Source organism: Streptomyces sp. NBC_01298, assembly GCF_035978755.1.
Taxonomy (GTDB): Bacteria; Actinomycetota; Actinomycetes; order Streptomycetales; family Streptomycetaceae; genus Streptomyces.
In genome coordinates this window covers 1-57671 of sequence record NZ_CP108416.1, presented here as the reverse complement: position 1 = coordinate 57671, position 57671 = coordinate 1, and the positions used below count along the sequence as shown (strand labels likewise).

General features: G+C 68.9%; 45 protein-coding genes (1 of these 45 running past the window's edge). 25 read left to right on the top strand and 20 right to left on the bottom strand.

Annotated elements, in window-relative coordinates; all coding sequences use genetic code 11:
- The 8 genes from OG730_RS43015 to OG730_RS42975 all read right to left on the bottom strand — a co-directional run.
- Positions 1–394 carry the start of a hydroxymethylglutaryl-CoA synthase gene (locus OG730_RS43015; RefSeq protein ID WP_327309929.1) on the bottom strand. It extends 782 nt beyond the left edge of the window, so 394 of the gene's 1176 nt are visible here — the first part of the coding sequence; its start codon is at positions 392–394; its stop codon lies off the left edge, out of view.
- 3 nt (positions 395–397) lie between these two features.
- Entirely contained in the window at positions 398–1453 is a 1056-nt protein-coding gene (locus OG730_RS43010) for a hydroxymethylglutaryl-coenzyme A reductase family protein (RefSeq protein ID WP_327309928.1), read from the bottom strand.
- Positions 1450–2541, bottom strand: a complete 1092-nt coding sequence (gene fni, locus OG730_RS43005; RefSeq protein ID WP_327309927.1) for a type 2 isopentenyl-diphosphate Delta-isomerase — start codon at positions 2539–2541, stop codon at positions 1450–1452. Before fni ends, OG730_RS43010 begins: the two co-directional genes overlap by 4 nt.
- Positions 2538–3653 (bottom strand): phosphomevalonate kinase, encoded by a 1116-nt coding sequence (locus OG730_RS43000; RefSeq protein WP_327309926.1) that lies wholly within the window; start codon positions 3651–3653, stop codon positions 2538–2540. The genes fni and OG730_RS43000 overlap by 4 nt, the downstream gene beginning before the upstream one ends.
- Positions 3650–4699 carry a diphosphomevalonate decarboxylase gene (gene mvaD, locus OG730_RS42995; RefSeq protein WP_327309925.1) on the bottom strand — a complete coding sequence of 350 codons (1050 nt, stop codon included), beginning with the start codon at positions 4697–4699 and terminating at the stop codon, positions 3650–3652. The genes OG730_RS43000 and mvaD overlap by 4 nt, the downstream gene beginning before the upstream one ends.
- Positions 4692–5669 carry a mevalonate kinase gene (gene mvk, locus OG730_RS42990; RefSeq protein ID WP_327309924.1) on the bottom strand — a complete coding sequence of 326 codons (978 nt, stop codon included), beginning with the start codon at positions 5667–5669 and terminating at the stop codon, positions 4692–4694. Before mvk ends, mvaD begins: the two co-directional genes overlap by 8 nt.
- 616 nt (positions 5670–6285) lie before the next feature.
- Positions 6286–6762 carry a sec-independent translocase gene (locus OG730_RS42985; RefSeq protein WP_327309923.1) on the bottom strand — a complete coding sequence of 159 codons (477 nt, stop codon included), beginning with the start codon at positions 6760–6762 and terminating at the stop codon, positions 6286–6288.
- Between the two features lie 442 nt (positions 6763–7204).
- Positions 7205–7831 carry a hypothetical protein gene (locus tag OG730_RS42975; RefSeq protein ID WP_327309920.1) on the bottom strand — a complete coding sequence of 209 codons (627 nt, stop codon included), beginning with the start codon at positions 7829–7831 and terminating at the stop codon, positions 7205–7207.
- Between the two features lie 729 nt (positions 7832–8560).
- Between OG730_RS42975 and OG730_RS42970 the strand changes: the two genes are divergently transcribed.
- The 5 genes from OG730_RS42970 to OG730_RS42950 all read left to right on the top strand — a co-directional run bounded on the left by OG730_RS42970 (position 8561) and on the right by OG730_RS42950 (position 16556).
- Positions 8561–10708: an FAD/NAD(P)-binding protein gene (locus tag OG730_RS42970; RefSeq protein ID WP_327310024.1), complete on the top strand. Its 2148-nt coding sequence runs from the start codon at positions 8561–8563 to the stop codon at positions 10706–10708.
- Positions 10709–10718: 10 nt separating this feature from the next.
- Positions 10719–12158, top strand: coding sequence for a nitrosuccinate lyase (locus OG730_RS42965; RefSeq protein WP_327309919.1), 1440 nt, complete (start codon positions 10719–10721; stop codon positions 12156–12158).
- Between the two features lie 175 nt (positions 12159–12333).
- Positions 12334–13881 (top strand): FAD-dependent oxidoreductase, encoded by a 1548-nt coding sequence (locus tag OG730_RS42960; RefSeq protein WP_327309918.1) that lies wholly within the window; start codon positions 12334–12336, stop codon positions 13879–13881.
- Positions 13882–14290: 409 nt separating this feature from the next.
- Positions 14291–16003, top strand: coding sequence for a cytochrome bc1 complex cytochrome b subunit (gene qcrB, locus OG730_RS42955; RefSeq protein ID WP_327309917.1), 1713 nt, complete (start codon positions 14291–14293; stop codon positions 16001–16003).
- A 178-nt stretch (positions 16004–16181) separates the two neighbouring features.
- Positions 16182–16556 carry a DUF3099 domain-containing protein gene (locus OG730_RS42950; protein WP_327309916.1) on the top strand — a complete coding sequence of 125 codons (375 nt, stop codon included), beginning with the start codon at positions 16182–16184 and terminating at the stop codon, positions 16554–16556.
- Positions 16557–16692: 136 nt separating this feature from the next.
- Here the strand turns inward: OG730_RS42950 and OG730_RS42945 are convergent, their stop codons facing one another.
- Positions 16693–18012 carry a multidrug effflux MFS transporter gene (locus tag OG730_RS42945; protein ID WP_327309915.1) on the bottom strand — a complete coding sequence of 440 codons (1320 nt, stop codon included), beginning with the start codon at positions 18010–18012 and terminating at the stop codon, positions 16693–16695.
- Between the two features lie 783 nt (positions 18013–18795).
- On the opposite strand from OG730_RS42945, the gene OG730_RS42940 reads away from it, so the two are divergent.
- From OG730_RS42940 to OG730_RS42895, 10 genes are all read left to right on the top strand, one after another.
- The gene (locus OG730_RS42940) at positions 18796–19812 is read left to right on the top strand and encodes a type III polyketide synthase (protein ID WP_327309914.1); all 1017 of its coding nucleotides are present in this window, start codon (positions 18796–18798) and stop codon (positions 19810–19812) included.
- Between the two features lie 64 nt (positions 19813–19876).
- On the top strand, positions 19877–20431 hold the full coding sequence (locus tag OG730_RS42935) for a cupin domain-containing protein (protein ID WP_327309913.1): 555 nt from the start codon (positions 19877–19879) through the stop codon (positions 20429–20431).
- Positions 20432–20446: 15 nt separating this feature from the next.
- Positions 20447–21595, top strand: coding sequence for a DegT/DnrJ/EryC1/StrS family aminotransferase (locus tag OG730_RS42930; RefSeq protein WP_442815249.1), 1149 nt, complete (start codon positions 20447–20449; stop codon positions 21593–21595).
- Positions 21596–21758: 163 nt separating this feature from the next.
- Positions 21759–23345, top strand: a complete 1587-nt coding sequence (locus OG730_RS42925) for a class I adenylate-forming enzyme family protein (RefSeq protein WP_327309911.1) — start codon at positions 21759–21761, stop codon at positions 23343–23345.
- A gap of 31 nt (positions 23346–23376) precedes the next feature.
- Positions 23377–24450, top strand: a complete 1074-nt coding sequence (locus OG730_RS42920; protein WP_327309910.1) for a polyprenyl synthetase family protein — start codon at positions 23377–23379, stop codon at positions 24448–24450.
- 128 nt (positions 24451–24578) lie between these two features.
- Positions 24579–25343: a helix-turn-helix domain-containing protein gene (locus OG730_RS42915; protein WP_327309909.1), complete on the top strand. Its 765-nt coding sequence runs from the start codon at positions 24579–24581 to the stop codon at positions 25341–25343.
- A 132-nt stretch (positions 25344–25475) separates the two neighbouring features.
- The gene (locus tag OG730_RS42910) at positions 25476–26756 is read left to right on the top strand and encodes a cation:proton antiporter domain-containing protein (protein WP_327309908.1); all 1281 of its coding nucleotides are present in this window, start codon (positions 25476–25478) and stop codon (positions 26754–26756) included.
- 90 nt (positions 26757–26846) lie between these two features.
- Positions 26847–28235, top strand: a complete 1389-nt coding sequence (locus OG730_RS42905) for an MFS transporter (RefSeq protein ID WP_327309907.1) — start codon at positions 26847–26849, stop codon at positions 28233–28235.
- 168 nt (positions 28236–28403) lie between these two features.
- Complete coding sequence (locus OG730_RS42900; protein WP_327309906.1) at positions 28404–29948, top strand: MFS transporter; 1545 nt, start codon at positions 28404–28406, stop codon at positions 29946–29948.
- Positions 29949–29959: 11 nt separating this feature from the next.
- The gene (locus OG730_RS42895; protein ID WP_327309905.1) at positions 29960–30625 is read left to right on the top strand and encodes a TetR/AcrR family transcriptional regulator; all 666 of its coding nucleotides are present in this window, start codon (positions 29960–29962) and stop codon (positions 30623–30625) included.
- A 373-nt stretch (positions 30626–30998) separates the two neighbouring features.
- Here the strand turns inward: OG730_RS42895 and OG730_RS42890 are convergent, their stop codons facing one another.
- The 5 genes from OG730_RS42890 to OG730_RS42870 all read right to left on the bottom strand — a co-directional run bounded on the left by OG730_RS42890 (position 30999) and on the right by OG730_RS42870 (position 38534).
- A complete protein-coding gene (locus OG730_RS42890) occupies positions 30999–32564 on the bottom strand; it encodes a DUF6851 domain-containing protein (protein WP_327309904.1) in 1566 nt (521 codons plus the stop codon).
- A 165-nt stretch (positions 32565–32729) separates the two neighbouring features.
- Positions 32730–34307: a DUF6851 domain-containing protein gene (locus tag OG730_RS42885; RefSeq protein ID WP_327309903.1), complete on the bottom strand. Its 1578-nt coding sequence runs from the start codon at positions 34305–34307 to the stop codon at positions 32730–32732.
- 110 nt (positions 34308–34417) lie between these two features.
- Positions 34418–35986 carry a DUF6851 domain-containing protein gene (locus OG730_RS42880; protein ID WP_327309902.1) on the bottom strand — a complete coding sequence of 523 codons (1569 nt, stop codon included), beginning with the start codon at positions 35984–35986 and terminating at the stop codon, positions 34418–34420.
- Positions 35987–36133: 147 nt separating this feature from the next.
- The gene (locus OG730_RS42875; protein ID WP_327309901.1) at positions 36134–37570 is read right to left on the bottom strand and encodes a vanadium-dependent haloperoxidase; all 1437 of its coding nucleotides are present in this window, start codon (positions 37568–37570) and stop codon (positions 36134–36136) included.
- A 55-nt stretch (positions 37571–37625) separates the two neighbouring features.
- Positions 37626–38534, bottom strand: a complete 909-nt coding sequence (locus tag OG730_RS42870) for an aromatic prenyltransferase (protein ID WP_327309899.1) — start codon at positions 38532–38534, stop codon at positions 37626–37628.
- 282 nt (positions 38535–38816) lie between these two features.
- Between OG730_RS42870 and OG730_RS42865 the strand changes: the two genes are divergently transcribed.
- Together OG730_RS42865 and OG730_RS42860 are read left to right on the top strand one after the other, a co-directional pair.
- Entirely contained in the window at positions 38817–39725 is a 909-nt protein-coding gene (locus OG730_RS42865) for an aromatic prenyltransferase (RefSeq protein ID WP_327309898.1), read from the top strand.
- Positions 39726–39889: 164 nt separating this feature from the next.
- The gene (locus OG730_RS42860) at positions 39890–40459 is read left to right on the top strand and encodes a DoxX family membrane protein (RefSeq protein ID WP_327309897.1); all 570 of its coding nucleotides are present in this window, start codon (positions 39890–39892) and stop codon (positions 40457–40459) included.
- A gap of 149 nt (positions 40460–40608) precedes the next feature.
- Here the strand turns inward: OG730_RS42860 and OG730_RS42855 are convergent, their stop codons facing one another.
- Entirely contained in the window at positions 40609–41904 is a 1296-nt protein-coding gene (locus tag OG730_RS42855; RefSeq protein WP_327309896.1) for an NAD(P)/FAD-dependent oxidoreductase, read from the bottom strand.
- 462 nt (positions 41905–42366) lie between these two features.
- Here OG730_RS42855 and OG730_RS42850 point away from each other — a divergent pair, with 462 nt between their 5' ends.
- The 5 genes from OG730_RS42850 to OG730_RS42830 all read left to right on the top strand — a co-directional run bounded on the left by OG730_RS42850 (position 42367) and on the right by OG730_RS42830 (position 49699).
- Positions 42367–43812 (top strand): FAD-binding oxidoreductase, encoded by a 1446-nt coding sequence (locus tag OG730_RS42850; protein ID WP_442815244.1) that lies wholly within the window; start codon positions 42367–42369, stop codon positions 43810–43812.
- A 268-nt stretch (positions 43813–44080) separates the two neighbouring features.
- Positions 44081–44245 carry a hypothetical protein gene (locus OG730_RS42845; RefSeq protein ID WP_327309893.1) on the top strand — a complete coding sequence of 55 codons (165 nt, stop codon included), beginning with the start codon at positions 44081–44083 and terminating at the stop codon, positions 44243–44245.
- A 328-nt stretch (positions 44246–44573) separates the two neighbouring features.
- Positions 44574–46172, top strand: a complete 1599-nt coding sequence (locus OG730_RS42840; protein WP_327309892.1) for an MFS transporter — start codon at positions 44574–44576, stop codon at positions 46170–46172.
- 335 nt (positions 46173–46507) lie between these two features.
- The gene (locus OG730_RS42835; RefSeq protein ID WP_327309891.1) at positions 46508–48028 is read left to right on the top strand and encodes an FAD-dependent monooxygenase; all 1521 of its coding nucleotides are present in this window, start codon (positions 46508–46510) and stop codon (positions 48026–48028) included.
- Positions 48029–48310: 282 nt separating this feature from the next.
- Entirely contained in the window at positions 48311–49699 is a 1389-nt protein-coding gene (locus OG730_RS42830) for an FAD-binding oxidoreductase (RefSeq protein WP_327309890.1), read from the top strand.
- 125 nt (positions 49700–49824) lie between these two features.
- On the opposite strand, the gene OG730_RS42825 is transcribed toward OG730_RS42830, so the two are convergent.
- The 3 genes from OG730_RS42825 to OG730_RS42815 form a co-directional block, all read right to left on the bottom strand.
- Positions 49825–51279 carry a vanadium-dependent haloperoxidase gene (locus OG730_RS42825; RefSeq protein ID WP_327309889.1) on the bottom strand — a complete coding sequence of 485 codons (1455 nt, stop codon included), beginning with the start codon at positions 51277–51279 and terminating at the stop codon, positions 49825–49827.
- Between the two features lie 369 nt (positions 51280–51648).
- Positions 51649–52545 (bottom strand): RNA polymerase sigma-70 factor, encoded by an 897-nt coding sequence (locus tag OG730_RS42820; protein ID WP_327309888.1) that lies wholly within the window; start codon positions 52543–52545, stop codon positions 51649–51651.
- Positions 52546–52634: 89 nt separating this feature from the next.
- Positions 52635–53822: an NAD(P)/FAD-dependent oxidoreductase gene (locus tag OG730_RS42815; protein ID WP_327309887.1), complete on the bottom strand. Its 1188-nt coding sequence runs from the start codon at positions 53820–53822 to the stop codon at positions 52635–52637.
- Positions 53823–54253: 431 nt separating this feature from the next.
- Between OG730_RS42815 and OG730_RS42810 the strand changes: the two genes are divergently transcribed.
- Both OG730_RS42810 and OG730_RS42805 read left to right on the top strand, forming a co-directional pair.
- Positions 54254–54562, top strand: a complete 309-nt coding sequence (locus OG730_RS42810; protein ID WP_327309886.1) for a hypothetical protein — start codon at positions 54254–54256, stop codon at positions 54560–54562.
- 118 nt (positions 54563–54680) lie between these two features.
- Positions 54681–54878 carry a serine protease inhibitor gene (locus tag OG730_RS42805; protein ID WP_327309885.1) on the top strand — a complete coding sequence of 66 codons (198 nt, stop codon included), beginning with the start codon at positions 54681–54683 and terminating at the stop codon, positions 54876–54878.
- Positions 54879–55076: 198 nt separating this feature from the next.
- Here the strand turns inward: OG730_RS42805 and OG730_RS42800 are convergent, their stop codons facing one another.
- Both OG730_RS42800 and OG730_RS42795 read right to left on the bottom strand, forming a co-directional pair.
- On the bottom strand, positions 55077–55271 hold the full coding sequence (locus tag OG730_RS42800) for a hypothetical protein (RefSeq protein WP_327309884.1): 195 nt from the start codon (positions 55269–55271) through the stop codon (positions 55077–55079).
- A gap of 120 nt (positions 55272–55391) precedes the next feature.
- Complete coding sequence (locus OG730_RS42795; RefSeq protein WP_327309883.1) at positions 55392–55991, bottom strand: hypothetical protein; 600 nt, start codon at positions 55989–55991, stop codon at positions 55392–55394.
- Positions 55992–56379: 388 nt separating this feature from the next.
- On the opposite strand from OG730_RS42795, the gene OG730_RS42790 reads away from it, so the two are divergent.
- On the top strand, positions 56380–56985 hold the full coding sequence (locus tag OG730_RS42790) for a hypothetical protein (RefSeq protein ID WP_327309882.1): 606 nt from the start codon (positions 56380–56382) through the stop codon (positions 56983–56985).
- Positions 56986–57671 lie beyond the last annotated feature (686 nt).

The following is a 57671-nucleotide window of genomic DNA, read 5'->3' as shown; positions in this document are numbered from 1 at the left end:
CGCGCTTGACGAGCCCGATGGCGAACTGGAGGGCGGCGGTCGCCCCGTAGCAGGCCTGCTTGAGCTCGACGACCCGGCAGGCGGACTGGAGTCCGAGCAGGGAGTGCACGTAGATGCCGGCGGCCTTCGCCTGGTCGATCGAGGACTCGGTCGCGAAGACGACCGTGCGGATCCGCTCGTTGCCGTGCTTGGCGATGATCGGCGCGGCGGCGGCGGCGGCCAGCGTGACGATGTCCTCGTCGGCGGCGGGGACGCTCATCGACCTCTGGCCGATGCCTATGTGGTACTTGCCGATCTCGGTGCCGTTGTACTCGGCGAGGGCCTCGTGGGACAGGACGAATTCGGTTGTCGCGAACGACAGATCATGAATTCCGACCGCAGAATTGTTGGACATGCCTTAGACACCAACCTTTACTGATTCGCGTTCCAGCAGGATGTGAGAGCGCATGAGTTCGCCCGGGTTCGTCTGTGCCGCGAGCAGCGAGAGCTCGCCGCACAGCACCGTCGCCGCCCCGATGACGGCGAGCCGGCGCGCGTTCGCGCCGGGCTCGCGGTCTTCCTTGCAGCCGAGGCGGGTCAGGTTCGTCTCCACGAACCCGAGGCCCTTGCCGTTGCCCACCGTGCCGACGATCAGGTTCGGCAGGGTGCAGGAGAAGTAGAGGTCGCCGTCGCGGTCCTCGGCCATCGTGACGCCCTGGGAGCCTTCGACGATGTTGGCCGCGTCCTGGCCGGTGGCCAGGTAGAACCCGAGCAGCATGTTCGCGTAGTGGGCGTTCGCCGAGCGGATGCCGCCGGCGAGCAGGGTCCCGAGGAGGTTCTTGCGGATGTTCAGCTGGACCACCTTGGCGGCGGTCGTGTGCAGGACGCCGGTCACCACATCGCGCGGGATGAGGATCTCGGTGATCACGTTCTTGCCGCGGCCGAGGATCCCGTTGATCGCGGTGGCCTTCTTGTCCGAGCAGTAGTTGCCGGAGATCGAGCCGTAGGAGATGCCGGGAATGGTCTCCAGCAGGTGCGCCAGGAGCGCCTCGGAGGCGAGCGTGGCCATGTTGTGGCCCGACGCGTCGCCGGTGGAGAACTCGAAGCGGATGAAGAGCAGGTTCGCGTTGATCTCGTGCCGGATGTTGATCAGCTCGGCGAACCGGCTGCCGGCGCGCACCACGTCGCGCAGCTCGTCGATCCGTGCCTGGATGGTCAGGGCGGCCGTGTACGCGGTCTGCGCGTCCACCGCCTCGACGAGCACCGAACGGGTCATGCGCTCGTCGACGAGCGTGGCGACGATGCCCTTCTCGGCGAGCCGGGACACCTTGGCCCCGCGGCCCACGGACGGCCACAGCGGGGTCTCGTAGGTGGCCAGGGGGACGAGGGTCTCGGTCTCGGCGACGTTCCCCGAGATGCGGACGGGGCCCACCCACTTCATCGGGACCCCGGCAATCGCGTGTGCTTCGGTCATCGTGTGCTTCCCGTCATCTCGTGAAGGTCGCCGACGGACCGGGAACGCTGGGCGAGCTGCCGCGTGTCGATGCCCCGGTCGGCGCAGAAGGAACGAAGGGTGCCGTGGATCAGCAGATCCAGGCCGGAGAGGTCTGCCGGGGTGCGTGCGCCGAGCATGGTCTGCAAGGCCGCCAGCTGGTCCAGCCAGTTCGAGATCTGCGCGATCAGCGCCTCGACGCCGCCGTCGAGCAGGGTGCGCAGGAACACCCCGGACGCTCCGACACCGGAGGCGCCGAGCGCCAGCGCGCGGGCGACGTCGAGCGGGTTGCGCACACCGCCGGAGGCGAGCACGGGCAGACCCGCGTCCCGGGAGTCGAGGAGGCAGGCGGCGGTGGACTGTCCCCAGTTGTCGAGGAAGGCGTAGTCGCCGAGCGGCCGGCGGCCGTTCTCGATCCGGGCGAAGTCGGTGCCGCCGCGGCCGCCGAGGTCCGCCACGCTGACGCCCAGCTGCTGGAGCGTCAGGACGGTCTCGCGGCTGAGGCCGTTGCCGACCTCCTTGACGATCACCGGGACGTCGACGGCAGAGGTGATCTTCTCGATCTGCGAGACCCAGGACCCGAAGGACCGGTCGCCCTCCGGCATGGCGGTTTCCTGCGCCGTGTTGATGTGGATCTGCAGGGCGTTGGCCTCCAGCAGGTCGATGGCGCGCTGGGCGTTCTCGACCGAGGCGGTCGCGTTGACGTTCGCCATGACGAACCCGTCCGGGTTCTCCCGGCGCAGCACCTGGAAGGTGTCCACGCAGGACGGGTCCTTGAGGTAGGCGTGCACGGAACCCGAGGCGATGGCCACTCCGGTCTCGCGGGCGGCGATCGCCAGGTCCCGGTTGATGATGCCGGTCTTGGCGGTGCCGCCGGTCATCGCGTTGATGTAGAGCGGCGCCTGCCAGGAGATCCCGGCGAAGGTCGTGGCCAGGGACACGTCCTGCCGGTCGATCCCGGCCAGGGCGTGGTGGACGAACGACACCTCGTCGAACTGGTTGATCCCACTGCGGGTGTCCTGCTGCTCGATGGCGAGCCGGACGTGGTCGTCCTTGCGCTGAGCGCTCATTCCTCGATCCCTTCGGTGGTGGGACGGACATGCAGGGGCAGCACCCCTGCGGCGGCCCACCGTTGCCGTACGTGTGAGATGTCGTGCGGAGCCCCGGTGTCCAGCAGGGCGATGCCGCAGTCGCCGCCGCCCGCCCCGGAGGGCTTGGCGGCGCCGCCGACGCCTTCGGCGGCTTCGCACAGCGCCGTCAGCTCGGTGGTGAAGATGCCGAGGCCGACCTCTTCGTCCAGGCGGGCCAGCTCCTGCCGGGCCCGCCGCAGCTGGTGCAGCAGTCCCGGGCCGTCCCCGGCCTCGAGCGCCGTGATCGAGGCGCGTACGAAGTCGTTGCTGGTTTCCACGAACGCGCGGTGCGAGGCGGTGCCCCGCCAGGTCCGCCGGTGCAGGCTGGACACGAGCGAGGTGGTGGAAGCCGGGTTCCCGGTCCAGCCGACCTCCAGGGAGAGGCCGGCCGGTGGCGGAAGCCGGCGCACTGCGAAACCGGGCCAGGGGGCGCGCAGCGCTTCCTCGATGCCCTCGCGCAGGGCCAGGCCGAGTACGAAGTCCCGGTCGGGCGCCTGGTAGGCGATCCAGCCGCCCCAGGTACTGGCGGCGAGGTCGCCCCCGGAGCCCTTGGGGTCGATCCGGGCGCCGGCGATCATGGCCAGCCGGAACCGGGAGTCGAGCGACAGCTCCAAGTCGCAGAAGGACGCGACGGCGTCCACGGTCGCCACGGTCACCGCGCCGCTCGAACCCAGGCCGAACTTGCGGCCGTTCTCGTGCAGCCGGCTGCTGACGGAGATGCTCAGCGGGGGAACGGGCAGGCCGCGTTCGGCAAGCAGTCCGGCCACGGTCTCGATCGCCGAGACCACGTGGGCCAGTGCGACGCGCGCGCCCTGCGAGTCCTCCTCGCCGTGGACGTCGAGCCGGCCGTCCTGCCATTGCCAGCACACCGCTCGCGCACCGAGGTCGGAGGAGATCACGACGTCGGCCTCGCCGGAGCCGGACACGAGGACGGTGATCTCCCGGTCCACGGCGACCAGGATCGCCGGGGTGCCGGGTTCCACCACCGCGTACTCGCCCGCGACGAACAGCTTGCCCGGCGCACTGCGGACGACGGTGCGCCCGGAGGTCATCGGCCGTCTTCGTTCAGCAGACGGGCGCCCTGTCCGGGCCCGGCGACGTGCACCGCGCCACCGGCGGCGGCGGCGCGTACGACCGCGGCCACCCGGTCGGCGTCCGCCCGATGGCAGAGCACCTTGACGTTCGGACCGGCGTCCATGGTCGCGTAGGCGGAGATTCCGTCCCGCCTGAGCTGCAGCACGCTGTCGAGCACCGTGAGCGAGGCGGGCGACAGGTAGCGCACCGCGGGGCGGGCCCCCAGCATGGTGGCGTGCATGCCGAGCGCGTTGCGCTCCGCGATCTCGCCGACCGCGTCGAGGTCGCCGCGCAGCAGCGCCGCCCGCATCTCGACCAGGTCGACCTTGCTCGATTCGGCCCACGGCTCGAACAGCGGTGACGTGTCGACCGTGCGGCGCATGGCCACACGGCTGGACACGTCCTTGGGGCCGGCGTTGACCACCGCGATGACCAGCGCGGGGTCGAGTTCCGCCGTGGGGACCGGCTCGGCGTAGGAGCTGAGGTCGGCTTCGGCGGCCGGAGCCGTGTGCGTGCCCGCGTTCCAGGCGGCGAAGCCGCCGAAGATCGACCGTGACGCCGACCCGGATCCTCGCCGGGCCAGGCGTGACAGCGCGGTGGCGCCCTGGCCGAGTCCGTACGCGGCGGCCGCGGACACGGCCAGGGCGGCGAACCCACTGGCGGAGGAGGCCAGGCCCGCTCCGGTGGGGACGGTGTTGCGGGTGTCCACGACGGCCCGGTGGGGGACCCCGGCCCTCTCCCGTACGAGGTCGAGGAAGGCGACGATGCGCCGCTCGGCCTCGCCCGTCGCGGGCACGCCGTTGAAGGTCACTTCGTCGTGACCGGCATCGGCGTCGAGCCGGACCCGGGTGGTCGTGGGGAAGATGTCCAGGGTCATCGACAGGCTGCTGGTCCAGGGCAGGAACAACTGCTCGTCGCGCTTGCCCCAGTACTTGATGAGCGCGATGTTCGGGTGCGCGACGGCGGTTGCCCCCGTCGCGTCGCCCTGTCCTGACGGTCGGATCAGCGTCTGCTGCTCAGACATGGTTGACGAGCCTCCTCAGTGGTACGACCCACGTCTGCACGGCCCCGGCCTCGTGCAGCTGCCGGGTGACTTCTCTGGCTTGTTCGGGCTGGGTCAGGGCGAGCACGCAGCCGCCCAGACCGCCTCCTGTGATCTTGGCGCCGAGGGCGCCCGCCTCGAGCGCGGCGCTGACCATCGCCTCGATCCGCTCGGTGCTGAGCCCGCCCGCGCGGAGCAGGGCGTGGTAGTCGGTGAGCTTCGAGCCCAGCTCTTCCGGCTTGCCTTCGGCGAGGGCGACAGTGGCCTCCGCGGTCAGCTCGGTGGCGCGGCCCACGAACCTCTCCTGGGCACCCGCGTGGCGCTCGAACCCCTCGCGCAGCAGAGCCACGGCGTCCTTGGTGCTGCCGTAGTCGCCGCTGTCCGCGATGACGAACAACCCGTCGCAGCCGACGTTCAGCTGCCGGGTCTCGCCCGACTGGAACAGCAGCGGGGCGGATGCTCCGACCGTCGCGGCGTCGACGCCACTGGCCCGGCCGTGCACCACGTTCTCGGCCGTCTGCACCAGGTCGAACGTCTCCCGGTCCGACACCTCGCGGCCGACGAGGTCGGCGAGGGCGAGGACCACGGCGCGCGCGACCGCCGCGCTGGACCCGAGTCCGCGGCCGAGCGGAATCGAACCGTCGACGATCACGTCGAGGTGCGGTGCGCTTTCCAGCCCCATGGCGGTCCTGAACTCGGTGGTGAGCCGACGCAGCCCCTCGGAGCCCTCCGTCCCCACCTGCCGCCAGGCGGAACCGGTGGTGGTGAAGGACACGCCGCCCGGTTCGTCACGGGTGCTCGACGACCATCCGGCGCTCGCCGTGACCGGCAGCTGCGGAACCGGAAGAGCGATGGCCGGAGCTCCGTAGACGACCGCGTGCTCCCCCAGCAAAATGGACTTGGCGTGGGCGCGGCCGGTACCGACTGAGCGGACCCAGCGGCCTTCTGACACCCCCGCCGCTGAGGTTGGTAGAGTCAACGCACTCAGCTCCAAATATCGTATTTTGCGCAGATCGCGTAATTCGGGGTTCTAGGAAGAGCGGACCAGTGCCGGAGCCCTTCAGGGCGCGGCTGATCCAGGTGGGGCAGGATCCCGGGCAGGCGGGCGGCTTCTACCGCCGCGCAGGGCGCGGGTCGGTACATGTGGCGTGGAGATGGTGAACGGGGTTGTAGGCACCCGTTTTCGAGCGGTCCCGCCGGCGATCCGGCGTGCGCATCCGTCACCTTGTGGGGGCGACCAGGATGGGGAGCCGCGGCACCCAACTCCCGGGCCCGAATTTATTTTTGGGCAGGGGAGACGTGCGTAAATAGTGACACGGGTCCCACCTCCACGCCAAGGGTGTCCGAAGTGACGTAGGTCACTCCGTCCGGGAGGGCATGCGGAAGCGCTCCCGGCCCTTGGGGGAGGGCCGGGAGCGCAGGGAAGGGGCAGGTGTTGGCGGTCTGTCAGGTCGACGTGGCCGGGCCGGCGGGAGACGGGTGGAAGGCGCCTACGACAGGCTCTAGGGGGGCGACTGCCCGGGTTCGCGGCCAGGTGCCGTCGCGGTGTCAGACGGCGACAGGCAGTCTCAGGTGGTGTCGTCGTCGAACCGCGGACGGGAGTCCCGGGCCGCCGAAGAGGAGGAAGCCTTCTCCAGGACCGGACCACTGTCCTTGTTCAGGTCGTGGCGGGCGCCGCCGGGAACCGAGGACGCGGATTCGGAGCCGCTGGACGGCTCGTCCCGACGGCTGTTCACCGCCTCGGTGACCTCCGTCAGTTCTTTGCGCAGGTCGAGGCTGTCGCGGATCTCCTCCAGCCCCAGTCCGTCGCTGCCCAGCTGCTTCCGGATGAACGTCTTGGGATTGAGGTCCTCGAAGTCGAAGTCCTTGAACTCGGGGCCGAGCTCGGCGCGGATGTCCTGCTTGGCGCTGTCCGAGAAGGATTTGATCTTCCGGATGAAGCCGGTCACATCCTGAATCACCTTCGGCAGCTTGTCCGGGCCGAAGATGAGCACGGAGAGCAGCACGAGCGTCGCTACTTCCAGTGGTCCTAGGTCGTTGAACACCCTGCGACTCCTCGCCAAGTTCAGGCGGGCGCTGCTCGCCCGGCCAACCCGCTCCCCTGGTTCCGTTCCGGGGGCCGATCCGCTCAGGGGACGATAGCCAACCAGCGGGCCACTCGGGCGTGTGCTCGTGCCGGGTGCGCCCCGCCGGCCTCGGACGGCAGGATCTGGATGCCGTGCTTCCGCCCCAGCCGCACCTGGCCGTCCGCTTCCCGGCCGCGCTTCGGCCACCCGCGCGCGCCCCGTTCGGGAGGAGGTCGCGCGGGTCAGCCGAGGCGGCGGACGGCGATCGCCGTGAGCTCCTCGATATCGAATTCGGAGCGGCCCGGCGCACCATAGCGAGTTATCTTTCCCCGACTCACCCATTTGCGGATGGTCGCCTCGGTAACTCCTACGGCCAAAGCTGCGACATTCGTCGGTACGAGCCTGTGGCGAGGGGGCCTGGTCATGCGCTGACCCTTTCTCGCTGTCGTTCCATGAGCTGTCGAAGGCCGAGCCATTCGCGCATCTCCCAAGAGTGTCCCGAGGTGCATTTAAGGCTTCTGCCCGCGTGCCCGGCCGTCTGAGGCGTGGCAGTTATCGTCCCGGAGCAGGAATCCACGACGCACTTCCTGATGACCGCGTGAAGGTCGTTCGGGTCGGGGTCAATCGTGCGACGCAACTCGGCAGTTATCGTGGCGATCTCGTCCGCGAAATCTGCGGCCAGATCCTGGGCGGAAATCCACTCGATGTTTTCGGTGAGGAATCGAGTGAACTGGAGGGCGGAGCGGCCCGAGGAGACCTTTCCGAGCTTCTCCGTGATGGTTCCGGCCCAGGAGTCCAGAATGGCCAGGCTGTTGTGGCGGGCGTCGAGGACGGAAATGTTCAGGTGGTCCCGATTGCGGCTGCCGGAGACCTTCGTCGGGTTGGTCCTCCGAGGCGTGGGTGATACGTGGTACAGGCACTCCTGGTGGAGGATGGGGAGCGCGCGGAGGTTCCGTTCCACTTCCCGGAGGCAGGGGGCGCACAGGAGCGAGTCCCCGGCGGCGGGAGTCTCCCTCGTGTGATTTCTGGAGCACGGGCGAACGTTCATTGAATCTCCTTCATGAGATGACTCGTGCCCGCAATCCGCATGGAATGAAATACATCCACTGGATTGCGGAAGTTAATTCATGATTGGCGGCCTCTGGGGCTGGTGGGGGGTGGCGATCCTCGGCCCCGTCAGAGACTTCTGAAAGATTCCGCTACTGCGGTCGCGTGTGCTGGATCAGGAGAATCTGATAAACCGGTCAGACCGGACCAGGCAGACGCTTTTGCTAGTTCTTTCAGTAGATTCAGTGGTCATTTATGTTCCAATTCCCCGTGGTGTCCAGAAGTTTTACCGGCTGTGCGTCAGGAAGGTTCTGCGGCTGGGCTCAGTGTGTCAATATCCACCACGTGAGGAGGTGTGGCGGAAATTCAAAGCCCGGATATCTTCCCTTCGTGCGACCGGTATATTGTGAAATGCTGCTTCCGTTGTCCACCTGTTTTCGGCCGGGAATCTGGTCCCGCGGCCGGGCGGCACCGGCGCATTTCCTCGTCTATACGCTTGACGCTGAATCTAACGACGGTTGGTCGAGTCCTGATACAGCCTCGCCAGCGTCCGGCTGTACCGGCGCCCCGGTCCCTTCGGGGGGAGTGGCCGGTGGTCCGGCCGTCGGCCGCGCCGTCGTCGACGGCCGGCGCGGCGCTCCCGCTTCTCCATCTGGCTTCCACCAGGACCCGAGCCTTGGTTGAGCGCCTGCGCCCACGGTGAGCCAAGGAAGGAGGCGCTGTGGACGGTATGCACGGAGACGAGCGCGCAGTAGGCGCCGGACTCACCGCAGGGCCGCCCGTGACGGCGGCCGCTCAGTATTTTCCGGGGGACGACGTTCTCCCGGACCATCCGGTCGACCCGGAAGTCGCCCCGCTCTCCGGGGGCGGCACGGGGGCGCACTTGCAGGTGTGCCTCGTGGGCGCGGGGCCCAGAGGGCTCTCCGTACTGGAGCGGCTCTGCGCACAGGAGCGGAAGTCGCCCCGTTGGGACGCAGTGACGGTGCACGTCGTCGATCCGGATCCGCCGGGTTCGGGGCGCGTGTGGAGGCCTGCGCAGTCCCGGCACCTGCTGATGAACACCGTGGCCTCCCAGGTCACGGTCTATACCGATGCCAGCGTCCGGATCGACGGTCCGCTGGAGGAGGGGCCCAGCCTGCACGAGTGGGCCAAGGCCCTGGACATGGGCGCGCTCGAGGGCGTCGCGCATGGTGACTACGACGAGGAGATACTCGCCGAGGCGCACCGTCTGGGCCCCGACACCTATCCCACGCGAGCGCTGTACGGCTCCTATCTGACCTGGGCTTTCCGTCAGGTCCTCGCGTATGCCGCCACGCATGTGACGGTGCTCACCCACGCGGTACGGGCCGTCGCCCTCGAGGACGGGGGTTCTGGGCCCGCGCGGCCGCAGACCGTCGTGCTCGAGGACGGCACACGACTGACCGGGCTGTCCGCGGTCGTCCTCGCGCAAGGGCATGTGCCCGTACGGCTCAACGCCGTCGAAAGCGAGCTGACGGACTACGCCGCACGGTTCGGGCTGACCTACGTGGCCCCTGCCAACCCGGCCGATGTGGACCTGTCCGCCATCCGGCCCGGCCAGAACGTGCTGCTCCGCGGGCTCGGGCTCAACTTCTTCGACTACATGGCCCTGTTCACCCTCGGACGGGGCGGCGTCTTCACCCGGGTCGACGGCAAGCTGGTCTACCGTCCCTCGGGCGCCGAACCGCGCATGTACGCCGGATCGAGGCGCGGCGTGCCCTACCAGGCGCGCGGTGACAACGAGAAGGGCGCCCACGGCCGCTACTACCCCAAGCTCCTCACCGCCGAGTACATCGCTGCGCTGCGCGCCCGCGACGCCCACCGGGGGTCCATCGACTTCGTCTCCGACCTGTGGCCGCTGGTCTCCAAGGAGGTGTGCGGGGTCTACTACGCGGCTCTGCTCACCGAGCGGGGTGAACTCCCCTCCAAAGCGGCCGAGTTCACCGATCGGTATCTGCACGCCGAGCCGGGCGGGGCCGAGTACGAGCTGCTCGACGAGACCGGGATCCCCGAGGCCGAGCGCTGGGACTGGAAGAACGTGGCCCGCCCGTACGGCGATGCCGAGTGCCACGATCAGGCCGGCTTCCGCGCCTGGCTGCGCGGCCATCTGGACGAGGACGTCCGGCTGGCGCGCCAGGGCAACGTCAGCGGGCCGGTCAAGGCCGCGCTCGACGTCCTGCGGGACCTGCGCAACGAGCTGCGGCTTGCCATCGACCACGCGGGGCTGACCGCCGAGTCCCACCGCGGTGGTCTCGACCGCTGGTACACACCGCTCAACGCCTATCTGTCCATCGGTCCTCCGGCGTCCCGGATCGAGGAGATGGCCGCGCTCATGGACGCGGGCATCCTCGACGTGACCGGCCCCGGCATGCGTGTCACCGCCGACGCGCACGATCCGCAAGGTCCCTGCTTCACCGTCACCTCGAGCGTCATCCCGGACGTGCACGTGAGGGCCGCGGTGCTCATCGAGGCCCGCCTGCCGGAGATCGACCTCCGCTGTACGGCGGACCCGCTGATGAGCCAGTTGCTGCGTACCGGACAGTGCCGTCCGTACCGCATTCCCGGCGAGGACGGCGCGGACTACGAGACCGGCGGCCTCGACGTGTCCGAGCGGCCCTACCACCTGATCGACGCGCGGGGCGCGGCGCATCCGCGGCGCTTCGCCTACGGAGTGCCCACCGAATCCGTGCACTGGGTGACTGCCGCGGGAATCAGGCCCGGCGTCGGATCGGTCACTCTCGAGGACTCCGACGCCATCGCGGCCGCGGTCCTCGCGGTGTCCGGAGTGCCGCTGCCTCCGGGACCCGCGCGGGGTTCCCGGACCGGGGTCGAGGCCGCGGCCGTCGTGGCCCCGGCGTGAAGGCGGACGCATGACCTCCTCCTACAAGGCCCCGCACCCGGGAGCGTCCTTCGCCCACCTGGACGTGGGGCTGCTCTCGCCGGTCCGGGCGGGTACCCCCGTCGAGGCCGCCGTGAGCGACGGCGCCTGGCTGCAGGCGATGCTCGACGCCGAGGCGGGACTGGCACGCGCCCAGGCCCGCTGCGGCACCGTGCCCGCCCGTGCGGCGGAAGCCATCACGGCCGCCGCCCGCGCGGAGCTGCTCGACGTCCGGGAGCTCGCGCTCGCCGCACGCGAGACGGCGAACCCTGTCGTGGGTCTGGTCAAGGCGCTCACCACGGTGGTCGCCAAGCAGTCCCCGGAGGCCGCGGAGTACGTGCACCGCGGCTCGACCAGCCAGGACGTCTTCGATACCGGGGCGATGCTGGTGGCGGCGCGCGCTCTGCGGCTGATCGTCGCGGATCTGCGGGCCGTGGCCCTCGCGCTGGGCGACCTGGCGGCGGCGCACCGGGACACGGTGATGGCGGGGCGCACCCTGGCCCTCCACGCCGTGCCCACGACCTTCGGCCTCAAGGCGGCGGGCTGGCGTCAGCTGGCCCTGGACTCCGCCGAGCGCCTCAAACGGGTCGCCCACGGCGGGCTTCCCGTGGCGCTCGGCGGTGCGGCCGGAACACTGGCCGGCTATCTGCAGTACGCGGGGGAGGGCGCCGACCCCGCGCTCGTACTCGACGAACTCGGCGCCGCCTTCGCCGCCGAGACGGGCCTGGCCGCCCCCGTGCTGCCCTGGCACGCCCTGCGCACCCCAGTCGCCGACCTGGGGGCCGCCCTCGCCCACACCGCCGCGGCCCTCGGCAAGATCGCCGCTGACGTGCTGGTGCTCGCCCGCACCGAGGTCGGCGAAGTGTCCGAGCCGGCGGTCGACGGGCGGGGGGCCTCGTCGGCGATGCCGCACAAGCGCAACCCCGTGCTCGCGACCCTCATCCGCTCGGCGGCGCTGCAAGTACCCGCCCTGGCCACCGTACTCGTCCAGTGTCTGTCGACCGAGGACGAGCGCTCCGCCGGGGTGTGGCACGCCGAGTGGCAGCCGCTGCGCGAATGCCTGCGCCTCACCGGTGGCGCCGCGCACACGGCCCTCGAACTCGCGCGGGGGCTCACCGTCCACGTGGAGCGGATGCACGCCAATCTCGAGGCGACCGGCGGACAGCTGGTGTCCGAGCGGGTTTCGGCCGTTCTTGCCCCGCACCTGGGCAAGGCGGCCGCCAAGGAACTGCTGACCCGCGCCTCTCTCCTCGCCTCCGGGTCCGGCCGGCCGCTGGCCGACGTACTGGGCGAACTGCCGGAACTCGCCGGCATACTGAGCCCGGACCAGGCCGCGGCCCTGCTCGACCCGGCCGGCTACACGGGCGTCGCCGGTCCTCTGGTGGACCGGGCGCTCGCCGCGCCGGGGCCGGCGCGCGGTCCGGCGTCCTGACAGCGCCGGCGGGCGGGCCCCACCGCTTCGCACCTGCGCTCCACATCCGCTCGAGCCATGCTCGCGAATGCCTCGAAGTCTCTTCGAGACCCCGTCCTCGACCGGCCGAACCTCGCCCCACGCCCCGGCCGCAGGCCGCATTATGCAATCACGATGATCGGGAGGGGCAGCCGAGTTGAGTCTGGACGCACGTGTTGTCGACGGGGACAGCGGTCAAAGCCACGCCCTGGTGATCGGCGCGAGCCTGGCCGGACTGACGGCGGCGCGGGCCCTGGCCTACTCTGTGGACCGGGTCACCGTGATCGAGCGCGACTGGGTGCCGCGCGGACCCGCAAGACGCCGGGGCGTGCCCCAGGCGCGGCACACGCACAGCCTCACGGCCGCCGCCCTCCACGGCCTGGAGGAGCTGTTCCCCGGCATCGGCCGTGACCTGACCGCCGCCGGGGCGGTACGCGTACGCCTGCCCGGGGACATCCTGCTGCTCGGCCCGGGCGGCTGGCTGCCCCGGTTCGACTCGGACATGTCGATGCTGAGCGCCAGCCGCGATCTGATCGACGCTGTGATTCGCGAACGGCTGCGCGCCGAGCGGAAAGTCACCTTCCTTCAGGAGCACGAGGTCATCGCCCTGGAGCCCGGCCGCAACGACACCGTCACCGGCGTCTGGGTACGCCGGAAGGACCGGAAGGCGCCGGGCGGCTGGGCCGCCCGACACCTGATATCCGCCGACTTCGTGGTGGACGCCTCCGGGCGCGGATCCCGAGCCCCTCGCTGGCTTGCCGAGCTCGGCTACGAGACGCCCGGGGAAACCGTCACCGACGCCCGGACCTCCTGTGCCACCGCCCTGTTCGCGCCGCCGATAGGCCATGTCGCGGACTGGAAGAGCTTGTTACTCATGGCCGCGCCCGGCAACCCGCGCCAGGGCGTGCTCAACCCCGTCGAAGGCGGCCGCTGGTCGGTGTCGGTGGCGTCGAGCGGTGGTGAAGCACCCCCCGCCGACCACCAGGAGCTGCTGCGCGCCGCGGGCGTCCTGCGCCACCCGCTGCTCCGCGAGGTCATCGGCGCCGCCACACCGCTCGGCTCGGTCTACAGCAGCGGCCCCGTCGAGAACCGCTGGCGGCACTACGAGAGCCTGCGCCGCTGGCCCGACCAGTTCCTCGTCATCGGCGACGCCCTCGCCGTGCTGGACCCGGCCCACGGCCAGGGAATGACGCTCGCCGTACAGTCCGCCCTCGTCCTCGACCGGATGCTGACCAGCCACGGCACCACCATCGGCATCACCTACCGGCTGCGCCGGGACCTGGCCCGGCAGCTGGCCACCGCCTGGCGACTGAGCACCCGTAACCTGCACGCGGCCACGGACGACCAGGGGGCGCCGGCCGGACCGGGCGCCCGGATGGGCAGGAGCTACGCGGCCCGACTCGCGGCCGCCGCGACCACCGACCGGCACGCGGCGGCGCTGATGCTCGAACGGCTCCACGCGGTGGCCCCGTCCTCGGCGGAGCGGCGGCCCCGCGCGCTGATGGCCGCGCTCCGCGGCCGCCGCGGCCGGGTCCCCCCGGCCGTACCCAGTACCACCCACGGTCCGGACGCGCGAAAGCGCCGCTCCATCCCGGTCGAAGCACCCGCCATAGGGGTCTCCACCGGCGCCTCGCGGCTGCGGACCACGGGCTCGTCGGCGCAGTGGCCGACCGCGGAGCCCGCCGGGGACCGGCAGCGGCCCTGAGTACCTGTCACCCTGTCGGGCGGCAAGTTGTACCCGGGCGTGCGACGGGCGGAGCCCGGTCTTACGCTTCGGGTATGACGAGAGTGGACCGTTTAGCCGGTATAGGGCCTGACCACATTGCCCGGTGGTCGGCTAACACGAGTAACCCAGCTGGAAAATCAGGCCTGTTGCGGCCGAGTGGAATCGCCGTCGTCCAGAACGGCTCGCAACTCGCTCGAGAAACAGTCCAGTTACGACAGGGGTTCGGCTCAAGTGCGGTTGGCCGGCCGCGTCGCGTGTCGATAGCGTTCAAACCGCTCCAGGGCACGGGCCGGCTTGCGCCGCGGCAGGTCCCTTCCACGGCCGGCCGTTCACAGGCCGGACCGTTCGCGCCCGTGACAGCCGAGCGGCGAGGGGAGGGTGCGCGGGTATGAGCACGACCGACACAGCACCGCAGGACACGCGCACCACTGCGCCCAAGGGTGAGCGTCTGGCCGACTGGGCGGACTCGCGACTTGGTGCCTACAGCTTCCGGTTCCTGATCCGGAAGGTCTTTCCCGACCACTGGTCGTTCATGTTCGGTGAGATAGCGCTCTACAGCTTCATCATGCTGCTCCTCACCGGCGTCTGGCTCTCCCTGTTCTTCAACCCGAGCATGGGCGAAGTCGTCTACGACGGCCCGCAGACAGCGATGCAGGGCGTGAGGATGTCAGAGGCCTACGCCTCCACGCTCAAGATCAGCTTCGAGATCCGCGGCGGCCTGTTCATCCGGCAGCTGCACCACTGGTCGGCCCTGGTCATGATCGGCGCGCTCTGCATCCACACGCTGCGCCACCTCCTCACCGGATCGTTCCGCAAGCCGCGCGAGGCCAACTGGCTGATCGGCTTCACCATGCTCGTACTGGTCACCCTGGAGGGCTTCGTCGGGTACTCGCTCCCCGACGACCTGCTCTCCGGTACCGGCCTGCGCATCGCCGAGGGCGTCACGCTCGCCATTCCGGTGGTCGGCACGTACTTGACGCTGTTCCTGTTCGGCGGCGAGTTCCCGAGCTTCGACGTGATCCCCCGGTTCTACAGCATCCACATCCTGCTGATCCCGGCGATCGTCGCGGCCTTGCTCGTGGTCCACCTGATCCTGGTCTTCTACCACAAGCACACCCAGTTCCGGGGTCCGGGCCGCACCGAGCAGAACGTGGTCGGCCAGCCGCTGATGCCGCAGTACACGGCCAAGGCCGGTGGCTTCTTCTTCCTGGTCACCGGAGTGCTTGCGCTGATGGCGGGCATCGCCCAGATCAACCCCGTGTGGGTGTTCGGCCCCTACCGACCGGACCAGATCTCCCAGGGCTCACAGCCCGACTGGTACATGGGCTTCCTCGAAGGGGCGCTGCGCGCCATGCCGGCCTGGGAGTTCGTCATCCCCGGCGGCTACACCGTCAACATGGGCGTCCTGCTCCCGGCCGTCATCCTGCCGACGGTGATGATGGCCGTGATCGCGCTGTGGCCGTTCCTGGAGGCCTGGGTCACCGGGGACACGCGCGAGCATCACCTCCTCGACCGGCCGCGCGACCACCCCACGCGGACCTCGTTCGCCATCGCCTTCGTCGCTCTGTACCTGGTGCTGTTCTTCGGCGGCGCCAACGACATCCTGGCCGAGCGCTTCAACCTGTCCCTGAACTCGATCACGTGGGCCGTCCGCATCGGAGTCTTCGTCGTCCCGGCCCTGACGTACATCGTCACCAGGCGCATCTGTCTGGCGCTGCAGCTGCGCGACCGCGACAAGCTCCTGCACGGCCGCGAGACCGGAAAGATCCGGCGGCTGCCGCACGGCGAGTTCGTCGAGGTGCACGAGCGCCTCGACCGCGGACGGGAGTTCGCGCTGCTCTCCAGGGAGGAGTACAAGCCGCTGGAGGCTCCCGTGGCGGAGCAGGACGGCGTGCCGAACCCGCGGAGCCGCAAGGAGGCGCTGCGCTACCAGCTCAGCCGCTGGCTCTACGGCGGCCAGGTCGCGAAGCCGACGAGGGAGCAGATGCGGGAGGCGCTGGAGCACTTCGGGCACGGCTCCCAGGAGCACGCCTCGATTCCCGAGCAACTGGAGACCGCCAAGGTCCCCGCCGAGAGGCGGGAAGCGGGCCGGGAAGACTGACCCGGCGGTCCGACGCGTAGCGGCGGACCGGCCAAGACGGCGCGGGTGATCAGGAGACGGTCACCCGCGCCGTCGTCGTTTCCGGCACGCGCGCTCCCCGGCCGACGCGGCGGGGTTCCCCACACCTTCTTCCCCTTACGGCTTCCGGCGCCGGCGCCGGACCATTCACGGAGGCACGATGAGCCGTACGCCATGGCGCCGAAACGTGCCCCGGGCGGAATCCATCACCCGGGTGCGCACCGGCCTGACGCAGGACGTGCGGGGCCGCGAGCGCCGCTACATCGCGGCGATGCTGGTGCGCAGTGTCTGCGTGCTGCTGATGGCCGCCACTTGGAACCGATGGCCCGTGCTCGCCGTGTGCGCCCTGGTCGGCGGAGTCGTCATACCGTACGTGGCCGTGGTGGCCGCCCAGGCGGGATGGACCCAGCAGCGGGGTCTGCGGCCCACGCTGGTGAGGGTCGCCGAAGACCCGACCGCTCACACCGCCCAGGCCGCGCGCGTTCCGCTCGAACCCACCCTGATCCTGCCGCCGGAGGGGAACCCGGCCGGCTGATCCCGACCGGACGCGCTCGGTTCTGCGGCTGCCCGGAATGCCGAGAAGACCCTGCCGAGGCTTCGACAGGGTCCAGGGGAAGGGCACCGGGCGGGGCCCGCCGGGTGTGGTCCGGGGTGCGCGTCCGCCCGGCGGCTCAGTGACCGGCCTTCTGCGGCGTCAGGTCCCGCCAGGGACGGCAGAGCGCCGCGAAACAGACGAGCGCGGCCACCGCGCTGCCCAGCTGGACGGCGGTCATGGGCGCCGCCGAGCTCTTGCCCCCCACCCCGACGAGCAGGGAGGCGATCGCCCCCACGGCGTAGCACGAGGTGCCGAGCAGTGCCGAAGCGGAACCGGCGGCATGCGGCGAGCGCATCAGGGCGAGCGCATTCGTGTTGGGGAGGATCAGGCCCAACGCGGGTGTGAGGACGAAGAGGCCGACCGCGATCGGAACCAGGCCCACGGTGCCGAAGACGCCCCCCGCCATCATCAGCAGCGCCACGCCGGCGAGGACGACCACGACGAGCCCGAGCCCGAGCGCCCTTTCGAGGCGGACCCTGCCGACGAGGATCTTGCCGTTGATCTGGCCGACGATCAGAAGGCCGAGCGCGTTGATGGCGAAGATCAAGGAAAACGTCTGCGGGGAGGCCCCGTACACCTCCTGGATCACGAAGGGGGAAGCGGCGATGTACGCGAACAGCGTGCCGAATATGAAGCCGTTCGTCAGGACGTAGCCGGTGAAGACGCGATCGGCGAAAAGCCCGCGCATCACCCACAGCGCGGCGCGCACACCACCGGTCTGCCGTCGCTCGGGGACGAGGGTTTCCGGCAGCCGGCGCCAGACCAGCAGGGTGAGGGCGGCGCCGATCACGGTGAGGACGACGAAGATGCCCCGCCAGTCGGTGACCCGCAGCACCTGGCCGCCGATGATGGGCGCGATGATCGGGGCAAGACTCGACACCAGGAGCAGGGTGGAGAAGAACCGGGCCATCTCCAGACCGTCGTACATGTCCCGTACGACGGCCCGCGCGATGACGATCCCGGCCGCGATCGTCACGCCCTGCAGCAGCCGGAAGGCGATCAGCACCTCGGCGGTGGGCGCCAGGGCGCAGATCGCGGTGGCGAAGACGTAGGCGACCAGGCCGATCAGGAGTGGTCTGCGCCGCCCCAGCCGGTCGCTCATCGGGCCGACCACGATCTGGCCGAGCGCCATGCCGGTGAGGCACGTGGTCAGGGTCACCTGGATCGTGCTGGCGGACGAGTCGAGGCCGCGGGTGACCTCGGGGAGGGCCGGGAGGTACATGTCCATCGACAGGGGTGGCACTGCGGCGAGTGCGCCGAGGATGAAGGTGACAAGGAGCCCTGTCTTGCGCGGAGCCGGGGCTCCGTCGGCCGGTGCGTGGCTGTCCGGTACCAGCCGTGTCGCCGCTCGGACCCGCTCACTTTCCGGGGTGGATTCCCCGGCGCGCTGTGACATTTGGTCCCTCCACGTGTAGTTGCACTACGTCAGTCATCGATGGTGTCAGTGGGCCCCTACAGAACTGGTGGGGAGCGGCTGGCGCATCGATCCTGCCGTCGCGGTACGTCGGCGGGCGGACAGTAGGGTGCGGTGGATCCGGACCGGTGGGCCAGAGGTGGCCCTCGTAGCCGGGCTGCCCAACTCTTCGCCCCACACCCACAGTTGGCGTGACCTACATCACTTTGGGCTGGCCTTGGCGCCCCGCCGGTATCCGTGTCACTATTTGGGCACGCCTTCCATGCCCAAAAGCCGCCACGCGGCATGGGCGTGAGCGCCGAATCCACCGGCCTGTACAGGCGATACCCGAGTCCGTTCTGCTTGAGCGGCGCCGCCCCGACTGCCCGCGGGGCGCCCGAGAGGCTTCAAGCCCCGGACGTCGGCGAAGACCCGCGGGCACCCCGGCCTGATGTGCAGCCGGTCCTGCCCGGATCTGCGTACGCCGTGTCCGTGCGTCAGCCGCCGTCCCGCCCAAGTGGCCCGTTCCCCCGCCGGCCCGACCGACAGCACGCAGTCGGTCGGGCCGGTGCGCGTCGTGCCCCACACAAGCTGCTCGCAGCCGTCGCCGTGCTGCACGAATGCGCCCGGCGGGTCCCCGGAACCGCTCGCCTCCGCTCACGCGGGGCCGCACCGGGGATGTGCGAACGACTCTTCACGTGCAGAAGGCAGACTCTAGAGAAAGTAGACCAAGATATGCCCAGGCTCTGCAAGCCCGCGGTGAATGCTCCGGAACACATCATCACGATGGAAGAGACTCTGGAGTTCGCCGAACGAGCTCATGCCGGGAAGCCGCAGCTTCCCCTGGCGCTTCGGCTGATCCGGAACACGGGAGTGAAGAAGCGGCACCTCGTGCAGCCCATCGAGCAGACCCTCAGCCACCCGGGTCTGACCGAGCGCAACCGGATCTACGAGGTCGAGTCGAAGAAGCGGGTGCCCGCGGTCGTCGAAGAGGCCCTCAAGAACGCCGACTTGGCGGCGCGCGAGGTCGACGCGATCATCTACGTGTCCTGCACCGGGTTCCTCATGCCGTCGCTGACCGCGTGGCTGATCAACCGGATGGGATTCCGGTCCGACACGGTCCAGATCCCGATCGCACAGCTCGGCTGCGCCGCGGGTGGCGCGGCGGTCAACCGCGCCTACGACTACAGCCTGGCCCACCCCGGAGCCAACGTGCTGATCGTGGCCGCCGAGTTCTGCTCCCTGTGCTACCAGCCCGACATGGACGACATCGGTTCGCTGCTGTCCGACGGACTCTTCGGCGACGCGGTCGCCGCCGCCGTCGTGCGCGGCCACGGCGGTGTCGGCATCGAGCTGGAGCGCAACGCCTCCTACCTCATTCCCAACACCGAGGACTGGATCTCGTACTCCGTCCGCGACACCGGCTTCCACTTCCAGCTGGACCGACGGGTGCCCGGCACGATGGAGCCGCTGGCCCCGGTCCTGCGCCAGTTCGCCGGCGAGCACGGCTGGGACGCCGGCAGCCTCGACTTCTACATCGTCCACGCCGGCGGCCCGCGCATCCTTGACGACCTCGCCAAGTTCCTCGAGGTCGACCGCAAGGTGTTCCGCCACAGCTGGGCGACCCTCAGCGAGTACGGCAACATCGCCAGCGCCGTCGTGTTCGACGCTGCGCGCCGCCTCTTCGAGGAGGACCCGCCGGCCATCGACGCCAAGGGCCTGATCGCGGGCTTCGGCCCGGGCATCACGGCCGAGATGGCGCTGGGGCGGTGGGCCGTCGGCTCTCCCGACGAAATCGAGTGAGGCCCAAGGGGTGCTCAGGCACCCTCGATATCGAAGAGTTCACGCGGACAAGGAAGCGATTCGCATGAGTGGCCTCATCCTGCCCCCGGGGCAGGGACGCAAGCTGATCACCAAAGCGCAGGAGGTGACCTTCAAGGCCACCAAGGCGGACGGGTCGGACGTGTCGATCTTCGAGGTGATCGTGCCGCCCGGTTTCGACGTGGGCGCGCACGTCCACGCGGATTCCCAGGAGTTCTTCTACGTCCTGGAGGGCGAGCTGGAGGTCATGGCCTTCGAGCCGGCCCTGCGCACGGAGGACTCCTGGCACGACTGGGAGTCCCCCGAGGGCGACCAGGCCGTCCGGGCGACCGAGGGCGCCTGCATGTTCGTTCCGCCCGGGACTCCCCACGCGTTCCGGAACGCCTCGGACAAGCCGGCGCGCATGCTGTTCCAGTGCCTCCCGTCGCCGTACCACGAGACGTACTTCGAGGAGATCGCGGAGATCTGGGCAGCGGGCGGGATCGTGGATCCGCAGGCCATCGAGGAGCTTCGCAGGCGTTACGACGTCAATCAGCTCACGCCGTTGCGCTACGACCCGCCCACCCTCCATCCCCAGTCGGAAACCAAGCGCGGAGCGTAAACGCAGATGAGCAGGATAGACACGATTCCCCTGGTTCACGCGAGCCTGGGAGAGCGGGAACTGGCGGCGGTCGCCGAGGTGTTCGCCTCGGGCTGGCCGGCCGGCCAGGGCCCGAAGGGCAAGCAGCTCGAGACCCTGCTGGCCCAGCGCTACGGGGCCGGCGACGCGGTCGCCGTGAGCAACGCGGGTGCCGCACTGCACCTGGCCATGCTCTCGCTCGGTGTGAAGCCGGGCGATGAGGTGATCGTGGCCGACTACACCTTCCCGGCGCCCGCCCACGCGGTGCGCTACGTAGGAGCGACCCCGGTCTGCGCCGACGTCCGCGCCGACACCGGCACCGTGGACCCGAAGGCGGTGGAGGCCCTCGTCGGTCCGCGCACCGTGGGCATGATCGTGGTCGACACGCTGGGCATTCCCGCGGACTACGCGGAACTCCAGGCGATCGCGGACCGCCACGGGCTGTTCATCGTCGAGGACGCGGCCTGCGCGGTCGGTGCGACGTACCAGGGGCGCGAGGCCGGTTCGCTGGCCGAAGTGGCCGTCCTCTCCTTCCACGGTCGCAAGGGCGCCACGAGCGGTGAGGGCGGGGCCCTGATCACCGCGGACCCGGCGATCGGCAAGGACGCGCGCATGCGCGCGTCCTTCGGCATCGGCAGCATCTTCGACATGTCCCAGGTCGTCGGCCTGCCGGTCGCCGAGTTCACCGAGGTCGGCTACAACTTCAAACTGTCGGACATCGCCGCGGCGATCCTGCAGGTCCAGCTGGGGCGGATCCCCGAGCTGCTGGAGCGGCGCAACGCCGTCGCGGCACGCTACGCCGAGCACTTCGCCGACGAGGAGCTCCTCGCGGTGCCGTTCGTCCCCGAGGACCGCACCCACGCCTGGCAGTCCTACATCGTGACGCTCGATGCCGGCGTGGACCGTGCGGGGGTGGCCACGGACCTGCGCGCCCAGGGCATCGGATGCGGCCACGGCGCATGGGCGACGCACGTGCAGCCCGTGTTCCGGACCGACCAGACGTGCCCGGTGTCGCTGGACCTCTTCCAGCGCAACCTCGCCATCCCCATGCACGCCGAGCTGACCATGGACCAGGTCGACCAGGTCGCGGCAGTGCTCCGTACGGCGGTCCGGGCCCACTCGAAGTCCGGCCGGCGTGCCGCATAGCGCACGGCTGCGTCAGCCGCCCGGCCGGACGCAGCACCCCGCGTAACGCGGCAGGCCCGTCCTGACCGCGTACGCGGGTGAGCCTTCGCAGGTCGTCATCGTCAACGTTCCGCGTCGTGCGTCCCCCCGCCTCGCAACGCGCCCCCAGAAGGAGACAGTCCCCATGAAGGGCTCTACGGCCTACAAATCGATACAGAAGCGCGGCCTTCACATCGGTCTTCTGCCGGAGATGGCCGCGGCCGTGAACGGGGGGACGCCGATCACCCTGGACCACGACCTGGACGTCCTGCCCGAGGTGGGACGTCGTCTGACGGTGGCCGAGTACGCCGGGCACGTGGACGACCTGGCGGGCCGCCTGTGGGCGGCCGGTGTCCGGCCCGACGAGCACGTCGTGCTCTACAAGACGGCCAACGCCGACCACTGGATGCTCGCCGCCGCGGTGTCGCGCATCGGCGCGATCGTGGTGAACCTGTCACCGGCCCTGGACCCCGCGACCGTGGGCGTCCTGCTCCAGCGGGTGGGAAAGCCGACCCTGCTCACCGACGGGGTCAAGTTCGACGTCCTCGCCGAGCTCCCGCTGTCGGACCTCACCCAGCGGGTGATCACCTCGGCCGGCGACCGTCCGGGGACCGTCTCGCTGGCCGAGCTCGCCGGATCGCCGCGGGTCAAGCCGGTGGTCCGGCCGATCGACGCGGCCGCCGTGATCACCCACACCTCGGGCACCACCGGCATCCCCAAGCTCGTGGTGCACACCGCCCGCACCCAGGGCATCCGCCTCGTACCTCAGTGGCGACTGCTCTCCCTGATGCGCAAGAAGGAGACCGTCGCGATCCACGTGCCCTTCGTGCACTCGCGGATGGTCGCGGCGATGTCCCTGGCACTCCTCAAGGAGTACCCGGTCCTGCTCATGCGGGAGACGGCTCCCGCCGACGTCGCCGAGCAGTTCATCAAGCACCGGCCGGCGTTCATCGAGGCGCTCCCCAACTCGTTCATGGAGTGGGAGGGGCTCGCCGATGACCCCCGCGCGCCCTTCGGGTCGGTGAAGGTCTTCAGCAGCACGTTCGACGCGATCCACCCCGGGACGATGAGCACGCTGCTCAAGGCGTCCTACCGGCGGGGGGCCCTGTTCTTCCAGATCTACGGGCAGAGCGAGGTCGGTCCGGCCGTCGGCCGCGCCTACTTCCGCAACTCCGCACACAAGGCGAACGGGCGCTGCGTCGGCTGGGCCATGCCCAACGGCGCTGCGAGGATCCGCGTGGTGAGCCGCGACGGGAAGACCCCGTCCGAGACGAACCCCGGCCGCATCGAGGTCGCGTGGGACGGTCTGGCGAAGACCTACTTCGGCGAACAGGACCGCTACGACAGCAACCGCCAGGGCGAATGGTGGGGAACCGGCGACGTCGGCTACCGCACCAAGTTCGGCTGCCTGCACATGCTCGACCGGGAGATCGACATGATCCCCGGGGTGCGCAGCTCCCTGGAGGTCGAAGACGTCGTGCTCAGCAAGCTCGCCGAGCTGAGCGAGCTGGTCCTGGTGCAGGGCCCGAACTCCGAGGCGATCCCGGTCATCTGCACCGTCGACGACAAGCCCCTGGACCGGGACCGCTGGCGCGCTGCCGTCACCGCGTTCCCCCAGCTCGCCGACCCCGTCCAGATCCCGCAGGCCGAACTGCCCCGGACCGCGACGCTGAAGGTACAGCGCGTCGCACTGGCCCGCCGGTTCGAGCAGAAGGCGGGAGATCACGCGTGACCCGTCACCAGCTCGCCCAAGGAGATACGCAGTGACTACCGAAGTGACCTCCTGGCCGGCTGCCGGCCAGGAGGCGGGCACCTCAGTGGGCCGCATGACCGATGATCTGCTGGAACGGGTGGAGTCCAAGCTGCGCTCGTTCCTGGCGGCCGAGCGCGAGCTCTACGCCGAGGTCGACGACCGGGCGGTCGCCGCCATCGACGCGCTGACCGATCTGGTGACGGCGGGCGGCAAGCGGATCCGTCCCATGTTCTGCATCACCGGGTACCTCGCCGCCGGCGGCGACCCGGACGACCCGGGGATCGTCGCGGCTGCCGCGGGGCTGGAAATGCTGCACGTCTCGGCCCTCATCCACGACGACGTCCTGGACAACTCCACCCAGCGGCGCGGGCAGCCGACCGTGCACCGGGCCCTTGCGGAACTGCACGAGTCCAGCGGCTGGCGGGGTGAGCACCGGCGGTTCGGCGAGGGTCTGGCGATCCTCATCGGCAACCTCGCGCTCGTCTACTCGGAGCAGCTGGTCTCCCAGGGACCGCGAGAGATGTTCGCCGAGTGGCACAGGCTGCGCTCCGAGGTGAACATCGGTCAGTACCTGGATGTCTCCGCGGCCGCGGAGTTCTCGGTCGACATTCGGCTCTCCCGCCTGATCGCCCTCATCAAATCCGGTCGCTACACCATCCACCGTCCGTTGGTGATGGGAGCGAGCGGGGCGGGCCGGGCCGACCTCGCCGCCGCCTTCGCGGAGTACGGAGAGGCGGTGGGCGAGGCGTTCCAGCTCCGCGACGACCTGCTGGACGCCTTCGGGGACTCCAGGGAGACCGGCAAGCCCACGGGTCTCGACTTCCGGCAGTTCAAGATGACCCTCCTGCTGGGCTGGGCGATGCAGCGGGACGAGCACATCCGCACCCTGATGACGGAGCCCGGGCACACGCCTGAAGAGGTGCGCCGCCGTCTTCAGGACACCGGTGTTCCCCTGGAGGTCGAACGGCACATCGCCCGCCTCGTCGAACAGGCCTGTGCCGCGATCGCGGACGCGCCCCTCGCCCCGGTGTGGCGTGGCGAGTTGGCCGACATGGCCGTGCGCGCCACCTACCGCAACAGCTAGCCGTAGCGTGGTCCAGTGTCGACAGACCGCTTGTGCTGTTTTGGGGTACAGTCGCCGGACGCGGTGCCCGGCCCGCGCCGGTCGTTCCCCGCGCCCCGGCTCCGCGGGACCGTGATCAGGAGCCTGTCATGGAGCACTTAGTGCAGCGGGCCGTCGCCGTGATCCGAGAACGCTTCGCGGAGCCGCTGAGCCTCGAGGATCTCGCACAGAGCGCGATGGTCAGCAAGTACTACTTTCTAAGGGTTTTCACCAGGGTCACCGGGGTCACGCCAGGACGGTTCCTGAGCGCCGTGCGGCTCCAGGAGGCCAAGCGGCTCCTGCTGAGCACCTCACTCAACGTCTCGGACGTCGCGACGCGGGTCGGCTACAGCAGCGCGGGCAGTTTCACCCGCCGTTTCACCGAATCGGTCGGGCTCTCCCCGACGCAGTACCGGAAGCTGTCCCTCGGTTCGGGCTGCGAACCGCTGGAGCCCGCCTTGTGCGAAGTGGTTCCGGCCTCCTCCGTACTGCTGCCCCAGGCACGCTCCACCGGCTCAGTCACCGGGGTGCTGCGCACCTCCGGGGTCAGGCTCTCGACCGTCTATGTCGGAGCCTTCGACGGCGTGATACTCCAGGGCGTCCCCGCGTCCTGGAGCAACGCGTCCGCATCGGGCCGCTTCACGCTGGCCCGGGTTCCCACGGGTACCTGGTACATCCATGCGGTGGCCCTCGGCAGGCCTCCCGGCAGTACCGCCGATGAGGATCCGACTCTTCTCATGGCCACCGTGGGCCCGGTACCGGTGGCGGGCGATACGGGGAAGTCCCTCGACATCACCCTGTCCCCCATGGACTGGACCCGGCCGCCGATCCTCTCCGCACTGACGGGCATCGCCCCGCAGGCGATCGCGGCCTGACCCCACCGGGTCCGATCCAGGACCGTGCGGCCCCTCTGTCGGATTCCCCTCCCCCTCGCCGCCCTGGCCTGCCTGCTCACCACCCACCCGCACCGGGCTCGCAGAGATCATCGGCCAACGGAGACAGAACGCATGAATACGCATCAGACCACTTCTCTTCTCATAGGCCTGGCCGCCATCGTGCTGCTGGCACGCCTGTGCGGCATGCTGGCCCGGAGGCTCGGTCAGCCGGCGGTCGTGGGCGAGGTCGTGGCCGGCATTGCCCTGGGCCCGACCTTGTTCAACGGAGCGCTCTCCGACACCCTGTTCCCGGTCGGCACCAGACCGCTGCTCAGCGCCCTCGCCGCGGTGGGCATCGCGGTCTTCATGTTCATCGTCGGCCTCGAGGTGGACGCCGCGCTGCTCCGTGGCAATGGAAGCCTGGCCGCCACCGTCTCGTTCGGCTCCATCATGGTGCCCTTCGGCCTCGGCATGCTCCTCGCGTTCTTCCTGGCGGACGACTACGGGACCGCCGACACCACGGCGTTCATGCTCTTCATGGGCATAGCCATGGCCATCACGGCCTTCCCGGTGCTGGCCCGCATCCTCACCGACCGGAGGATGACCAACACCACGCTGGGGGCGATGGCGATCGCCTGCGCCGCGATCGGCGACGTCCTTGCCTGGATCCTCCTCGCGGGCGTCGTCGCCTTCAGCGGCCCGTCCGGCTCCGATCAGTGGCGCATGCTCCTGGCCGTCCCGTACCTGCTGGTCATGCTCTTCGTGCTGCGCCCCCTGCTGAACCGCCTCGCGGCCCGCCGGCCCGAACGGCTCCGGCTCACTCCCACGATGTTCGCCTGCGTACTCGCGGGCCTGCTGCTGTCGGCCGCGGCCACGGAATGGGTCGGGCTGCACTACATCTTCGGCGCGTTCCTCTTCGGCGCGATCCTGCCGCGCACCGGCACCGGGCCGCTTCGCGCCCAGGTGCACGACCAGCTCGGGCAGATGACCTCCATCCTGCTGCTGCCGGTGTTCTTCCTGGTCTCCGGTCTCCAGGTCGATCTCTCGAAACTGGACATGGGCGGTCTGGGCGCCCTGGCGCTGATCCTGCTCGTGGCCGTCGGCGGCAAGTTCGCCGGCGCGTTCTTCGCGGCCCGGCTCAACCGGCTGCCGGTCCGGCAGTCCGCCGCACTCGCCACGCTGATGAACACCCGTGGCCTGACCGAGCTGATCGTCCTGAACGTCGGCCTGCAACTGGGCTTCCTCGGGAAGGACCTCTACTCGCTCATGGTCGTCATGGCCGTTGTCACGACCGGTATGACGGGCCCGCTGCTCAACTGGATCCTCGGCCGCCCGAAGACCGGTGACGCGGAGCAGAAGTCCCACGTGCCCGAGTCCGCCACCGGGGCGGCGGCCGTACGCACGACCGTCTGACGTCCCGTCCGGCCCCGGCACCCTCCGCCCCACGCGTCACCTGGACCTCCCCGCGCCCCACACAGCTTCAGAGGAAAGAGGCCGCCGCCCATGAGCACGGATCTCTCGGCCAGACCGAGCCCACAGCAGTTCATCGACCAGCGGCCGATGGGCCGTCGGCAGCGGACCATCGTGACCGTGGGTCTGCTCACGATGGTGGCCGAGGGCATGGACACCACCATCGCCGCCTTCGTCTTCCCCAGGCTCAAGGAGGACTGGGGCATCGACGGCCGGGCCGTGACCGCGACCGTGGGACTGGGCGTCCTGGCGATGATCATCGGCGGCCTGGTCGCCGGCCCCCTGGCCGACCGCTACGGTCGTCGGCTCGTGACCCTCGTGGGCACCGCCACCTTCGGAGTGGGCACGGCCGCCATGGGACTCGCTCCGGGCATCGGCCCGTTCACCGGGCTGCGGATCCTGGCCTGCCTCGGGCTCGGGGCGGTGCTGCCGACCGTGATGGCCCTCGTGGCGGACTGGATGCCCGCCGGGCGCAGGGTCCAGATGGTGGCACTGGCCTTCGCCGGAGTGACGGCCGGCACCATGCTCGGCGGGCTTCTCGCCGCCGTGCTCGTCCCTTCCTTCGGCTGGGAGACCCTGCTGGTGGCGTGCGGGATCGTGCCGCTGCTGCTGATTCCCGCGATCGTGCGGTTCGTGCCGGAGTCCGTCAGTGTCCTGACGGCCCGCAAGCGGCCGCCTCAGGAACTGCGCGCCGCCCTCGAGGCCGTGATCCCGGACGCGGACCTGTCCGGCGTGGACTGGGAGCGCAGTGCGGTGCGCGAGAGTGCGCGGACCGCCCCTCGGGAAATCTTGTCCCGGGGATCGCGGCGCATGACCGTTCTGCTGTGGCTGAGCTTCTGCCTGGGGCAGGGGGTCGCGTTCGTGATCGTCACCTATCTGCCCGAGCTGGCCGAGCACGCGGGTCTCACGGAGTCCAAGGCGGCGGTGTCGGTCGCCGCGTTCGGGTGGGGCGGTCTGGTCGGACAGCTCTCGGTGTCCTTCGTGCTCAAGCGGTTCGACCGCTTCGGGGTCCTCACCGTCCTGTGGGTGCTGACCGCGGCCGGGCTGGCCGCGGCGGCGCTGACGGCCGGGCAGTTCGTCGGGCTTCTCCTGACGGCCTTCCTGCTCGGGCTCTGCCTCCCGGCGGCCACCTCCGTGCTCCAGGCGATCACCGTGGTCGCCTATCCGCCGGCCGCGCGCGCCACTGGTGTGAGCTGGGCAAACAGCGCCGGCAAGGTGGGTCCGCTGGTCGGAGGTGTTCTCGGCGGTCTCATGGTCGACGCCGACTGGTCACTGACCAAGGTGCTCCTCGTCCTCGCCGCGCCGGTTGCCGTCGCGTTCCTGGCCGCGCTGATGCTGCGGGTGCGCGGGCGTGGGCAGCGGGAGGACGCGCACCCCGTCGTGGCCAGTCCGCTCGGCGACCTGGTCTCCGAGCGGGCCTGACCGCGTGGAGCATGGCCGGCACGTTCCCGAGGTGTGGGGACGTGCCGGCGGGCCGCTCCCGGGGACACGCGAAATCCACAAAATTGTCATGCTCACCTCAGTTGTTGGCCGAGCCTGAGCCGATCAATACTCCAGTTACTCTCAAGTGAGAGCTGCTACCATTTCACTATGGCTCTCAAAAATCGCTGGTTGGCGCTGATCGGTCTGACGATCAGCGTCCTCGTCATCGGATTCGATACGACGATCCTGAATGTCGCGCTCCCCACCCTCGCCGCCGAAACCGGCGCCTCCGCGGGTCAGCTGCAGTGGATCATCGACTCGTACGCCGTCGTCTACGCCGCCGCGATGCTCCCCGCGGGCTTCCTCGGCGACCGCTTCGGCCGGCGCAAGATGCTGGTCACCGGACTGGTGATCTTCCTCGGCGGCTCCGTCGTAGGGATGCTCGTGGACAGCCCGGGCGCTCTCATCGGAGCGCGTACGGTCATGGGTCTCGGCGCCGCGCTGATCATGCCGCTCACGCTGTCGACCATCCCGACCCTCTTCAAGGGCGCGGAGCAGACCAAGGCGATCGCGATCATCACCATGGGCGTCTCGATCGGCATGCCGCTCGGACCCCTGCTCAGCGGCTGGCTCCTCGAGAACTTCTGGTGGGGCTCGGTCTTCGCCGTCAACGTCCCGCTGGTGGCCATCGGCATCGCCGCCACCGTCCTGCTGATCCCCGAGACCAAGGACGCGTCGGCTCCCAAGGTCGACATCATCAGCACGCTGCTGGGCATGGCCGGTCTCGGCGCCTTCGTCTACGGCGTCATCGAAGGCCCCGGGAAGGGCTGGGGGGACCCCATCGTCCTCGCCTCGATCGTGGGCGGTCTGCTGATGCTGGCCGGTCTCGTGCTGCGCGAACAGCGACAGCCCCGCCCGATGGTGGACCTGGAGCTGTTGCGCAACCCGTCCTTCCGATGGAACACGATCTTCCTCATCCTGGGCATGTTCGTGTTCATGGGCCTGATGTTCGTCCTGCCGCAGTACCTCCAGGTCATCCAGGGCCACGATGCCCTCGGCACTGGTGTGCGCCTGATGCCGCTCATGGTCGGCATGATCGTCGTCGCCAAGATCGTGCCGCCGCTCACCATCAAGCTCGGTACGCGTCCGCTGGTGGTCGCGGGCCTGCTCATCATGGCTCTGGCGATGTTCCTCGGCAGCACCACGGACACGGGGACCGGCTACGGCTTCACCGTGACGTGGATGATCCTCACCGGCCTCGGCGTGAGCCTCGTGATGGTGCCGGCCCTGGACACCGCCCTCGCCGTACTGCCCAAGGGCAAGGAGGGCACAGGAAGCGGCCTGAACACCACCTTGCGCCAGGTGGGAGGCGCGATCGGTATTGCCCTGCTGGGCAGCGTGCTCAGCGCCGTGTTCACCAACAAGATCGACACCAGCGGGCTGCCGCCGGAGGCGGCCGAGACCGCCAAGGAGTCCGTGGTCGCCGCACAAGCGGTCGCCGCACGGCTCAACCTGCCCCAGCTGGCGGAGTCGGCCCAGTCCGCCTTCGTCAACGGCATGAGCACGGTCCTGCTGGTCTGCGGCATCGCCGGTGTCGCCGCGGCCGCCCTCGCAGCCCTCAAGCTGCCGGACAGCCGTAAGATGAAGGCCGCGGCCGAGCCCGGGGACCAGCCCCTGCTCGAGTCCCTGTCCGGCTCGGTGGACGGTGCGTGACAATGAGTCCTATGCCCTCTCCCGTGACCAGCGCACCGACATCACCGGCGACGACCGTCGCTGAAGCAGGCCTCGGCCTGCGCGAACGCAAGAAGCTGCGTACGCGCCAGGCGATCCGTGAGGCGGCCCGTCGGCTGATCGACGAGCGAGGGTACGACAACACCACCATCGAGCAGATCGCGGCCGCGGCCGAGATCTCGCCGAGCACCGTCTTCCGGTACTTCCCCAGCAAGGAGCACATCGTCCTGACGGACGACTACGCCAACTTCAGCATGGCCTTCCTGCGCGAGCGCCCTGCGCAGGAGCCTCCGCTGGCCGCGCTGAGGGCGGTGGTGACCGAGATGGTGCGCAGGCTCTCCGGGGAGTTCAGCGAGGAGTACCGCTGGCGGCGGGCGCTCGTGCGCCAGGTGCCGGCGATCCGGGCTCTCGTGGGTGAGGAGCAGGACAGGTGGATCGAGTCCGTGAGCGAGGTGTTCGCCGAACGGTCCGGCCTGACGGCGGACAACCTCGAGCTTCGCGTCCTGGTCGGAGCGATGACGGGCGCCTTCCACCAGGTCCTGTGGGGAGACCACCCCGAGGACACCGATCTGGTGGAGATGATCGGACGCGCCCTGTCGGTGCTGGAGCACCCCGCAGCCGTCGGACGCCCGGCCGAGAACGGGCCCGGCGACGTGTGACGCGGTGGATCCGTGCGTGAGACGGCCCCGGTACTCGAAACCTTGAGTTCTAGTGATCGTCGCAACCAGGTGTCGGTGGGCACAAGAAGCTTCGCAAGGAGCGGGAGCGATGCTTGCTGCTCGTGGGCCAAGGGCTGAGCAACCGAGAAGCATGCAAGACCGTCGGCATCAGCGAACGGACCGGCCGGGAGCGGCGCAATGGCCCGTCGGCTCCGACGCGGTTTCGGCCGCCTGTGCGATCAGCGCAGGCGGCCGACTCGTCGCCGTCACGGTGCTCGCGTGAGGCCTCCGGACCACGCAAGACGCTCGGCCGGGAAGCCCCGGCCGAGCGTCTTGCGTGAACTGCCCAGCTTTTTCAGGTGTGGCGGGGACGTCAGTGCTTGACGTTGCCCTCGACCTGGCGCTTCACGAACTCGTGGGCCATGTCGCCGAACTTCCGGCCGAACTCGAGGGAGCGCTCGACCGTCGTGCCGAAGTGGACGCCGGCGTCCACGCGGCTGCGGGCGCACGCCTTGTCGAGGTCGGTGAACGTGTTGAAGTGGATCTTCAGGTCCTTGGCCGGAGCGATGCCCGGCTCGACCAGCATGGAGCCGGCCGCGAAGTCGATCGTCCAGTCGAGTTCGTCGGAGCCGAAGTAGCGCCGGGCCGTCTGCGAGCCCGCGGCGCAGATCGACGTGGAGCCCGAGGGGTACTCGGGGTGGTCGCTGACCGGCAGGTAGCTGGACCACTCGGAGGCGCGGATGTTGGTGACCGTGCCCTTGCCCGGGCCGCCCCAGGCGGTGATGCGGCGGTTGCCGTACACGTGGCGGACCGCGGTGACCGGGCGCACCGCGTCGTACTTGTGCTTCTGGTGCCAGGCGGCGATCAGGGTGTCGAAGGTCGCCAGGATGCTCTGGAGCGTCCAGTGGGCCCACTCGAAGATGTCCATCGCGTTGACCTTGTCGTTGTTGCGCGCGACGACGATGGAGGAGAAGCCGATGCCCCAGAGCTTGTTGTCCATGATCTCGGCGAGCGCCTTGCGCTCGTCGTTGAGGTTGGCGGACGCCTCGATGATCTCGTCCACGGCCCGCTTGTAGGCGCGCGAGTTGGCGCGGTCGGTGTGGTTCGGCGCGGCGAGCTGGTACTTGGAGGGGTCCGAGAAGATGTGGGCCTTGGTCAGCCGGATCTGCGGGGTCACGAAGCTCTGGCCGACGAAGATGCCCATGTCACCCGGGCCGCCACCGACACGACGGCCGTTGTGGGCACCGAGCTGCGGCTGCCAGCGCGAGGCGTCGGTGACCTTGTAGGGAGTGTTCACCGGAACGTAGCCGGTGTAGTCCGCCCACGGCTGCAGGTTGTACTCGCGGCCGCCCTCGTTGCCGAGGACGTTCATGCCGTCGTGGCTCAGGGCCGCCCAGGCGGTCTTGGCGGCCACGTTGCCGATGCCGATCGGGCTGCTCAGGTCCTCCGAGGTGTCCTCGGGGTTCAGACCGAACGCGACCATCAGCTGGCGCAGGCGGCCGATGTTGCGCGGCAGCAGGCGCTTCCAGATGCCGAGCTGGGCGTAGATGGAGGCGATGTTCATGTTGCGGTTGGTGGCGGCCTCGCTGGAGGGCCGGCGCGGGATCTGCGAGTAGATGCCGACCGCGGTCTCGTGGTACGGGGCCAGCGCGTCGAACACCGCCAGGATCGCGGCGCGGTTCGTCCACAGGAAGACGGTCGCGTCCATCGGGCCGATGAAGTCCAGGCTGGGCGAGTACTTGCCGTGCTCGTCCTTGGTGGGCTGGGCCCACTTGATGTAGTTGTCCTTGTCCAGATCGAATTCGATCTTGGGGGGCTCGTCGGTCGTGGCGGCACCGGCCGTGCGGGAGAAGGCCAGCATCGTCAGGGCGGCGGAGCTGCCGCCGACCAGCAGGGACCTGCGGCCCAGCGACGGGGCGGAGTTGAATCCGAGGGTCATGATCGTCTTCCTCTTTATTGGCATGGAAAGGGCCTCCAGAGGCGAGCCTGTGGAGGCCCTTTCGTCAGCAACGGGATGTCGATGGTTCGCCGACGCCTTCCGGCGCGGGCGGTGAGAGCGGAGCGCGGCGGCGGGGCCTGGAAGGACCACCGCCTTCGGGCGACGTCAGTGCTTGACGTTGCCCTCGACCTGGCGCTTCACGAACTCGTGTGCCATGTCGCCGAACTGCTTTCCGAACTCCAGGGAGCGCTCGACCGTCTTGCCGAAGTGGACGCCGGCGTCCACGCGGCTGCGGGCGCACGCCTTGTCGAGGTCGGTGAACGTGTTGAAGTGGATCTTCAGGTCCTTGGCCGGAGCGATGCCCGGCTCGATCAGCGTGGAGCCGGCCGGGAAGTTGATCGTCCAGTCGAGGGCGTCGGAGCCGAAGAAGCGCCGGGCCGTCTGCGAGCCCGCGGCGCAGATGGTCGTGGAGCCCGAGGGGTACTCGGGGTGGTCGCTGACCGGCAGGTAGCTGCGCCATTCGGAGGCGCGGATGTTGGTGACCGTGCCCTTGCCCGGGCCGCCCCAGGCGGTGATCCGGCGGTCGCCGTACACGTGGCGGACCGCGCTGATCGGGCGCACCGCGTCGTACTTGTGCTTCTGGTGCCAGGCGGCGATCAGGGTGTCGAACGTCGCCAGGATGTGCTGGAGCAGCCACTGGGCCCAGCCCTGGACGCCCATCGAATCGTCCTTGTCGTGGTGGCGCGCGACGACGACGGACGAGTAGCCGATGCCCCAGAGCTTGTTGTCCATGATCTCGGCGAGCGCCTTGCGCTCGTCGTTGAGGTTGGCGGACGCCTCGATGATCTCGTCCACCGAGCGCTTGTAGGCGCGGACGTCGGTGTGGTCGCTGTGCGTGGGCGCCGGGAGCTGGTGCCTCGAGGGGTCGGCGAAGATGTGGGCCTTCACCCGCCGGATCTGCGGGGTCACGAAGTGCTGGCTGACGAAGATGCCCATGTCACCCGGGCCGCCACCGACACGACGGCCGTTGTGGGCACCGAGCTGCGGCTGCCAGCGCGAGGGGTTGCTCAGCTTGTAGGGCGTGTTGACGGGCACGTAGCCCGTGTAGTCCGCCCACGGCTGCTGGTTGTACTCGCGGCCGCCCTCGTTGCCGAGGGCGTTCATGCCGTCGTGGCTCAGGGCCGCCCAGGCGGTCTTGGCGGCCACGTTGCCGATGCCGATCGGGCTGCTCAGGTCTTCCGAGGTGTCGTCGGGGTTCAGACCGAACGCGACCATCATCTGCCGGATGGCGCCGATGTCGTTCGGCAGCATCCGCTTCCAGATGCCGAGCTGGGCGTAGATGGTGGCGATGTTCATGTTGCGGTTGGTGGCGGACTCGCTGGAGGGCCGGCGCGGGATCCGCGAGTAGAGGCCGACCGCGGTCTCGTGGTACGGGGCCAGCGCGTCGAACACCGACAGCATCGCCACGCGGCTGGTCCACAGGAAGACGGTCGCGTCCATCGGACCGATGAACGCGAGCCTTGCCGCCGAACCACTGGCGTGGTCCTCGTCGACCTGGGCCCACTTGATGTAGTTGCCCTTGTCCAGGTCGAAATCGATCTTGGGGATCTCGTCGGTCGTGGCTGCACCGGCCGTGCGTGCGAAGGCCAGTGTGGACATGGCCATGGCCGCGGCACTGCCGACCAGCAGCGACCTGCGGCCCAGCGAGGAGCCTGAGACAGAAGTGTGTCCGGACGTCGTCATGACAGTTCCTTGCCTTGGGAGAGGAATGCTGCGCGGGCGTGGCAGGGTGCGGCCGGCCGCGTCGAAACGCGGCGGCGGGCGGGACGCCCGCCGCCGCGGTGGGGAAGGGATCAGCCCTTGACGTTGCCCTTGACGTGGCCCTGGACGAACTCGTGGGCCAGGTCACCGAACTGGCGGCCGAACTCCAGCGAGCGGTTGACCGTGGTCTGGAAGTGGACACCGCCCCACACCCGGCTGTCGGCGCAGATCTGCGCGAACTCGGTCCAGGTGCGGATGTTGATCTCGAGGTCGGCAGCCGGCGTGACGCCCGGCTCCACGATCGAGTTGCCGGCCTTGATGGTGAACTTCCAGCCCAGCTCGTCGGTGCCGAAGTAGCGCCGTGCGGACTGGGCCGAGGCCGCCGCGACCGTGGTGGAGCCCGACGGGTACTCCGAGTGGTCGCTCACGCCGAGGTAGCTGTTCCACTCGTCGGCCTGGATGTCCTTGACCGTGCCCTTGCCCGGGCCGCCCCAGGCGGTGACCTTGGACTTGCCGTAGACGTGGCGGATGGCGGTGACGGGGCGCACGGCGTCGTAGTTGATCTTCTGGTTCCACGCGGCGATGGTCACCTCGAACGTGGCCAGGATGTGCTCCAGCATGTAGTGGATCCAGCCGTGGAAGCCCAGCTCGGCGCTGTGCTTGCGTGCCATGACGATCGCCGAGTGCCCGATGCCCCAGATCTTGTTGTCCATGACCTCGGCGAGCAGCTTCTGACGGTCGGTGAGGTTCGCCGACGCGCTGAGGATCTCGTCCACCGAGCGCTTGTAGGCGCGCGGGTTGGTGTGGTCGATGTGGTTCGGCCGGGGGAGGTGGAAGCGCTCCGGCTTGTCGAAGATGTGAGCCTTCACCTTGCGCAGGTGCGGGGTGACCATGTGCTGGACGGTGTAGATGCCCACGTCACCGTGGCCACCGCCGAGCCGGCGGCCGTTGTGGGGGACGAGCTGCGGCTGCCAGCGCGAGGGGTTCTTCACTTCCCAGGCCGAGTTCACGGGCTTGTAGCCGGTGTAGTCCGACCACGGCTTGGGGTTGTACTTCCGGCCGCCCTCGTGACCGAGGAAGTTCATGCCGTCGTCCTTCAGGCCTTCCCACACGGCCTTGGCCGCGGCGTTGGCGATACCGACCGGGGTGGTCAGGTCCGTCGACTCGTCGTCGGGGTTGAGGCCCATCGAGGTCATCATGGCCCGCGTGTTCGCCATCTTCGACGGCAGCACGCGCTTCCACATCTGGTACGTGGCGTGGATGGCAGCCGTGTTCAGGTTGCGGTTGGTGGCGGAGTCGGACGCCGGCCGGCGGGCGATCTGGGAGTACACGCCCACCGCGGTGTCGTGGTACGGAGCCAGCGCGTCGAAGACCGCGAGGGCGGTGAGGCGGTTGATCCAGAGGAAGACGGTCACGTCCATGGGCCCGAACAGGTCCGCGTTCGGCGACACCCCGGCCATGTCGTCGCTGGGCTGCGCCCACTCCAGGAAGTTGTCGGTGTCTATGTTGAAGGCGGGCCCGGCGGGGGCGGCGCCCGTCGCGGCCGCGGCAGTGCCGGAACCCAGGCCGGTCAGCGCCACGGTGGCGGCACCACCGAGACCGGCGAACATCAGCGACCTGCGGGCAAGACCGGCGACGGGAGAGCTTCCGGACGTCGTCATGAGTGAATTTCCTGTCCTGTTTTGAGTGGGAACGAAAGATCGGTGGTGCGCACGGCTCAGCCTTGTATCCGGCGTCACCGCGCTCGGCGGGACGGGACCGTGCGCAGCGGGGGCAGACGGCTGTCCCGTTGCCCGCCGCTGGGGGGATCAGTTCTCGACGTCGCCCGTGACGTGGCGCTGGACGAACTCGTGAGCCAGGTTTCCGAACTGCGCGCCGAACCGAGCGGACGCTTCGACGGTCTTCGCGAAGTGCGCGCCGGCCCACACTCGGCTGCGGGCGCAGTCCTCTTCGAAGTCGGTCCAGGTGGACCAGGTCAGCTCGAGGTCGGTGGCCGGGACGGCGCCCGGCTCCTTCTGCGCCGAGCCGGCGGGGAAGGTGTGCGTCCAGCCCAGGACGTCGTCCCCGAGGAAGCTGCGGGCCGCCTGAGCCTGGGCCGCGGTCAGGGTGGTGAACCCGGAGGGGTACTCGGGGTGGTTGGCGACCGGCAGGTAGCCGGTCCACTCGTCGCCGGGGATGTCGTCGACCGTGCCCTTGCCGGGCCCGCCCCACGCCGTCACCGGGTCGCTTCCGTACACGTGCCGTACGGCGCTGAAGGGTCGTACGGCGTCGTGCTCGCGCTTGTGGTGCCAGGCGGCGATCAGGCTGTCGAACCGCGCGACCGAGGTCACCAGGAACAGCTGCACCCAGCCGTCCAGGTCCAGGTCGTGGGCCACGGCGGCGGCACGCGGCGACAGGGTCACCGACAGCGGCGTGTGCTCGAAGAACTCCGCCTTCACCTTCTGCTCGTCCGTGAGGTTGGCCGACGCCGCCAGGACCTCGTCGACCGCGGCCTTGTACGCCTCGGCGTCCGTGTGGTCCAGGTGTCCGGGCGCTTCGAGCTCGAACTCGGACGGGTCCTTGTACGTCTGCGGCGTGACCAGCCCGAGCTGCGGCGTGGCGAACCGCTGGGCGGTGAAGACGCCCTTGTCGCCGGGTCCGCCGTCGATGCGGCGGCGGTGCGGCTCGGTGGCCGGCTGCCAGCGCGAGGGATCGGACAGCTCGTCGGCGGTGTTGACGGAGCGGTAGCCGGTGTAGTCCTCGTAGGGCAGCCCGTTGTACGCGCGGCCCTTGTCGCCGAGGACGTTCATGCCATCGTGCAAGCGGGACGCGACGACCGACTTCCCGGCCGTGTTGCCGATGCCGACCGCGGTGGTCAGGTCCGCGGACTCGTCGTCGGGATCCAGGCCGAGCGCGGTCAGCGCCTGGCGCAGCACCGGCGTCCGCTCCTCGAAGACCGCCTTCACGACCTGGAACAGGGCGTAGAGACCGGCGATGTTCTTGTTCCGGTTCGTCGCGGACTCCTCCGCCGGACGGCGCGGGATGCGCGAGCAGATGCCGACCGCCGTCGGGTGGTAGGGGGCCAGCGCGTCGAACCACGAGGTCTGGAGCAGGTGGGTGAGCCAGGTGTAGCTGGCGACGTCAGCCGGGGCCATGGCGTCCGCCGGCGGGTAGCCGCCGCCGCCGTGGGTGGTGATCAGGTCCCGGATGAAATTGCCGTTGTCGAAGTCGAAGGGTATCTGCTGGGCGCGACCGGAAGTCGTCACGGGGTGATGCCTTTCCTGAGCAAGGGGCTCCGCGTTCCGAGAGCGGGTGCGCCCGTCATTCCTGTGCTTCGATGGCCTTCAAGTGCAGGGGGGAGACCTGGTAGTACGACGCGAGGTCGAGGAACTCCTTCTCGTGCGACCACTTGGCCGCCGTGGCGTTGATCAGGGCCCCGGTGTACTTGTGGGGGGTGGCCCGCATGAACTCGGCGATCCGCGGGATCAGCCGGGCCGGCAGCTCGGCCAGATCGACGCTGCGGCGCGGCTGCGGCGAGAAGGAGATCCGAAGGATCTCCGCGTGGTCCCAGCTGAGGGTGACGTACACCCGGAAGGCCTTGCCGGCGTACGCCAGCATCTCCTCGCTCGGCTCGCTCATCCCGGTTTCGCGGAGCATGTCCTCCACGGTCTGCGGCTCCAGTTCGCCGGCGATGCCCGGGGGGAGCTGGAAGTACAGGTTCACCGTGCGGTTCTTGCAGTCCGCTCCGACCAGGGCCACGTCTTCGAGACCGTAGCGGGCGAAGAACTCCAGGTTCCCTGCCACCGCACGCGGCATGGCGGGAAGCTCGGCGAGCTCTGCCACCTTCTGCGGGGCGTGCGGGAAGTTCGCGTAGATCTTCTTGAATCCGCCGACGATTCCGCAGTCGATGTAGTGCTCACTGGTGGGGGCCAGCTTGACTACCTGTTCGAGAAGTGCGCGGACGGGATGGTCCGTCTCTTTGAAGAGGCCGTGCGCCAGGGCGTGGGCATAGGGGTCCTCGATTCCCGGTGAAACCTGGATCGAGTACTCGACCTCGGCGACCTCCTCGTCGGCCTGGAGGCTGAGAACGACGCCGCCGTCCTCCGAGAATCCACCCTCGAATGCCGAGAGGATCGGCCAGACCTTTTCACGCGAAAAGGGAGCATCGACCAGTCGAGCGGTCTGCTCGATAGCCGAATACAGCTCCTGTGCCGAAACACCTTCGGACATCAAAACTCCAAATGCTCGACGTCGATCGCCTATTCCCGTGCGAATTCCTGCGGCGAATATTACCAGCCACTGCTAGAGGGTCGCTTGAGATGTACTCAAAATAGGAGTCAGCTTGACATGTCTGCTATCCGGCACCGACAATTCACCGGGTGCGAAAAAGGTACATGCCATGCCGGTAGGCCCTGATCCTAGGCAATGTGACCTCCGGCCGCAGGGTCAATGAATACCCGGTCGGCCGTCTGATTAACAAGACGCTCAACACAGAAGAAACCTGGAGGACGAATGGCCAGCGCAGGCATGGAAGGTCTTTACAGCGCCATCGAGGAAACAGCCGGGCTGCTGGACATATCCCCCTCGCGCGAAAAGGTCGAGCCCATCCTGTCCGCGTACGACCTGGACAAGGTCGTCGTCGCCTTCCGGGTGACCACGCGCGGCTCGGAGGACCTCGACTGCCGCTTCACGGCGCTGCCCGGGGACGTCAACCCGTACCTGTACGCGGTGTCCCAGGGCATCGCCGAGGCGACGGACCATCCGGTGGGCAAGCTGCTCGAGGAGGTCCAGGAGCACATCCCGGTGACCGCCCACGGCGTCGACTTCGGAGTCGTCGGAGGCTTCAAGAAGACGTGGACGTTCCTCCCGGCCGACAACCTGCAGAAGCTGTCCAAGGTCGCCGCGCTGCCGTCCATGCCGCGCAGCCTCGCCGAGAACCTGGACTTCTACACGCGCTACGGCCTCGACGACAAGAACAGCATGATCGGGATCGACTACCCGAGCCGCACGGTGAACGTCTACTTCCTGCAGTTCCCCGCCGAGTGCCGCGAACCCGAGACCGTGCGCGCGATGCTGAGCGACCTGGGCCTGCCCGAACCGAGCGAGCGCATGCTCGAGCTCGCCCGGCAGGCGGTCGGCATCTACACCACCCTGGACTGGGAGTCCTCGAAGATCCAGCGGATCACCTTCGCCACCATGGTCCCGGACGCCCGCGCCCTGTCCGGCCGCGTCGCCGTCGATCCGGTCGTCGAGGATTTCGCCGGCAAGGTCTCCCACACCTACCCCGGAGCGGTCCAGGGCCTCTACAACGTGGCCTCCTACGCCGGCGGCGAGTACTTCAAGCTGCAGACGTACTACCAGCTGTCCGAGGGTTCCCTGGAAGCCAGGATCCTTCTCGGCCCCGCACCCGCGGGCCACTGACTCCGCCCCACCGGTACCGCCCTGGACAACTGAAGACCGCCGAACGGGCTCCTCCGACGACCCGCTAGTTCTGCCCTGCCGCCTCTCCACCGAGGCTTGGGCGGGACATGACAGCCTCATCTGTAAATTCAGCCGGAAATGAGAAATACGGGGAGTCGAAACCCATGCGGACGTACAGGCGTGTTGCTGGCTTCATCGAGGGTCTGGGAGCCTCGTTCGGAATTACGGCACTCCGGATCTCCATAGGAATCATCTACCTGTGGTTCGGAGTGCCGAAGTTCTTTCCGGGGCTGAGCCCGGCGGAACCGCTGGCCGCCGAGACCGTGGAGCGGCTCACATTCGGGATCATCGAAGGAACGCTCGCGACGGTCCTGACCGGAGCGCTGGAGGCGGTGATCGGACTGCTTCTCGTCAGCGGGAAGCTGCCCAGGCTGACGATCATGGTCCTCCTCGCGCACATGGCGGGCACCTTCACGCCCCTGTTCATGTTCCCGCGGGAGACCTGGGAGTCCTTCTTCATCGGCACCCTCGAGGGCCAGTACATCCTCAAGAACCTGGTGATCGTGTCGGGCGCGCTGGCGATCGCCGGCCACACCAAGAAGCGGAAGCGCCCGGCCCCGGCCGTGGAGCCGGTGGCCGGCGCGACGGGTCTCACGGTCTTCGAGGCCAGGCGGGGGCGGCCGCGGTCCACGAGCGAGCGCGAGCCCGTCACAGCGCCGGAGCGGGCGAGCTGAACCAACCCCGTACCTCCGGCTCCGTCCGTACGGCTGGGCGATCCCCACGCAACTCCGCTTCTCGGGTCGGTCGGTAGCAGCACGAAGAAGCTCCCGTCGCAGGGGATCCCCTGCGACGGGAGCTTCTTCGTGCTGCTACCGAGCCGGCGTCAGCCGCCGGTGACCTCCGCCGTGACGTCGGCCGTGACGTCGGCGCCCTCGATGAGGTCGTCGACGTTCAGCTCGAACAGGCCACCCTCGCGCCCGCTCAGACCCGAGATCAGCTTGACGAAGTCGACCTCGGCATCGTCCTTCTTGTCGGGGTCGATCATGTCCTGGGCCATGTTGAAGTAGAAGCCCTTGCTCTTCGAGCGGTCGTAGAACCCCTCGACGAACCGACGGATGTCGTGGAAGAAGTCCTGGTACGCCGTCGAGTAGCGGTCGAGGGCCTTCTCCTCGATCTCCGGGTGCTTGAGGATCTTGTCGAGCACCTTGGACAGCGTGCTGGCCGCCAGCGTGGCGAGCGCCACCCCGGTCGAGAACAGCGGGTCGACGAAGGCGGCGGCGTCGCCGACCAGGACCCAGCCGTTGCCGTGGAAGTTCTCGTTGGTGTAGGACCAGTCGCGCGCCGAACGGTAGCCCGCGGCCGGGGTGGCATCCCGCAGCAGGTCCTTCAGCTTGGACGTGTTCTGGATCTCGGCCTGGAAGAGGTCCTCCAGGGACTGGTCGGACTCGGACGCGAGCGCGGAACGCGTCACGTAGCCGACGCTGAAGACACCCTTGTCGATCGGGATGCCCCAGAACCAGCCGTCCTTGGTCCCCTCGATGAGGATGTTGCTCCACTCCTTGCCCGGGAGGCGGTGGCAGTTGTCGAAGTACGTCCACACCGCCACGTTGCGCAGCTGGTCGTTCCAGTTGATCTCGGAGTACTTGCGGCCCAGCACCCGAGCCTGCCCCGAAGCGTCCACGATCAGCCGGGCCCGTGCTTCCTGGGTCCCGTTCAGACCGCGCAGCGCGTAGCGGATGCCGACGACGCGGCCGTCCTCCTCGATGGTGTCCTTTACCGTCGCGTCCTCCACGACGAAGGCGCCGAGTTCACGCGCCCGGTCCAGGATCAGCGCGTCCAGGTCGGCACGGCGCGTGTGGTACGCGTACTCGATGCGGCCGCCGGTGGTGAACGAGAAGTTCCACGGAACCTCGTTGTTGCCCCACACCAGGGTGCCGCCGTACTTGCGCTCGAAGCCCTTGGCCTCCATGCGCTCCACCAGGCCGAGCTCCTCCATGGGAACCATCACGCCGGGAATCAGGGACTCGCCGACGTGGTACCGAGGGAATCGTTCACGGTCGAGCACGAGAACACGGTGTCCGCGCTTGGCGAGCAGCGCGGCGGTAGTCGCACCGGCGGGTCCGCCGCCGATGACGATGACGTCGAAATCGTCAGAAAACCCGAATTGAGTGGACGACATGTAAGACCTTCCAGTTCCGATGTGGCCGCACCAGCGATCCGCGTGAAGACCCCCTCCACGCACGCAGAAAATGCTTCAACGACCAGCGTGCAAGGAAGGGGTGGCCGGTGTCATCGCCCAGATTGCTCAGTGGAAAATAGGCTGAAACAAGTTTTGGGGACCGGCGGCGGGGCCGGGCTAGAGCCGCGCTAGAACTGAACTCGATATTCCGTGGAGTGGTCGACGGTTTGTCGACTCAATTGCCGTTTCCGTGCGGACTCATTCCTTCCTGTGTTCCCGGGCGGCACCGGGCGGGAGCGGAGCTGACAAAATTCGGGAGTGTGGTACTAGGCTCCCCGTGAATGAACCACTCACCCCCTGTCAGTTCTGGTATCTGGTCCTGGAGGAACGATGCTGAGTAGACGATCCCTTATTCGCAGTGGTGGCGGCGTGGCCCTCGCGGCTACCGCGATCGGATCATCAGTGGGTTTGGCATACGGAAGTGAAGACAAGTGGGCGCGACTGCGCAGGCACCTGAAGGGAGAGGTGGTGCTGCCCTCCGACCAGTCCTACGTCTCTTCCAAGCAGGGCGTGCTGGTGGAGCTCGACTCCGTGATGCCGCAGGCGGTCGTCTACTGCGAGACGGCCCAGGACGTGAGTACGGCCATCAAGTTCGCCGGTGACCACGACATCCAGGTGCACACCCGCAGCGGCGGCCACAGCCTGGCCGGCTGGTCCACCGGCCAGGGCATGATCCTCGACGTCGGCCGGCTGAACCGCGTCTCGGTCGGGGACCGCACCGTGCGGCTCGGACCCGGCGTGCAGACCATCGACGCCCATGTCGCGCTCAAGCCCCACAACAAGCAGATAGTCGGTGGCACGTGCGCCACCGTACGCATGGGCGGCTACATTTCGGGCGGAGGCATCGGCTTCCAGGTGCGGAAGTTCGGGGTCGCGAGCGACCGTCTCGTCTCGGCCCAGATGGTGCTCTCGAACGGTCGCGTCGTGCGCGCCTCCGAGGGGATGAACTCCGACCTCTTCTGGGCCATACGAGGTGGTGGCGGCGGCAACTTCGGTGTGGCCACCGAGTTCGAGGTGCGTCCGATATCGGCTCCTCGCATGGTCTACTTCGACAGCCTGTGGCCGTGGGACAAGGCCCAGGAGATCATCACGGCCTGGCAGGAGTGGTGCTCCAACGGCTCGAACAACCTGGGTTCGACCCTGAACGTGCTCCTGCGCGACGGTGCCCCGGGCAACGTGCCGATGATCAAGATCAACGGCGGCTACCACGGGCCGCAGGCGGAGATCGAGCAGGCTCTGAACGAGCTGGCCGCGCAGGCGGGTGCCACGCCCAGTTTCCGCGCGGTCAAGGAGCTTTCCTACGACGAGGGGATGAAGGCCGTCTACGGCTGTGAGCAGCTCGGAGTGGAGGAGTGCCACCGCGACGGCACCAACCCGAACGCCAAGATCCGGCGCACGCCGTTCCTCAGGGAGCGGACCCGGCTGCTCAACCGCCCCACGGGTAGCTCCGGGGTTGCGGACCTGCTCGCGGCCTTCGAGGCCAACCGCAGGCCGGGCCACATCACGTACCTGTACCTGACGGCGCTCGGCGGAGTCGCCAACGACGTCCCCCGCACGCACACCGCGTACGTGCACCGCGGCGCGGAATTCTTCGTGGCCTGCGCGACCTTGATGTCCAACGGGCAGCCGCCCGCGGAGGAGGCCGAGGCCGCGATGGTGTGGCCCACCCAAGCCTTCAACATCATCGACCCGCTCTCGAGCGGCGAGTCGTACCTCAACTTCCCCAACCCGGACCTGGGTGACTGGCGGCAGGCGTACTACGCCGAGAACTACTCCCGGCTGGTCTCGGTCAAGCACCGGTACGACGCGCCGGACTTCTTCCGGCACGCGCAGAGCATCGGCAGCTGAACCCGGCCCGGTCCGGCGAAGGATGGCGTCAGACCGGATCCTGCCGGTCGTCCGATGAAGGGCTCGCCCCCTGGCCGGCCCCACCGTCAGGGAACGGTGGGGCCGGCCGGGGGCGAGCCCTTCGTCGTTTCGGTGCCCGGTCCGGGGTCCCGAGGCCGGGGCTCCCGTACTCCTCGTGCGCTTCTCATGCCCGCCTCCACCGGACCGGGCCAGGGTGTCCGTGCACGTATACGCCCTTCATCGCGACGACCGAAGTGAAGCCGGACAGATGAGACCCACTCTTACCCGCCGCCTGCTGCGCTCCCTCTACGGAGGCATGGTGGCGTCCGACAGACTCCGCACGCGCCGGACCCCCGGAACCCGCAAGGCGCCGCTGCCTGCGGCCGGCCGCCTCGCGGACCCGGCCCGGGCCCACCGGGAGCACGCCCGCTGACCAGCACCGGCCGAAGCGGACTTCCGACGGAGTCACCCCGGACCGTCCCTTGTAGCGCGAGGAGTTGTGCCCGCGCTCATCTGCCCAGCTCACGGCGGGACTCGCCTCCTCTCCACCCGCTCTCAAGTGGAAGCTGCTACCATTTACATGTGACTTCCAGAAAATGGGTGGCGCGTCGCTTCGCCGTCGGCATGGCCGGCGCGGCCACCGCCCGCACAGAGCGACCGGGCGCCGGCACCTTCTGACGTCCAGGCCGGTACCCACCTCCCATCGACTCGGCGACCGGTCCCTCGGGCGCTGACGCTGCATGTCCTTTCGAGAGGAACCCATGAGTACGAACCCTGCACAGGTGGCACCCCCTGACGGGAGCGGCGGGGGCTCGCTGGATGCGCGTCAGCTGCGCGCGATCCTGACGACCGTCTCGATCGCGCTGATGGCCGTCATGGCGTCGGTGTCCGGGCTGAACGTCGCCCAGACGCACATGGCCGTCGACTTCGACGCCTCGCAGAACACGGTTCTGTGGATCATCAACATCTATACCCTCGCCCTCGCGGCGCTGCTGCTGCCCCTCGGCGCGATCGGCGACCGCCTGGGCCGCAAGCCCATGCTGATCGGTGGACTCCTCGTCTTCGGCGTCTCGAACGTCGTGGCGGCCCTGGCCCCCAACGCTGACGTCATGCTCGTCGCGCGTGCGGTCGGCGGCATCGGCGCGGCGACGATCATGCCCATCACCCTGGCCGTCATCACCTCCAGCTTCCCCGACGAGCAGCGCGGAAAGGCGATCGGTGTGTGGACCGGCGTCGCCGGCGGCGGTGGCATCCTGGGCATGTTCCTCTCCGCCCTTCTCGTGGACGTGGCCGACTGGCGCTGGCTGTTCGCCCTGCCCGTGGCCCTGGTCGTCGTAGGCCTGGCCATGACGCTGAAGTTCGTTCCCAACTCCCACGAGCGTTCCCCCCACGCCTTCGACACCATCGGCGCGCTCCTGTCGATCGTTGCCGTGGCCGCCTTCATCTTCGCCCTGCAGGAGGGACCGGAGCGAGGCTGGACCGAAGCCACGACTCTGATCAGCCTTGCGATCGGCCTCATCGCCACGGCGGGCTTCGCGTCTTGGGAGCTGCGTCGCCGGGACGCCGCGCTGCTGGACCTACGCCTGTTCCGTGAGCGCGGCCTGGCAGGCGGCTCGATCACTCTGGTAGTGGTCTTCGGCGTCCAGGCCGGTACCGCCGTACTCCTCTTCCCGTTCCTCCAGGCCGTGGTCGGCTGGTCGGGACTGCTGTCCGCGGCGGCTCTGATGCCCCTTGCCATCGCCATGATGGTGGCCTCCGGTCTGGCCCCCAAGGTGGCCGCGAAGATTGGCCCCCGAGCGACCATGAGCGCGGGTATCGCGCTGATCGGCCTCAGCCTCGCGCTCATGGCCCTGTTCATCTCCGTCGACGGCGGATACCTGTCGATCCTGCCCGGCATCATCGTCATGGGCCTGGGCCTGGCCCTGTCCATGGTCCCCTCGACCGAGGCCATCACCCGCTCCCTGCCGGCCGAGAAGCAGGGCGTCGCCTCCGCACTCAACGACGTCACCCGAGAGTTCGGCACCGCACTCGGCGTCGCCATGCTCGGCGCGCTCCTGACGGCCGGCTACCGCAACGCCATCGACGACAGGCTGGACGGCGTCCCCCAGGGGACCGCGGACACCGCACGCGAGGGCATCGCCAACGCGCTCGAGGCCGCGGGCGGCCTGGGCGCGAACGCGAAGGACCTGGTCGCTGCCGCGAAGGAGTCCTACGTCGACGGTTGGCAGCAGTCCCTGTGGGTGGGCGTTGCGGTCATGGGCGTCCTGTTCGTCTACATCGCGCTCCGCGGCCCGAAGAAGCCCGCCCCCAAGGCTGCTCCGGACGCGGCGCGGGATTCCGAGCCCGTACCCACCGGGTGACCGGATGAGAACGCTGTGCCCCGGCATGCACGCCGAGCCGGGGCATGGGCGGGACGGGGCTCCTGATGGTCGGGCAACCGTCCATGTTCCCTCTATCAGGAGCCTCTCGGATCCGCTGGAATGATGTGAACCGTGCAGCGGCCGGTCCCATTCATGGGACCGGCCGCTGCACGGTTCACATCATTCCAGCGTCAAGGAAGAAATACCTGGCGAGCGACGTGACTGTCAATTGATCAACCGGGCCCGCGTGCCACCGGCCCGATGATTTTCCACGGTCCCTCTATTCGTTTCCCATACCCTCCGTGAACCTACGGAAGACGAAGAGAGGTCTCCTCATGCAGAACGTCATCATTGCAGGTGCCGGTCCGACCGGGCTAATGCTCGCCTGCGAACTGCGGCTGGCCGGCGTGGAGGTGCAGGTACTGGAACGGCTCGCGGAACTGAATAGCGAGTCGAGGGCCGGCGGCCTCCACGCCCGGAGCATCGAACTCCTCGACCAGCGCGGGATCGTGGACCGCTTCCTCGAGCTGGGCAGCGCGCAGCCGGTCGCGCACTTCGCCTTCATGCACCTGGACATCGAGGAATTCCCGACGAGACACCCGTACGCGCTCGCCATCCACCAGTCCCGGATCGAACGGCTCCTGGAGGAACGCGCGATCGAGCTGGGCGCGAAGCTGCGCCGGTCGGCCGAGGTGATCGACGTGCGTCAGGACGAGACCGGCGTCGAGGTGCACATCGCCGGCGACGGGGGCACCGAGCGGCTGCGCGCCGGCTACCTGGTCGGCTGCGACGGCGGTCGCAGCGTCGTACGCAAGCTGATGGGCATCGAGTTCCCCGGCACTCCGGCCACGCTGACCGCGCTGCTGGGCGAAGTCACGCTCGCCGACCCGCCCTCCGAGGTCATCGTCGGACCCAAGGGCCGGCGCGAAAACGGGGTCTTCATGGCCTTCCAATCCGAGCAGCCCGGCAAACACCGGGTGATCACCGTGGAGTTCGACGAGGTCGCGGACAAGGACGCCCCCGTGAGCCTGGAGACGCTCAGCGAGACGTGTGCCAAGATCGCCGGTACCGACTTCGGCATGCACAGCCCGCACCGGATCGACAGGTTCAACGACGCCTGCCGGCTGGTCGCGAAGTACCGTGAAGGACGGGTCCTGCTGGCCGGGGACGCTGCGCACGTCCACTTCCCCTCCAGCGGACAGGGGTTGAACCTGGGGCTCCAGGACGCCGTCAACCTGGGCTGGAAGCTCGGCGCGGTCGCACGCGGGCAGGCCCCGGTGGAGCTGCTGGACACGTACGACTCCGAGCGGCGCCTGGCCACCGAGCGGATACTCAGCAACGTCCGCGCGCAGACCGCCCTGTGGCGCGGGGGCTTCCAGGTCGATGCGCTCCGCGAAGTGGTCGGCGCCCTGGCCGAATTCAAGGACGCCAACCGGTACCTGGGCGGCCTCATCAGCCAGCTCGACACCTTCTACCCGGTGGGCGACGGGCACCCGGCCCTCGGCCGCCGGATGGTCGACCTTGACATCAAGTCACCCTCCGGGCAGCTGACCGTCTTCGAACTGTTGTACGGCGCACGGCCCGTGCTGCTCGACTTCACCGGCCGCACCGACCTGCGGAGCGCCCTCGAGGGGTGGGCGGACCGGGTGGACTTCATCGAGGCGGAGCCCCAGGACGACCACTGGGCGTTCCCGGTGATCGGTGACCTCCCGGCCCCCGCGGCCGTGCTGATCCGCCCCGACGGCCATGTCGCCTGGACGGCGTCCGCGGGCCCCGAGGGCTCGGCCCTTCCGGAGACGGACACCGAGACCCTCAGGGCGGCGCTCGACCGGTGGTTCGGCCCCGCTCTCGTCTGACCACCGATCGCTGTTCCGGGTAGGGGGACACCATTCCCCCTACCCATTCGATATCGGATACAGCTTCCGGGTTACCGCCCCCTGCCCGAAAGGGGTTCATCGACATTTCCTGTTCTTTCCGTGGCCCGCCCTGAAGAAGCTTCGGCGCGGGCTTTTCGGCCGTGCCACAATTCACGGAGCTTACGAGGTTGACAAGGAAAAGGCCCGGGTGGCACGGTCTGAGCGTCTGCAGAATCGGCAGACCGATGAAGCGCATGAATACACAAATTAAGGAGTCACTCTGTGACAGCACTTCGCGGGCGTGCCCCCCTTTCGATCGGGGAGCTCGCCGATGAGCTGTACGGGCAGATCATCGGCCCTGATGACGCCGAGTACGAGACCGCGCGCACCGTGTACTCGGGCGATGTCGACCGCAGGCCCGCCGTCATCCTGCGGCCCCGAAACGCCGAGCAGGTGGCGCGCGTCGTGGCGCTGGCGCAGGAGACCGGGCTTCCGTTAGCCGTCCGCGCCGGTGGGCACAGCGGGGCCGGGTACGGGGTCTGCGAAGGCGGCATCGTCCTGCACCTGGCCCATATGCGGGCGCTGGAGATCGACGTCGAGGCCCGTACGGCCTGGGCCGAGGCCGGCATTTCCGTCGGTGAGTACACCGTGGCCGCCGCGGAGCACGGGCTCGCGACCGGATTCGGCGACAACTCCCAGGTCGGGGTCGCCGGCATCACCCTGGGCGGCGGCATCGGCTACCTGTCCCGCAAGTCCGGCATGACCATCGACAACCTGCTGGCCGCGGAGATCGTCACGGCCGACGGCGAACTGCTGCTGGTCGACGAGCACCGCCACCCCGACCTGTTCTGGGCCATCCGCGGCGGTGGCGGCAACTTCGGTGTGGTGACCCGTCTCAAGTTCCGGCTGCACGAGCTCACCGGCGTGTACGGCGGAATGCTGGTGACCCCGGTGACCCCCGAGATCCTCGAAGCGTTCATCGCCGAGGCCGAGGCGGCTCCCGAGGAGCTCTCCACGATCGTGAACGTGGTGACGGCGCCCCCCCTCCCGTTCGTGCCCGAGGAGTACCACGGCAAGCCGATCATTCTGGCGGCGATGTGCTACGCGGGTCCCTCCGAGGCGGGCGAGGAGGTCATCGGCCGGTTCCGGGCGATCGTCCCGCCGCTGGCCGACATGGTGCAGGCCATGCCGTACCCCGGGATGTTCGCCCCTGTGGACCCCCGCATGCGCCCCGTCTCGGTGGCGCGCAACCTCTTCATCGACCGGGTCGACCGGGCGACCGCCGAGACCATCGTGGACCGCGTCACCACCTCGAGCGCGATCATCGCCGGGGCGCAGCTGCGGGTGCTGGGCGGGGCGCTGGCGCGGGTCCCGTCCGACGCCACGGCCTTCGCCCACCGGCAGAGCAGGATCATGGCCCATCTGTCGGCCATCTACGCCGACCCGGCCGACCGGGAGCCGCACGACACCTGGGTCGAGGAGTTCATGGCTGCCATCCGGCAGTCCGATCCCGGTTCGTACGGCAACTTCGTGGTGAGCGCGGGGCCGGATCAGGTCCGGGAGGCGCTCTACCCCGGGGCCACCGGGGAACGCCTCGCCCAGGTCAAGGCGAAATACGACCCGACCAACCTGTTCAACTCCAATCACAATATTCTGCCCGCGATATCGTGAGAGTTCACCGGTCGTGCGCGGCGGTGCCCGGGCAGCAGGCCGGGGCCTGAGAGCGGTCGGCTCTCCGGACCGCCAGGTCAGTGGCAGACGGGGCGGGGGCACAGGGCCCCCGCCCTCCGTTCACGTCACAGGGTGCGGAGCTTGGTGGTGAAGACCTGGTTGGCGATCTTGTCTCCCATGGCGAGGCCGTCGGTGGCGTCCCACGGGTAGTGGACGCCGAGCCAGATGCGGCTGTCGGCGTCCTCCTTGCCGGCGGCGCTGAAGCTGGTGAAGTGGCGGGTCTTGACCGGGGCCTGCGGGTCGTCGGTGGTGAGGTCGAAGGAGAGGTTGTCGCTGCCGAAGTAGCGCTTCATGACTCCGGCCCAGGCGCCGCCGAAGGAGGCGTGCCCGGAGACGTAGGCGGGGAAGCACGGGCTGACGTTGACGCCCGTCGGGCTCTTCAGGAGCGGCTTCCACTGCGGGTCGAGGCCGCCCTCGCGGATCGCCGAGACGGGCCGCCACAGGTCGATGGGGGTGGCGAACTTGGCGTCGCGGACGGCTATGCCGGTGTCGGCCATGGCGATCGAGACCAGCGCGAAGAGGCGGGCATTCGCGTAGACCCCGAGGCCGCGGGCCTTGGCGACCTCCCGGGTGGCCTGGAGCATCTGGCCCGGAGGCTTGTACGTTCCGTCGTTGTCGTTGGCCCAGAACCAGGCCGCGTTGAGCTGGTCCGGGGTCCGGTTGATCACCGGGGTGGCGGCCGTGGGCTTGTCGGCGCCGGCCGTGCGCACGGCCTCGACCTGGGCCTTGTACTCGGGGCTCGCCACGAGGTTCTCGTACGTACCGAACTGCGCGAGAGTGGTGGGCCGGAACTGCGAGCCGGAGCTCAGCGAGAAGGGCTTGACCTGGCCCCAGAACGGGTTGACCGCGTCGGCGTCCGACTGGCACTTCGGGTCGACCATGTCGGGGTAGCTGGTGGGCCGCCAGGAACCCGGCTTGTTGTCGCCGACGTAGAGCTGTTTGCTATCCGAACCGTCCCCGGCGCGGGCGTTCATCATCTGGTTGACCATCCCGCTGACGATCGTGATGTCCAGCAGGTCGCCGCCGGTCGGTTCGCTGCCGAAGCGGTCGCGGAACCGCTGGTCGAGGTAGGCGGTGAAGTCGGGCGAGTTCTTGTCGGGCCGGTTCACGCCGTAGAGGTTGAGCAGGATGTTGTACGCGGTACGCCCGATGACGCGTTCCTCCTCGTCCGGCCCCTCCACCCAGCCCGCGTACGCCTCCGCGTGGATGTAGGCCTCGGAGGTCACCCGCCCCTTCCACTTGAGCTGGTAGGAGGACTCCGCGTCGTAGATCGCGGCGTTCATCATCGCGGCCGCGCGGGCCATCGGGACCGGGCCTCCGCCCGCTCTGCGGAAGACGCCCTGCAGGACGTCGTTCCAGTAGTGCACGGGGTCGGCTATGGACTGCGCCGGAATCGCCGCCTGAGCGGGCTGCGGGGCTGCGGCGAGGATGGATCCCGTGGCAGCCAGGACGGCGGTGGTCGCCAGCGCCCGGCGCCAGAGCGTCGTGCGGCGTCGAGTGGTGCGGATGTTCTCGGGCATGACTGGACTCCCTGATCACGGGTGGATTGGCCACCAGTGAAGGTGGCGGCGTGATCATGGCCCCCGGGCGCGGCGGAGCGCGTGTAAAAAATGGCATGCCGCGGCGGAATGGCCGCCACCGCGTGGACGAACGATACAAACCGCCTCTGTCTCCAGTCGGTCTGCACCGGCCTCCAGCCGATCCTGGATGGCGGAACGGGGAGCTCCGCCGACCAACTGCCACCGGGCGGGAATCGTGGGCGGCGATGCCGGCCTTCACCGAGACGCTAGGTGCCCCGACTTCCTTCCCGTGCCCGGGTTCAGCGGGGAGGCAGGAAGCAGGCCGCCCTCGCGCAGGTCTACGACGGGCCGATTGCCGACGTACGGGTGTCAGTTCAGAGTGAGTGGTGTGGCGTCGGCGAGGTGGGTGAGCTTGGCGGGGTTGCGGACGACGTAGATGCCGATCACGAGGCCGTCCTCGAGACGGATCGCCATGACGCTGTCGATCTCGCCGTCGACGAGCAGGAGGAGCGCCGGGTCGCCGTTGACGGTGGTGGGCTCGCTGGTGAGCGTGCCTTCCTTGTCGCCGAGGCTGACCAAGAGGAGCTGGATCACCTTCGTGATGCCCTCGACGGGCCGCAGCGCGGCGCTCCTGACGCCGCCGCCGTCGCTGATCAGGACGACGTCGGGGGCGAGCACGTCGAGCACGCCTTGCAGGTCGCCGGTCTCCACAGCGTGCTGGAACGACGCGAGGGCGGCCCGGACCTGGCTCGGGGAGACCACTTCTCGAGGACGCCGGGCGTCGACGTGCTTGCGGGAGCGGTGGGCGATTTGGCGGACCGTGGCGGGGGTCTTGCCGACCGCCTCCGCGATCTCGTCGTAGCCGAGGTCGAAGACCTCGCGCAGGACGAACACCGCCCGCTCTGTGGGCGAGAGGGTCTCCAGGACGAGCATCACGGCCATGGACAGGCTCTCGGCGAGCTCGACGTTCTCGGCGACGTCCGGCGAGGTGAGCAGCGGCTCGGGCAGCCAGGAGCCGACGTATGTTTCCTTGCGGCGCCGCAGAGCCCGCAGCCGGTCGAGCGCCCGCCGGGTCGCCACGCGGACGAGGTACGCGCGCTGGTCGTTGACCTGTGCCAGATCGACCTCGGCCCAGCGCAGCCAGGTCTCCTGGAGGACGTCCTCGGCGTCGGTCGCCGAGCCGAGGATCTCGTACACCACGGTGAAGAGCAGATTGCGGTGGGTTACGAAGGCGTCGGTCGCCGGGTCATCGATGTGGTCTCGCATCCTCGAATCCTCCATTGCTTTCATCGCGGTCCGTCCCACGGGTCCGTGTATGGGGGAGCGGGTGGCACCTGGGCCGCCTGATCCAGGGGCTACGACACCTGCGTGGGCATGGCCTCGACGCTCGGCTGCTCGGCGTCGTCCTTGGCCTTCAGGGCGCGTGCGCCGGCCTTGCGCGCCTCTGCGGAGAACTGCTTGACGGTGTGGGAGACGACGGTCTCCTTCACGCGTGCGCCCATGCGGCCACCGATGTGGAACCGGATGGCGGTGTCGTCCTTGCGCGAGAACTGGAAGATGCCGGCGCCGCGGCCGAGGCTGACGCACAGCCCTTGGAAGTCGACACCGGCGGCTTCGGGCCGCCGTCCCTCGATGCGGCGGAGCACTGCGTCGGCGGCCTGGGGGCCGAGCTGGGAGGCGGACTGGCATCCCATCCGGAAAGAGCGGCCCGAGGGCGCGGCCGCGTCCCCCGCGGCGACGATGCGATCGTCGTCGATGCTGGTCAAGGTTTCGTCGGTGAGCAGACGGCCCGTCTCATCGGTGCTGAGGCCGCTGCGGGCGGCCAGGTCGGGAATGCCGAAGCCGGCGGCCCAGATGGTCAGGTGGCCGCGCACCTCGCGGCCGTCGGCGAGGTGCACGGCGTCGGCCGTCACGGACACGGCCTTGGTGCCGGGGCCGTCGAGGACGGTCACGTCGAGGGCCGCCAGCCGCTTGGCGACGAAGCGGCGGCCGTTCGCGTGGAAGTAGGCGCCGAGCTGGCCTCCACAGACGAGGGTGACGCTGCGGCCCGCCTCGGCGAGCTCGGCCGCGGTCTCGATGCCCGTGGCACCGCCCCCGACCACCGTGAGCGCCGCGGTGACGGGCGCGGCGGCCACGGCCTGGCGCAGCCGCTCGGCCTCCTCCAGGGTCGCGATCGGGTAGGCGAACCTGTCGGCGCCGGGCACCTGCAGCGCGCCGCTGCTGCTGCCCACTGCGTAGATCAGGTGGTCGTACCCGAGGGTGCCGCCGTCGGCCAGTGAGACGGTGCGTGCCTGCCGGTCGATGCCCGTCGCGGTGTCGACCACGAGCTTGACCTGCTCGCTCAGGACGTCCTTGTACTCGACGACCGCGTCGTCGGACCCCGCGACAAGCTGGTGCAGGCGGACTCGCTCGACGAAGGCCGAACGCGGATTGACGAGGGTCACGGCCACGTCGTCGCGGCTGGTCAGGCGGTTGGCCGCGAGAACTCCGGCGTATCCGCCGCCTATCACGATGACTTCAGTCCGGCTGCTGTGCTTCGTCATGGTCTCTGCTCCGTCCGCTCGGGGTGTCGCACACAAGGCGCCGGGCGGATGGAATGTGTGACACCGAGTGACTCAGATCACATTCGGCGGTGACGCGGGCTGGTGCTATCCGAGGAGGATCCGGTGGCGGAGGAGGTTGGAACCTGCGCGTCCGTGCACCTGGCGCGTTGCCGTACGGAAGTGTGACCCGCGGCGATCACGGCGTCATGGTCTCGCTAGTCAGTGCGAGGTCTCCTCGCTACGAGCCACCAGTTCATGTCTGTATCCGACTGCCATTTTGAATCAGACAGGGCAGCTCTTGGTTGGTCGTTTGTTGTCGGCGATGTGGGGCGGGCTGGTCCTCGAGTCCGAGATGGCATGGTGCGAGTTCACTGGGAAGAATCAGGGGCAGTCGGATGGCACTGGAATTTCACCTGGTGTAAGGAGTCGCTGTGACCAGCTTTGTTATCACGGTCCCCGGTACGTTCGTGTCGGACGTTTCGGATTCCGTGCCCCTTGCTGTCGAACGAAAGCTGGCCCCGCGGCACACGGAGGTCAGTGAGAACGAGGGACTGCGTCTCCTCACACTGAACGAGGACGGCACCTTCTCCATCCGGCTCGAGGTCGAGGCCCCGGATAAGTACGAGGCTGAGCTCGATGCGATGCGGATCGTCACGGCAGCCCTGAAGGATGCCGGCCTTTCGGAGTCTGACGCCCCGCTCGGCCCGCCGGCCGTGACGGGTATCGACAGCGGCTTGTGATCGGCCTGCGGAGCGAAGAGCATTTCCGCCGAACGATTCGGGGAACGGCGCAGGACAAGAGCAGATGGCCCGTAGCGGTCGAGCGAGACCTGAAGCGAATAGTCACTCTGGAGGGCTGATGGAGGCGAAGCGTGCGTGGCCGGAGCTGACCGGGAAGCCGGCGGAGGAGGCCCTCGAGCAGATCCAGGCGCAGTGCCCGGAAATTGTGGTCCACATGGTGCCGGAGGGCAGCATGGTGACGATGGACTTCAATGAGCAGCGAGTAAGGCTATTCGTGAAGGACGGCAAAGTGGCTCGGGAGCCCAGACGCGGGTAGCCGTTGCTGCCACAGGATGAAGGCCCGGATCCTGCGAAACGGGCTCACCTCCCGTGCGGAGCACGGGAGCCTTGGAGCCTGCGAAGCAGGCCCGCTCTGGTGGAGCGCAGCGGAACCAGAGCCAGTCCGCAGCGAAGCGAAGGGCCCCGGCCGAGCACGGCAAGCCCCCCGGCTCGGGGGGCTTGCCGCTGTTTGAGTTCAGGCTGAGATTCGTATCCAGGTGTCGCCGTCGCGGAGCCAGAGGTCTCCGTCGCGGCCTTGGGTGCAGCGCATGCCCATGGGACCGGGCAGGGTCAGTTTTCTTTGCGTGGTGATGACCCAGGCGTCGTCGATGAGTTCCGCGTGGTTCAGTTCGACGCCGGGTCGGTTGTGGAAGCGGTGGGTGAGGATCATTCGGTTGCCCCGGACCGTGATGCCGTCGGTGTCTCTGACCGGATTGGTCCAGCTGCTCGCTTCTCCGGTGGTGGGGTCGATCCGGGTGATGAAGGCGCCTTCGGGGCTGTACCACGCATGTCAGGCTAGCGTTCCTTCGGTGGCGGCTGCGTTGCCGCCAAGAGGCAGCACGGGCAGGTGCTGCGGAGTCCAGGTGTGGTCGCCGTCGGTGTTCCAGCGGGCCAGGCCGGCCCGGGATGCCGGGTGGTGGCCGTAGACGCCTTCGTCGCCGTGGGCGGTCCATACTCCACCGTCGCGGTCGGCTATGACGTAGTTGATGGCGTCGCCGAGGCAGATGTGGTTCATCGGGAAGCCGCCAGGTGAGTACACAACGGCGTTGTTCTCCCAGGCTCCGTCCTTGCCCTGGCGGGTACGGCTCGACGTCAGCAGGAACCGGGACCAGGAGAGGAGAGCCAGATGATTGGTCGACTCGTTTATGCCCGTCACGGTTATGTAGCGCTCTACCCCGTCGGTGACTACCACCAGCACGCCGTCACACGGGGCTGGTACACGCCAGCCGATCCAGCCCTTGATGTACGGGGAACGGCGCAGGTTTCGTTCTTGGACCAGGATCACTGCGAGTTCACTGTCCGGTCCGACGCTCCACCACAGGGCTCGCCATCCAGCTCGGGCGTCCTCGGGTGAGAGGCTCCATACGATGGGCAGTTCGTCAACGGACATCGGTATTCACCTCAAGGACTCCGGGCCCCGACGGCACCCGAAGAGCGCAACGCTACCGGGCGAGTCGGCAGTGCTTGGCCTCAGGAGTTCCGCAAGGCAGGAACCAGACCGGGCCGCCACCCGTGTCCGCGCCTGTAGGCCGGATGACGACAGGAGCCCCAGCCCTTGTTCTGCAGCCGGCTGCCCGCGGAGCGGGCTTGGTCCTGGTGGGGGAGACGGAAGGGCGCTGGAGGGCGGAGTGGATCCGTCCAATGGGCTGCGGGCCTGGACTGTGTGGTTCGGGGGTGAGTTCCGCGCGGAGCGCGGGAGCCCCGCGGTCGGCCCAGGCTGACACCCGAGGGCCCAGGCCTGTGCTGGCTTCGTACGATGTTTCTGATCTAGGAGAGACATGCCCCGTGAGAGATTTACTCCCTTTGACTTTGGCCTGCCGCGGTTGGCGGGGGATTTCCACCAGGACTGGGGGTATGTCGGGGAGGCCGGGGATGTGGCCCTCGAAAGTTTCGGGGACAGTGCGGGGGCCGCGGCCTTGGAGTACGACGTCTCACTGCTCATTGTCTCGGCATTGAGCGATAGTCAGATCGAGCTGCTCTGGGGTGCGGCGACTGCGGAGAATTATCGGTTCGAGCCGAATGAGTCAGGCCGTGACCTGCTTCGCCGCTTTCAGATGGTCGCCCGTGACTGGCAGCGGGCTCACGGCAGCATCCGGCCTGAGGGGGCCGACCCGGAGTGGGGGTCGCCGGAGCTGAGGGAGCGGGTACTGCGTGCAGTCGGTGCGGCTCCGCTCTCGATGGGGCTGCGGGAGGTGCTTGATGTCTGCGCTCGGACGGTCTCGGTGGAGTTGGCGTTCAGGCTGCTGCTGCGGCTGTACGCCGCGGGTTCACACCCAGTGGCTCCGGCGGTCTGGACGGAGTATCAGGAGATCAACACGGCTTTCGCACTCGGTGAGTACGTGGTCGGCGCGATCGAGTACCTGGTTGAAGAGAAACACCAGTGAACTCGCTGCCCCCTGACAGGTCTGTTTGGGTGCGGTTAGGGTCGCGGATGATCTTGCCTCTTTCTGGTCCTCCTACGTGGAGGCATCCCCTTGCTGCGTTCCTGATGGTCCTTTGGCAGGAGGGGTATAGGCGGGCTTTTGGGTTGGGTGTGTGGGGAGTCTGTTGGTTGGAGGACTTGGACTGAGTGACCGGAGGGACGGGCCTGGGGGAGTGCGGGGTGGTCTGCTGGTGGCGGCCCGCGGAGCGGGCTGGTCCTGGAGGCGGAGCCGGAAGGGTTGGGGGCGGGGGAGCGGAGTGGACCCGGCTAACGGGCCTGAGTTCCGGACCCCGTGAAACGGGGTCACTTCTCGTGCGGAGCGTGGGAGGTGTTGGGCTGCGGAGCAAGCCCGCTGTGGTGGAGCGCAGTGGAACCAGAGCCAGTCCGGAGCGAAGCGCAGGACTCCTGGCCGAAGGCCGGCTCTGGCCCGGCGGAGCCGGGCCTTTCGTCGAGCGAAGCGAGGCGGTTCGTTGCCCTGGAGCGAAGCGGAAGGGCAGGCGCCGAAGGCGCCTCCGTCGAGCGAAGCGAAGCCGTTCGGTCCTGAGCGCGCAGCGCTCAGGTACCCGCTCCGAAGGAGCGGGCTCTAGCTTCGCGCAGCGAAGCCCCCCGCGCGAAGCGCGGGGGGCTCTAGTCCCAAGCGCGCAGCGC

Coding starts and splice junctions, on each gene's coding strand:
- OG730_RS42825 (WP_327309889.1), bottom strand. CDS start 51,279: ATGCCCGAGAACATCCGCACCACTCGACGCCGCACGACGCTCTGGCGC.
- OG730_RS42965 (WP_327309919.1), top strand. CDS start 10,719: ATGACCTCCTCCTACAAGGCCCCGCACCCGGGAGCGTCCTTCGCCCAC.
- OG730_RS43000 (WP_327309926.1), bottom strand. CDS start 3,653: ATGACCTCCGGGCGCACCGTCGTCCGCAGTGCGCCGGGCAAGCTGTTC.
- OG730_RS42900 (WP_327309906.1), top strand. CDS start 28,404: ATGGCTCTCAAAAATCGCTGGTTGGCGCTGATCGGTCTGACGATCAGC.
- mvaD (WP_327309925.1), bottom strand. CDS start 4,699: ATGTCTGAGCAGCAGACGCTGATCCGACCGTCAGGACAGGGCGACGCG.
- OG730_RS42890 (WP_327309904.1), bottom strand. CDS start 32,564: ATGACCCTCGGATTCAACTCCGCCCCGTCGCTGGGCCGCAGGTCCCTG.
- OG730_RS42790 (WP_327309882.1), top strand. CDS start 56,380: ATGCCCCGTGAGAGATTTACTCCCTTTGACTTTGGCCTGCCGCGGTTG.
- OG730_RS43010 (WP_327309928.1), bottom strand. CDS start 1,453: ATGACCGAAGCACACGCGATTGCCGGGGTCCCGATGAAGTGGGTGGGC.
- OG730_RS42835 (WP_327309891.1), top strand. CDS start 46,508: ATGCAGAACGTCATCATTGCAGGTGCCGGTCCGACCGGGCTAATGCTC.
- OG730_RS42865 (WP_327309898.1), top strand. CDS start 38,817: ATGGCCAGCGCAGGCATGGAAGGTCTTTACAGCGCCATCGAGGAAACA.
- OG730_RS42815 (WP_327309887.1), bottom strand. CDS start 53,822: ATGACGAAGCACAGCAGCCGGACTGAAGTCATCGTGATAGGCGGCGGA.
- OG730_RS42950 (WP_327309916.1), top strand. CDS start 16,182: ATGAGCCGTACGCCATGGCGCCGAAACGTGCCCCGGGCGGAATCCATC.
- OG730_RS42805 (WP_327309885.1), top strand. CDS start 54,681: ATGGAGGCGAAGCGTGCGTGGCCGGAGCTGACCGGGAAGCCGGCGGAG.
- OG730_RS42925 (WP_327309911.1), top strand. CDS start 21,759: ATGAAGGGCTCTACGGCCTACAAATCGATACAGAAGCGCGGCCTTCAC.
- OG730_RS42935 (WP_327309913.1), top strand. CDS start 19,877: ATGAGTGGCCTCATCCTGCCCCCGGGGCAGGGACGCAAGCTGATCACC.
- OG730_RS42905 (WP_327309907.1), top strand. CDS start 26,847: ATGAGCACGGATCTCTCGGCCAGACCGAGCCCACAGCAGTTCATCGAC.
- OG730_RS42845 (WP_327309893.1), top strand. CDS start 44,081: ATGAGACCCACTCTTACCCGCCGCCTGCTGCGCTCCCTCTACGGAGGC.
- OG730_RS42800 (WP_327309884.1), bottom strand. CDS start 55,271: ATGATCCTCACCCACCGCTTCCACAACCGACCCGGCGTCGAACTGAAC.
- OG730_RS42870 (WP_327309899.1), bottom strand. CDS start 38,534: ATGTCCGAAGGTGTTTCGGCACAGGAGCTGTATTCGGCTATCGAGCAG.
- OG730_RS42895 (WP_327309905.1), top strand. CDS start 29,960: ATGCCCTCTCCCGTGACCAGCGCACCGACATCACCGGCGACGACCGTC.
- OG730_RS42795 (WP_327309883.1), bottom strand. CDS start 55,991: ATGTCCGTTGACGAACTGCCCATCGTATGGAGCCTCTCACCCGAGGAC.
- OG730_RS42975 (WP_327309920.1), bottom strand. CDS start 7,831: ATGAACGTTCGCCCGTGCTCCAGAAATCACACGAGGGAGACTCCCGCC.
- OG730_RS42885 (WP_327309903.1), bottom strand. CDS start 34,307: ATGACGACGTCCGGACACACTTCTGTCTCAGGCTCCTCGCTGGGCCGC.
- qcrB (WP_327309917.1), top strand. CDS start 14,291: ATGAGCACGACCGACACAGCACCGCAGGACACGCGCACCACTGCGCCC.
- OG730_RS42915 (WP_327309909.1), top strand. CDS start 24,579: ATGGAGCACTTAGTGCAGCGGGCCGTCGCCGTGATCCGAGAACGCTTC.
- OG730_RS42855 (WP_327309896.1), bottom strand. CDS start 41,904: ATGTCGTCCACTCAATTCGGGTTTTCTGACGATTTCGACGTCATCGTC.
- OG730_RS42970 (WP_327310024.1), top strand. CDS start 8,561: ATGCACGGAGACGAGCGCGCAGTAGGCGCCGGACTCACCGCAGGGCCG.
- OG730_RS42840 (WP_327309892.1), top strand. CDS start 44,574: ATGAGTACGAACCCTGCACAGGTGGCACCCCCTGACGGGAGCGGCGGG.
- OG730_RS42910 (WP_327309908.1), top strand. CDS start 25,476: ATGAATACGCATCAGACCACTTCTCTTCTCATAGGCCTGGCCGCCATC.
- OG730_RS42820 (WP_327309888.1), bottom strand. CDS start 52,545: ATGCGAGACCACATCGATGACCCGGCGACCGACGCCTTCGTAACCCAC.
- OG730_RS42860 (WP_327309897.1), top strand. CDS start 39,890: ATGCGGACGTACAGGCGTGTTGCTGGCTTCATCGAGGGTCTGGGAGCC.
- fni (WP_327309927.1), bottom strand. CDS start 2,541: ATGAGCGCTCAGCGCAAGGACGACCACGTCCGGCTCGCCATCGAGCAG.
- OG730_RS42945 (WP_327309915.1), bottom strand. CDS start 18,012: ATGTCACAGCGCGCCGGGGAATCCACCCCGGAAAGTGAGCGGGTCCGA.
- OG730_RS42880 (WP_327309902.1), bottom strand. CDS start 35,986: ATGACGACGTCCGGAAGCTCTCCCGTCGCCGGTCTTGCCCGCAGGTCG.
- OG730_RS42940 (WP_327309914.1), top strand. CDS start 18,796: ATGGAAGAGACTCTGGAGTTCGCCGAACGAGCTCATGCCGGGAAGCCG.